The sequence below is a fragment of the Streptomyces sp. NPDC005492 genome, assembly GCF_040605995.1.
In the GTDB taxonomy this organism is placed as follows: domain Bacteria; phylum Actinomycetota; class Actinomycetes; order Streptomycetales; family Streptomycetaceae; genus Streptomyces.
In genome coordinates, this window is record NZ_JBEXDX010000015.1 from 112427 (window position 1) to 167716 (window position 55290).

Below are 55290 nucleotides of genomic sequence, written 5' to 3' on the forward strand. Positions count from 1 at the left end.
AGTCGATGCGGCCGAACTCGGCGACCGTGGCGGCGGCCAGCGCGTCGGCCGAGGCGGGGTCTCCGACGTCGACCTTCACGAAGAGCGCGGAGTCCCCCAGCTCCTTGGCGACCCGCTGCCCCTGCTCCTCGTTGATGTCCGCGACCACGACCCGTGCCCCTTCGGCGGCCAGCGCCCGGGCGTAGTCCTCGCCGATTCCCTGTCCCGCTCCGGTGACGATCGCCACCTTGTCCTGGAACCGCATCCTGTTCTCCTCGCATGGATGGGCGGCTTGCTCCAATGAAGCGGAAACTACATTCTCCTTATACGCGAATCAACCATCCGGAAGCGAGAATGTCATCCCGACCGGTTGGGTGGCGGGCGCACGGAGGGCGGCGAACAGCCCCCGCCTGCGGGGGACTTCCGGAAGCACGGGAGACGAGAATACGCTTCTCAGATTCGGAAGGGAGATTTTCATGATCGAGACGAAGGGGGTTCCGGTATGAGGACAGCCCTCGTCACAGGCGGCGGCTCCGGCATCGGACGGGCCATCGCAGAGCGCCTGGAGGCCGACGGTCTCCAGGTCGCCACCCTCGACCTCAATCCGTCCGACAGGGGCTTCTCCCGGAAGGCCGATGTCTCCGACCGGGCTCAGGTGGACGAGGCGCTGGCCGAGGTCCGGGAGCGGCTCGGTCCGGTCACGGTTCTGGTCAACGCGGCGGGAATGGAGGGCTACAAGCGCTTCGCCAACCTCACCTTCGAGGCCTGGCAGCGGGTCGTCGACGTCAACCTCAACGGCGTCTTCCACTGCGTCCAGGCCGTCCTGCCGGACATGGTGGAGGCCCGCTGGGGGCGGATCGTCAACATCTCCTCGTCCAGCGCGCACTCCGGCCAGCCGTTCATGACGCACTACGTGGCGGCCAAGTCGGCGGTCAACGGGCTCACCAAGGCACTGGCCCTGGAGCTGGGGCCGCAGGGCATCACCGTGAACGCGGTGCCGCCCGGCTTCATCGACACCCCCATGCTGCGCCGCTCGGAGGAGCGACAACTGCTCGGCGGGACGGTCGAGGAGCACATCCAGCGCACTCCGGTACGCCGCGTCGGGCGCCCCGAGGACATCGCCGCCGCCTGCTCCTTCCTCGCCTCCGAGGAGGCCGGCTACATCACCGGTCAGATCCTGGGCGTGAACGGCGGGCGGAACACATGAGCCAACACGACGAGAGCCCGACCGCTCACGGCGAGAACGGCGGGACCACCGCCGAGAACGCCGTGCGCATCTCCCCGGTGCCGTACGACGAGTGGGACCACGACCTGTTCTCGGTCATCAACCACCCCAAGAAGCTGCCGGAGGCCAACGTCCTCGGGATCTTCCAGCGGCATCCGGCCCTGGCGCGAGCGTTCCTGACGTTCAACATGCACCTCAACACCTCGACCCTGCCGGTGCGCGTCCGCGAGCTGGCCGTCATGCGCGTCGCGTGGCGGCGGGGCAGCAAGTACGAGTGGGCCAGCCATGTCCTGATCGGCCGGAAGTTCGGGGTGACCGAGGCCGAGATCGAGGAAGTCCGCACCGGCGCCGACACCTTGCTCAACCGGGCGGTGGACGAACTGGACACCGACTCTGGCCTGTCGGACTCGACCTACGCGGCGCTCGCCGTCGACCTGGACGAACGCCAGCTCATGGACCTGGTCTTCACCATCGGCGCCTACACGATGCTCACGATGGCCCTCAACACCTTCGGCGTGGAACTCGACCCCGTGATCTCGGAAGAGAACTTCAGTTTCCCAAAACGAGAATGGTATTCTCACAAGCGAGAGGGGTGATCCCATGCCACACTTCGCCAAGCCGGCGGCCGGAAGCTGGACCGAGAACTACCCCGAGCTGGGCACCAGCCCGGTCAACTATGAGGACTCCATCGACCCCGCGTACTACGAGGCGGAGAAGGAGGCGATCTTCAAGAAGACCTGGCTGAACGTCGGACGGGTCGAGCAGGTCCCCAAGGTCGGCAGCTACTTCACGAAGGAGCTGGCCGTCGCCGACACCTCACTGGTGATCGTGCGGGGCAAGGACAAGGAGATCCGCGCCTTCCACAACGTCTGCCGCCACCGCGGCAACAAGCTCGTGTGGAACGACTACCCGGGCGAGGAGGTCAAGGGCACCTGCCGCCAGTTCACCTGCAAGTACCACGCCTGGCGCTACAGCCTGGACGGCGATCTGACCTTCGTGCAGCAGGAGAAGGAGTTCTTCGACCTGGACAAGGCGGACTACGGCCTCAAGCTGGTCCGCTGCGAGGTCTGGGAGGGGTTCATCTTCGTCAACCTCGACCCCGGGGCCCAGCCGCTGAAGGAGTACCTCGGCGAGTTCGCCAAGGGCCTGGAGGGCTACCCCTTCCACGAGATGACCGAGGTCTTCACCTACAAGGCGGAGATCGGCAGCAACTGGAAGCTGTTCATCGACGCGTTCGCGGAGTTCTACCACGCGCCCGTCCTGCACATGAAGCAGGCCGTCAAGGACGAGGCCGACAAGCTCTTCAACGTCGGGTACGAGGCGCTGCACTACGAGATCCACCCCCCGCACTCGATGATCTCCTCCTGGGGAGGCATGTCCCCGCCCAAGGACCTGAGCATCGTCAAGCCCATCGAACGCACCCTGCGCAGCGGCCTGTTCGGGCCGTGGGAGGCGCCCGACATCGAGGGCCTGGACAATCTGCCGACGGGACTCAACCCGGGCCGGCACCGCGCGTGGGGCAACGATTCCTTCGAGTTCTTCCCCAACATGACCCTGCTGATCTGGAAGCCCGGCTGGTATCTGACGTACCACTACTGGCCGACGGCGGTCGACAAGCACATCTTCGAGGCCAACCTGTACTTCGTGCCCGCCAAGACGGCACGCGAGCGGCTGAAGCAGGAGCTGGCGGCGGTGACGTTCAAGGAGTACGCCCTCCAGGACGGCAACACGCTGGAGGCCACCCAGACGATGCTCAAGAGCCGGGTCGTCACCGATTTCCCGCTCTGCGACCAGGAGTTGCTGCTCCGCCATCTGCACAAGACGGTCGCCGACTACGTCAAGGAGCACACCGATGCTGCCCAGTGAGTTCGCGGCGCTCGAACCGTTCAGCGAGTGGGTCCTGGAGTCCGAGCGCGACCGCTACAGCAAGCGCCTGGCCAGCTCCATGGAGGAGATGCAGGCCTTCTACGACGCCGCGTTCCCGCTGCTGGAGCAGGCCTCCGACCACCTCGACAAGTTCCCGCTGGCCGAACTGCCGGAGCAGGAGCGCAACTTGCTGCTCCTGATGTTCTCCCTGGTGAACGTGTCGTTCCCGGTCGAGGTCTGGAAGCAGGCCCGGGTGCCGGACAGCGGCGCCGCCTACATGGACCTCGTCGTCGAACCGAAGGTGTGATCCCTCGTGCTCACGCTCAAAGCGGCGCGTGTACTGCACGTGGAGACGGGCGAGTTGGAGGAGCCGGGCGTGATCACGGTCGACGGCGACCGTATCGCGCCCGGCCCGGGCACGGGCGAGGACGAGGTTCTCGATCTCGGTGACGTCACTCTCCTGCCCGGTCTCATGGACATGGAGGTCAACCTCCTGATGGGCGGCCGGGGAGAGACGCTCGCGCTCTCCCCCGTCCAGGACGATCCCCCGCTGCGGATGCTCCGCGCGGTGGGCAACGCCCGGCGGACCCTGCGCGCGGGTTTCACCACGGTCAGGAACCTCGGCCTGTTCGTGAAGACGGGCGGCTATCTGCTGGACGTCGCGCTGGCGAAGGCCATCGACGCCGGCTGGATCGACGGCCCGCGCATCGTCCCGGCGGGACACGCCATCACACCGACCGGCGGCCATCTGGATCCCACGATGTTCGCCGCGTACGCGCCCGGAATCATGCCTCTCTCCCTGGAAGAGGGCATTGCCAACGGTGTCGACGAGGTCCGCAAGGCGGTCCGGTACCAGATCAAGCACGGGGCACGGCTCATCAAGGTCTGCGCCTCCGGGGGCGTGATGTCCCATACGGGCACCCCCGGCGCGCAGCACTACTCCGACGAGGAGTTGCGCGCCATCGTCGACGAGGCCCACCGGCGCGGGCTGAAGGTGGCCGCCCACACCCATGGGGCCGACGCCGTCCGCTCGGCGGTGGAGGCCGGCATCGACTGCATCGAGCACGGCTTCCTGCTGGACGACGACACCATCGCGCTGATGGCGGAGCGGGGCACGTTCCTGGTGCCGACGACCGCTCTCATCGAGGGGATGGACATGTCCCGTTCCGCGCCCGAACTGCGGGAGAAGGCGGCCGAGATCTTCCCCCGGGCGAAGACCGTGGTGTCCAGGGCCGGCAAGGCGGGTGTCCGGATGGCGCTGGGCACGGACGCGCCGGCGATCCCGCACGGACGCGGCGCCCAGGAGCTGATCGCCCTGGTCGACCGCGGGATGACCCCTCTGGAGGCGCTCCAGGCCGCGACCGTCAACGCGGCGGAGCTGATCGACGCCGACGACCGGGGCCGTATCGCCGAAGGGCTGCTCGCCGACCTGATCGCGGTGCCCGGCAATCCGCTGGAGGACGTCTCAGTGATAGCGGACGTCCGGTTCGTGATGAAGGGCGGGAAGGTGTTCCGCGACGAGCGCGGCTGAGGGCACGTCGTCGACGCCGTCAGGGTGTGGGTGTGCCGCGTCCCCTCGGCCCACCGAATCGGTCGGCCGAGGGGACGCGGCGTCCTGCGGATGTGGTCACCACTGACCCTGCCTACTGGCCCTTGAGGCGTTCCTTCATGGCGTCGAGCTTGGTGAGAATGGGATATCCGCTCACGCTCAGCGCGTTTCCGTGTCCCGTCTCGTGGATGTCGAAGACGGACTGGACGGCCGCGTAGAAGCCCTGGACGTCGAGGCTCTGGTTGACGGCGCGCTTGGCCTGGCGGAGGCCGAAGGACGGCATCCGGGCGATCTCACGGGCCAACTCCAGGGCCTCGGTGTGCAGTTGGTCGAGGGGGACGACCTTGTTCACCATGCCGACCTTCTCCGCCTCCTCGGCGGTGACGGCCCGTCCGGTGAAGAGGATCTCCTTCGCCTTGCGCGGGCCCAACTCCCAGGTGTGACCGTGGTATTCGACTCCCCCGATGCCCATGTGGACGACGGGGTCGGAGAATTCGGCGTTCTCGGCGGCCACGATCAGGTCGCAGGGCCAGCAGAGCATCAGTCCGCCCGCGATGCACTTGCCCTGCACGGCGGCGATCGTCGGCTTGGGTATGTTGCGCCAGCGCAGGGTGTACTCCAGGTACCGGCGGGTCTCGGCGCTGTAAATCCACTCCAGGGTGATCTCCTTCGGCGCCGGCCAGCGGTCCTTGAGGTCGTGTCCCGACGAGAAGTGCTTGCCGTTGGCCTTCAGGAGAACGACCTTCACGTCCTCGTCGGCCGCGGCCCGGCTCCAGGCCGCGTCGAGCGCGTCGAGCAGCTCCGCGTTCTGCGCGTTGGCGACCTGGGGCCGGTTGAGGGTGATGATCCCCACCCGGTCGTCGACCTCGTACAGGATGTCGTCCATGCGTCTCGTCCTCTGTCGGCTCTGAGTCGGTTCCGATTCGGTCCTGAGTCGGTTCTATCGGGGCAGGCCGAGGATCCGCTCGGCGATGATGTTGCGCTGGATCTCGGAGGTGCCGCCGGCGATGGTCCCGCCGAAGCTGCGCGCGTACCGCTCGAACCAACTGGCGGTGAACGTCTCCAGGTTCATATGGGTGTACGCCCCCGTCTGCACCGGATGCAGCAGTGCCTCGCCGCCGTGGTGTTCGAGGGCGTGCAGTTCGGCGTTCTGCGCGGCCTCGGAGCCGAGCAGTTTGAGCACCGAGATCTCCACCGGGTTCCGGTCGGGCGCGAGCAGCCGGTAGCCGAGCAACCGCAGTGCCTGGACGTCCATTTGGAGGGTGGCGTACCACTCCTCGTCGCAGGCCGCGTCCTGGATCAGACCGTCCATCCGCTCGGCGTAGTGCACCCACAGCAGAGTCCGTTCGTGCCCGAGCGAGCCGTTGGCCACGCGCCAGCCCTCGTTGAGGGGGCCGACGAAGTTCTCCTTCGGGACACGGACGTCGGTGAAGAACACCTCGTTGAAGTCGAGGTCGTCGGGGGCGGCGATCGACCCGAACGGCCGCCGGACCAGGCCTGGGGAGTCGGTGGGGATGAGCAGGACACTGATCCCCCTGTGCTTGGGCGCGTCGGGGTCGGTGCGGACGAAGGTGAGCAGGACGTCGGCGTCGTGCGCGCCCGAGGTCCACACCTTCTGCCCGTTGACGACGAAGTGGTCGCCTTCGAGGACCGCCCGGGTGCGCAGCCCGGCCAGGTCGGAACCCGCTCCGGGCTCGCTCATGCCGAGCGACGCCGTGATCTCGGCGCGCAGCAGGGGAATCGCCCAGTCGCGTTTCTGTTCCTCGGTGCCGAAGGTGAGCAGTGAGGCCGCGATGATGTTGAGGCCCTGGGGGTTGAAGCTGTGGTAGATCCGCCGCCGGGACAACTCTTCCAGGTGGGCGACGACTTGGGGCAGGGTGGCGTTGCGGCCGCCGTACTCGGGCGGCTGGGCGGGCAGTAGCCAGCCGGCGTCGAAGAGCTTGCGCTGCCAGCGTCGGGCCCAATCGGGGATGTGCGCACTGGACTTGGAGCGGTCCTTGGCCTCCTCGGGGGTGGGCAGATGGGCGTCGAGGAAGTCGCTGAAATCGGCGCGGAACTTCTCGACCTCGGGGTCGGGGGCCAGCCTCATACCAGCAGCGCCTTCCTGTGCTCGGACGCCGTGCCGAGGAGCAGGTCCCCGGCCTTGGCCCGCTTGAGGTGGATCTGCAGCTCGTTCTCCCACGTGTAGCCCATGGCCCCGAAGAGCTGGAACCCGTTGCGGAAGCAGACTCGTTGGCAGTCACCGGCGGCGGCCTTGGCCATCGCGGCGGCCCGGCCGCGGCGCGGGTCGTCCTCGGCGATGGTGAGCGCGGAGAAGTAGGCGAGCACCTTGGCTCGTTCGATGGCGACATACATGTCTGCGGCCTTGTGCTTGACGGCCTGGAACGAGCCGATGGGCACGCCGAACTGGTGGCGTTCCTTCACATGGGCGACGACCAGATCGAGGATGCGCCGGCAACTGCCGACGGTGCTCACGGCAAGGCCCATCAGGGCCAGGTCCGGTACTCCGGCCACCAGGTCCGGCGCGTCCACCCGGGCGACATGGAGGGTCGGGTCGAACACGGACAGCCGCTCGGCCGCCAGTTCCGTTCCATCCCGTACGACAACGCCGTGGGAGGTGAGAAGGGCGATCTCGTCGGCACGGTCGGCGTCGAGGACGAACCGTCCCGCCCCGTCGAAGACTCCGGTGCCGGAGCCGCGCGGCAGCCGTCCGGCCAGCGGAGCGAACCAGGTCGCCGTGGCGAGGAAGGGGGTCGTGTCGGCGGCGTAACCCAACTCCTCCACAATGATGGCGAGTTCCACCGGAGGGGCGTCCAGCCAGCCCAACTCCAGGTAGGTGCCCCAGAGTTGCTCTTCGGGCAGCGCTCGTGACTTGGTGACCGTCTCGCGGACCACGCGCTGGAGCAGCCGCTGGTCGTCGTCGAACTCAAACTCCATGCGCGACCTCCAGAAGGACCTTGCCGATGGCGCGGCGCCCCAGGCTGAGGGCGGCGGCGACTTCGGCGAGTGGATACACGGCGTGGACGCGGGGCCGGATCTTCCCGGCGGCGAACAGTTCGTGGAGTTCGGTGCGGGCGGCGATCAGGTCCTCCCGCCGGTGACGTGCCCAGCCGCCGAGGTCGAAGCCGTGCAGGATGATGCCCTTGAGCATCGGGAGATTGAGTGGGATACGCGGGATCTCCCCGCTCGCGAACCCCACGCTCACGAACCGTCCGCCCCAGCGCATGGCACGCAACGCCTCCTCCGCGTACGGGCCGCCGACCGGGTCGATCACGACATCGGCGCCGCCCGCGTCCCGCAGGCCCCGCTTCAGGTCGTCGTACGGCAACGTCACTGTCGCCCCCTGCTCGACGCACACCGCCCGTTTCTCCTCCGTCGAGGCGACGGCGACGACCTCCGCGCCGAGCAGGGCCGCGAGTTCGACGGTCGCGAGGCCGACGCCGCCGGCCGCGCCGAGGACGGCCACCCGTTCGCCCGGGAGTACGTCGGCGACGAGGCGGAGCGCGTCGTAGGCGGTGGCGTGGCTGACCCCAAAGGCGGCCGCGCGCTCGGTGGGGATTCCGTCGGGGATACGGCTCAGGCCGGCCGGGCGGGCGGTGACGCGTTCGGCGAAGGCGCCGACGAACATGGAGCCGAAGACCCGCTCGCCCTTCTCGAATCCGTGCGCGGACGCGGCGACCTCGCCCGCGAACTCGCTGCCGGGGGTGAAGGGCGGTTCCGCCTTGACCTGATAGGCGCCGTCGATCACGAGGACGTCGGCGAAGTTCACGGCCGCGTAGTGCACGTCGACGGGGATGCCGCCTTCGTCCCCGGTGGACTCCGGTCCGGGGAAGGGTGGTTCGGGGAGGTCCTCGACGACGACCGGCCCGCCGACGGCGTTGCAGCGGGCGGCTCTCATAGCCGGGTGGTCGCGGCGAGTTCGGCCGCCTGTGTGGCCATCTGCAGGACGACGTCGCCGTAGTGGGCCATCTTCGGGTTGCCGCCGTCGCCCCTCACATGCCGGGCGTAGCCGCCTTCGAGGACGACGGCCATCTTGAAGCGGGCGAGGATCACGTAGTAGTCGATCTCGCTGACGTCACGGCCGCTGACCTTGGCGTAGTGCTCCAGCAGGTCGGCCCGGTCGGGCATGCCGGTGTAGTCGACGTAGCCCTTCTGGGTGCGGTCCTCGTCGGCGTCGGGCCAGCCCATGACGACCCAGCCGAGGTCGAGCAACGGGTCGCCCACGGTGGCCATTTCGAAGTCGACGAGGGCGGCGAGCTCGGCGGGTGCGCCGTGGCGGAACATGACGTTGGCGAACTGGTAGTCGCCGTGGATGATGCCGGGTGTCCAGTGAGCGGGACGGTGTTCCCGCAGCCAGGCGGCGGCCTTCTCCAGGCCGGGTATCTCGCGGAACTTGAATTTGGCGAGGTGGGCGAGCCAGCGGTCGACCTGTCGGTCGTGGAAGCCGTCGGGTCGGCCGAAGCCCTCAAGGCCCTGGGCCCGCCAGTCCACGTTGCCCAACTTGGCGATTCCCTCGACGAGTTGGTAGGCGAGACCGGGGCGCACGGACAGGTCGCTGAGGAAGGGCTCGGGCCAGCCGCCGGAGTTCATCGGCGACCAGCCGTCGACATGGGCCATCAGATAGAAGCAGGACCCGAGCACGCTCGTGTCGTCGCATACGGCGATGGCCTCGGGGTGCGGGACGTCCGTGCCGTTGAGCGCCTTGAGAACGCGGTATTCACGCAGCATGGTCTCGTTGCGCCCCGGCGGAACCTTCTCCGGCGGTTTGCGCAGCACCATGCTCACCTCGCCGCGCCGGATGCCGTAGATGTCGTTGGAGGTGCCTCCGGAGATGTACGACGTCTCGACGGGTTCACCGGGGGCGATGCCCTGGCCGTCCAGCCAGCGGGCGAGGGATTCCGTGTTGGCGAGCGTCACAGCAGGTCCTCCAACTGCTTCCGGGCCCATTCGCGGCGGGTGGGCAGATGCTGGGTGGGCCAGAGGCCGGGGGCGGCTTCGTATCCGCGCAGGACGTCACGGGCGACCGTGATCTTGTGGACTTCGGTGGGGCCGTCGACCACGGCCATGACGGCGGCGCCGTTCCACATGTCGGAGAACGGCATTTCGTTCGACACACCGAGGGCGCCGTGCAGATGCATCGAGCGGTACACGATGTCGTGCAGCACCTTCGGGGTGAGGAACTTGATGGCCGCGATGTCCTTACGGACCCGCTTGTAGTCCTGGTACCGGTCGATCTGCCAGGCGGTGTACAGGACGAAGAGCCGGAACTGGGCCAGTTGGGCATAGGAGTCGGCGAGGTCGGCGCGGACGAGTTGCTTGTCGGCGAGCCTGCTGCCCTGGGTCTCGCGGGACAGGGCCCGCTCGGCCATCATGTCGAGCGCCTTCTGGCTCTGGCCCACGACCCGCATCGCGTGGTGGACGCGGCCGCCGCCGAGCCGGGTCTGGGCGATCGCGAAGGCCTGGCCCTCGCCGCCGAGCAGCGCGTCGGCGGGGACGCGGACGCCGTCGTAGGCGATGAGCGCGTGCATGCCCTCGTCGGTGGCCTCGCCCATGATGCCGAGGTGGCGCTCGATGCGGACGCCGGGGGTGTCGCTGGGCACCAGGAACATCGACATGCCCTTGTACGGGCTGACGTCGGGGTTCGTCACGGCCATCACGATGACGAACTTCGAGGTGCGCGCGTTGGAGGAGAAGAACTTGCGGCCGGTGATGACCCAGTCGTCGCCGTCGCGTTCGGCGCGGGTGGTGAACATCGTGGGGTCGGCGCCGGCCTGCGGTTCGGTCATGGAGAAGCAGGAGAAGCACTCGCCTTCGAGCAGCGGTCGGAGATAGCGCTCCTTCTGCTCCTCGGTGCCGTAGCGGGCGATGATCTCGGCGTTTCCGGTGTCGGGAGCGGCCGTGCCGAAGATGACGGGGGCCCAGCTCGACTGGCCCAGGATCTCGTTGATGAGCGCCAGCTTGACCTGGCCGAAGCCGCGCCCGCCCAGCTCGGGGCCGAGGTGCGGTGCCCACAGGCCCTCGTCGCGGACTTGTTGCTTCAACGTCCGCACCACGGGGCCGAGTTCGTCGTCGAGCGGGTGGTACGCCCGGTCCGGATACAGCAGGTCCAGTGGCTCCACGCGCTCGGCGCGGAACCGTCTGACCCACTCCAGCTTCTCCTCGAACTCCGGCTCGGTGGAAAAGTCCCATGCCATGTCAGACGAACCTCCTGCCAACCCGCACGAATGCAGGTGAGAATATCATTCTCATCTCACGCAAGTAAGGGTCTCGAAACTTGCGGTGTGGGCTTCGGTAGGGGAAGCCGGAGTGTTACCGCTGAAGTGGAGTATCGTTCTTCATGTGACAGCTGTCCCCGAAGAACAACCAGCCTGGCGCCAGCGCGCCGTTGAGCGTTCCACCCGTGCCGCCAAGCTCCGCGCCGAGCAACGGGTGCAGCGCTTCCTGGACGCGGCGCAGGAACTCATCGCGGAGAAGCGTACGACGGACTTCACCGTCCAGGAGATCGTGGACCGCTCCAAACAGTCACTGCGCAGCTTCTACCAGCACTTCGACGGCAAACACGAGCTGCTGCTCGCTCTGTTCGAGGACGCGCTGTCCAAGTCGGCCGCCGAGATCCGCGAGACGGCCGGCTCCCAGTCGGATCCCCTCGAGGCGCTGCGGACCGCGGTGAAGATGCTGTTCGAGCAGTCGCTGTCCAACCCCGGTGTGGAGCGCCCCCTGTTCAGCGACTTCGCGCTGCAACTCCTCGTGAAGCATCCCGCTCAGGTGGCGACCGCTCATCTCCCCCTGCTCACGGTGTTCACGGAGTTGGTCGAGCAGGCCGAGGACGCCGGCGTCATCCCCGCCGGGAAGCCCCGCCGACAGGCGTCGATCCTGATGCAGACCGTCATGTTCGTCGCACAGGGCAACGGAGTTCCGGCCGGCAGCCACACGGCGGCGGTCACCGCCGAGGAGGTCTGGCAGTTCTGCCTCGGCGGCCTCTCCGGCGTCCCGGTGCGCAACTGACAGCGATGTGATTGACGCTCTCCGAAACGGAGAGTACGGTTCTCGCCCACCGGAACGGGAGGTGGGCGATGACCGAGCCGCTACGGCACGGAGTACAGCGCTACCGGGTCGTGCAGTGGGCCACGGGAAACATCGGCGCCCGCACCCTGCGTGCCGTACTGGAGCATCCGCGTCTCACCCTGGCCGGCGTCTATGTCCACGCGCCGGCCAAGTCCGGCCTGGACGCGGGTGAGTTGAGCGGGGGCGGCCTCGGCCCGACCGGCATCGTCGCCACGCACGACCTCGACGAGATCCTGGCGCTCGGCGCCGACTGTGTCCTCTACACCCCGCGGAGCTGTGACTTCGACGAGGTGTGCGCGCTGCTCTCGTCAGGTGTCAATGTCGTGTCGACGCGCGGCGAGTTCCATCACGCGCCGAGCCTCGACCCGGTGGTGCGGAAGCGGATAGAGGACGCGTGCGAGCGGGGCGGGACCTCCGTCCACAGCACGGGCAGCAGCCCCGGGTTCATCACCGAGGCCCTGCCGCTCACCCTCACCTCGATCCAGCGGCGGCTCGACGCGCTGACGATCGACGAGTTCGCCGACCTGTCCCAACGGGACTCCCCCGGGCTGCTGTTCGAGGTGATGGGCTTCGGGCAGCCCCCTGCCGAGTTCGGCGCGCAGCGGCTGACCGGGCTGCGCGACAGCTTCGGCCCGTCGTTGCGGCTGCTGGCCGAGGCGCTCGGGATGCCGCTCGACTCGGTGGAGGCGACCGGCGAGGTCGCGACCGCCCGGCGCACGACGCGGATCGCGGCGGGCACCCTGCCGGCCGGCACCGTGGCCGCGCAGCGGATCACTGTCTCCGGCCTGCGGAACGGGCATCCTCTGCTGCGGTTCCGCGCCAACTGGTATTGCACCACCGACCTCGATCCCGCCTGGGACCTGCGCGCCACCGGCTGGCACGTCGCGGTCGAGGGGGACGCACCGCTCGACATCGACCTGCGCTTCCCCGTGGCCCTCGACCGGATGGCCGCGATGTCCCCCTCCTACACCGCGAACCGCGCGGTGAACGCGGTGCCGTTCGTCTGCGCGGCGGCCCCCGGAATCCGCACCACGGCCGACCTCCCCCAGATCGTCGCCGAGCTCGGCTGAGGCCGGCGCGATCCGTACCCGGCACACCGCACCCGGCACCCCGCGCTCAGGCGGTGCCGACCGGGGCCGCGACCTCCTGTTCGCCGTCCTCGTCGATCGCGTACGTCAGGAAGTCGTCGACCATGCGATGGAACAGCGTGGCCAGTTGCCGCAGTTCGTCCGTCGACCATTCCGAGAGGGCCATCTGCATTCCGCGCGCACCGGCGTCCCGGACGCTGGCGACGGCTTTCTGTCCGGCCTCGGTCAGCTCGATCCGCTGGGCTCGCCGGTCGTCGGGGTCGGGCACGCGGGTGACGTAGCCGGACTTCTGCAACTGCTGCACGGTCCGCGTCACATGCGAGGCCTCGACTCCGAGGCGGTGCGCCAGCTCCCCCGGGCGCAGCGGCTCGGAGTCGGCGACCTGCCGCAGCAACGCCACCGCCGCACGGTCCAGGGGCACCCCGGCGAGAGCCATGAGCCGGTCGTGCTGGCGGGCGCGGGTGCTCAGGTAGGTGATCCGAGTGAGGGCTCGCTCGATCTCGGTCACCTCCGGGGAGGCGGGGGCAGTGGGGACCGGTGGTGTGGACATGGGAACCACTTTACCATATTGTTGCGTAACTCAAGTAAGTTACTGCGCGCGTTTACCCTGGATACGGCGATGAGAGTACTTCACCGGCCGGACGTCACCAACGCTTCTGGCCCGCGAAGAACCGCTCGAAGAAGTCCACCTTGGCCGCGTCCGCCAGGGCGAGGGTGCCGAACCGGTCCCCCAGTTCCATCGTGGTCGCGAAGCGGTGGTTCGCCGCGGGCCAGCGGGTGAGGCCGTGGCCGTTGGGGTCCCCGTGGGTCGCGAAGTTCACCACGTAGTCGGACAGGGTGTCGGCGACCACGCGGTCCGCGTCGGTCCAGGGCAGGTCGGTGGCGTAGAGGTTGTCGAAGACGTAGTTGATCTCCGAACCGTGGTAGGCACCACGGGAGTTGGGGCCGGTCGCCGTGGGCGGGACGTGCTCCCAGTAGTACGTGTACACCGGGCTCTTGGCCGTCTTCGCCCACTCGGCCGCCCACAGGTCGGCGGAGACGCGCGAGCCCTCGCGGGCGGAGGCGTTGCGGGCCTGGCCCGCCTCCGTGTCGGTGGTGGCGGGGTAGAGCTTGAGGAACTCGTCGGCGAGCGGGCCGTATTCCTTCTGCGCGGTGCTGAGATAGTCCGCGAGCTTCACCGTCGGGGTCGGGGAGGCGCCGTTCTCGTCCTTGTTGCCGCCGGCCAGGACGGGGACGTCGTTCAAGTGCCCGCCCGCCAGGGCCTGTTCGTAGGTCCACGGCTTGACCCAGCCGTCGAGGACGGGGCGGAACTCCGGCGGGTTGCCGTTCACCGGTCCGCTCACTGAGGTGTCGCTCGCGTTCTGACCCGCCATCAACTTGTCGCTCGCCACGGCACGGAGCGCGTCGAGCGAGGTGGCGCCGAGTGCTGCGGCATAGGCGGTGCCCTGGCTCTCGGCGGTCTCCAAAGTGCGGTACGACGCCGCCAGCGCGGCGATCTCGGGGTCGCCGGTGGCGCGGGCGCCGCCGCTCTCGGAGATCGCGCCCTGGAACAGGCCCTTGGCGAGCGGGGAGTAGATGAGGTGCATGACCGAGGCGCCGCCCGCCGACTGGCCGGCGATGGTCACCCGCTGCGGGTCGCCGCCGAACGCAGTGATGTTGCGGCGCACCCAGCGCAGGGCCGCGATCTGGTCGAGCAGGCCGTAGTTGCCGGACGCCTGATGGCCGGACTCCGCGCTGAGTTCCGGGGTGGAGAGGAAACCGAACGCGCCGGTGCGGTAGTTGAGGGTCACCACGACCAGGCCCTTGGCGGCGAGGCCGGCGCCGTCGAAGCCGGGGTCGGAGGCGTACCCGCCGGTGAACCGGCCGCCGTAGATCCAGACCAGGACGGGGCGCTTCTCCCGTGAACTCGCGGCTCCGGTCCAGACGTTGAGGTTGAGGCAGTCCTCGCTCATCGTGACCGCGGCCGAACCCATCGTCTGCTGTGGGCAGATGTCCCCGAAGGTGTCCGCGACGCGCACGCCCGTCCAGGACTTGGCCGGCTGCGGCGGGCGCCAGCGGTTGTCGCCCGCCGTGGTGTCCGCGTACGGCAGTCCCTTGAACACGGTGACGCCGGAGACCAGGGACGCGACTCCGGACACCCGGCCGTTGTCGATCCGGAGCGGGCCGGTCAGCGGGGTCGCGGAGGTGTCGCGGTCCGCCGCGTCGGCGCCGGTCCCGGCGCCGACGAGTGCGGCCGTCGCGGCGACGGTCAGCGATCCGTTGAGGAAGGTCCGACGGTTCATGGCGTTCGAAAGCATGGGGGGCTCCCTGGTCTAGGTACTCGCGAACGTAAATTCCGCCGACCAGGAGCGCCAACAATATTGTCAACTTCAGAGGTGATCCACAGCATGCTCCCGCAGCGGCCCCACCGACAGACCCCGCGCGGCGCAGGTGTCGAGGATGCGGGGTACGGCGCCGAGGGTGGCGCGCCAGGAGCCGGCGGCCGAGGTGCAGTCGGAGTCGTGGAGCAGGACGGTGCCGCCGCCGCGCAGGTCCCCGGTGACCGTCCGGTGGACCGATTCCGGTGTGGCACGCGCCCTCCAGTCCTCGCCCCAGGCCGTCCACAGCACCGGCGTGAGGTCCAGGCGGCGGGCCGCGAGGTGGGCGGCGGTCGACATCACGCCGTAGGGCGGCCGGAAGAGCCTTGGCGTGCGTCCGGTGAGGTCGCCGACCGTGTCGCGGGCGCGGGCGAGGTCGTCGTGGGTGGCGCGGGGGCCGCGCAGGAGCAGCGGGCGGTGGAGCCAGCCGTGCACCGCTATCTCGTGTCCGGCGGCGGCGATCTCGCGCACCAGGCCGGGGGTGCGCGCGGCTTCGCGGCCGAGCAGGAAGAAGGTGGCGTGGATCCGGCGCTCGTCCAGCAGGCGCAGGAACAGTGGAGTGGACAGCGGGTCCGGTCCGTCGTCGAAGGTGAGCGCCACGTGGTCGGGCCGACCGCGTCCGGAGAGGCGGGGCATCACGCGGTTGCGGAGCGGGCCGTAGGTGGAGAGGACGGGGGCGGCGTACGCGGCGGCGAGGAGGGGCAGCGCGGTGAGGGCGGTGTTTCGGAGCAGTCGTGCGGCGGTCACGAGTGGCGGCCCTCCGCATGGGCGGTGTGGGGCGTGTGGGGGGCACGGCCGAAGTCGTCGAGGTCCAGACCGTGGCCGATGGCGTGCATCAGGCCGGGGCCGCCGTCGGTGGTGGCGACCGCGGTACCGACCGCACCCGCCCAGACCCCGCAGGCCAGAGCCACGGTGACGGCGAGCCGCAACGCGGTCGGCCGGGCCCCGCGCGCGGACCGGACGGAGAGCCCGGCACCCGCCCGAGGCACCGCTCGGCCGAGAGAAGCCCCACCGGTAGGCGGAACGGCGGGCGGGACGCCCACCGGACCAACCGCCCGGCCGGCGCGCAGCGCACCCGTGAACGCGGCGAAAGGCCCGAGACCCGCCTGCCGCGACCCTCGGCCGGCGGGCGCCCCACCTGCGGGAGCGACGGAAGGCCCGGCACCCGCCAAGGAGGCGGAACTCCCGACCCGGGTCCGACGCCAGCCCCGGCCCCGGCCCCCACCGGCAGGCGGTCCGCCCTCGGAGTGGGCGGTGGGTCCGACGCCCGTCCGGCAGACCCGGATCGTCTCGGCGGCCGGGCCGCGGTCCGAGCCGGGGATCTCGCCGGCAAACAGGGCGAGGCCCGCTTCACGTTGCAGCAGGCCGCGTGGGCCGTCGATCAACTCGCCCAGTACGACTTTGAGTTGGTCGGGTTTGCGGATCCACGCGGCGACGCCCGCCTCGTCCAGGGCCGCCGCGTTGGTCAGGCCGTGGCCCGGTATGCAGCCGTAGCTGGCGACGGGCAGGCCGGTGGCGAAGGCCTCCAGGGAGGTCAGGCCGCCGGCGTTCTGGACCAGGACGTCGGCGGCGTGCATGAGGCCGGGCATGTCGTCGACCCAGCCGTGGACGTGTTCGATGCCGTCCGCGCGGAGTTCGTCGGCGAGGGCCTCGTTGCGGCCGCAGACCACGACCGGTACGGCCGCGCCGCAGTCGCGCAGCTCCCGGGCCACCTGTCGGACCGGGCCCACACCCCAGGAGCCGGCCACCAGCAGGGCCAGCGGGGCGTTCGCGGGCAGGCCGAAGCGGGCGCGGGCCGCGGTGCGCGCCGCGGTGCTCACGGGGTGGAAGCGCGGGTCGGCGACCGGGCCGCACACCCGCACGTCGCGGGCGCCGGCGGTCCGGGCCTGGGCGGCGGGCACGGCGTGCAGCGCGAGGTGGACGTCGACGCCGTCGGCCACCCAGAGGGGGTGCACCGAGAAGTCGGTCAGGTAGGTGAGGACGGGTACGGTCAGCCGGCCGTCGAGCCGGAGGGAGCCCAGGACCCGGCTCGCGCCCGGGTAGGTCGAGACGACGGCGCCGGTGTCGGCGGGCAGGGCGCGCAGCAGCCGTTCCTCGGCGGAGCGCAGCAGGGCTCGTGCGAGGGGGCCGCCGCCGCCGGCGCGCTCGGTGCTGCTGTAGATCCGCTGATAGATCCACGGTGCCCGGACGAGCATGCGGTGGTAGCCGTCCCGTACCAGCCGGCCGAGCCGGGCGGGAAGCACGTCCAGCAGGTCGAAGCGGTCGACCGGGAGACCGGCCGCCACCAGGCGCCGCTCCAGTTCGGTGGCGGCGCCGTCGTGACCGGCACCGACGCTCGCGGAGACGATCACGACACGCTCGGCCGACGACGGGCGGCGAGGCGCGGGTGCCTGCCGGGAACGCAGGGCGGCGGCCGCGAAGGCACGCAGATGCGCCGTACTTCCGAGGTGGGGCATGGGCTATTTCCTCCGCAGGTGGAGTGGAGCGGCGAAACTCTACAACATGTAGTAGGTGAATTCGTACAACATGTAGTAGGCAGAGTTCGCGAAGCCTTGCCCGACCCCTCCGGTGCACTTCTTACAGGCCGTAGTAGGTCGGCGGGTAGGCTGGGACGCCGAGCGGTGAGAGGCGGTGGGGTGAACAGTGCATGACCCGAAGAACGACGAGTCCGGTACCACGTCCGGCCGACGGGCGCGCGGTGAGTTGGAGAGCGGTGTTCTCGCCGCTCTCTATGGGGCCGACCAGCCGCTGACCGCGCGCGAGGTCAGGGACCGGCTGCCGGGAGACCTCGCGTACACCACCGTGCTGACGATCCTGTCGCGGCTGTACGACAAGGGCATGCTCGTCCGGCAGCGCGCGGGCCGCGGCTACGCGTACGCGCCCGCGCGGGACGAGGCGACGCACACCGCCGAGCGGATGCGTTCCCTGCTGGAGCACGGCACCGACCGCGAGGCGGTACTCACCCGCTTCGTCTCCGAACTGTCCGAGAAGGACGAGCAGTTGCTCCAGCGGCTGCTCGCCGGGCACGACGGGCCGCACCACACCGGCCGCGCCGACGAGGGATCGTGAGCCGGTGCTGATCAGTGTGTACGTCCCCCTCCTGATCACCATGGTGATCGCGGTGTTCGCGCCCCGCGCCGCCGCTCTGCTGGCCCCGCGCCCGGCCGCCTGGTCGCTGGCGTCCGCCGCTCTGGTGGCGTCCCTGGGCTGGCTGGGCTCCCTGGCGCTGCTGGCGTTCGCCGGTCTGGTGCAGATCCCCGAGGTCGCCGAGGAGGGCCGGTGGTCGGTCGCGGCCGTGCGCGCCTCCGACCCGGTGTATCTCACGGTCGCCGGACTCGCCGCGCTCACCCTCCTCGCCTCCCTCGCGGGCCTCGTCGTCGCCACCACGCGTCAGCTACGGCATCTGCGCTGGGCCCGTCGCGAGTGCCGACTGCTGCCCGGCGACACGGAGTTGGCGGTCCTCGACATGGAACTGCCGGAGGCCTTCGCGCTACCCGGGGCACCGGGGCGGATCGTGGTGTCACGCGGGATGCTCCGCTGCCTCGCCGAGCGTGAACGCGAAGCACTTCTGGCCCACGAGCGGGCCCATCTGCGCGACCGTCACCATCTCTTCCAGACCCTCTGGCGGCTCACCGCCGCCGTGAATCCGCTGCTACGACCGCTGTCCGGCGCGGGCGGTTTCGTCCTGGAGCGCTGGGCCGACGAGGAGGCCGCGGTGCGCGTCGGCGATCGTACGGTCGTCGCCCACGCGGTGGGCCGGGCCGCGCTCGCCACCTCGGCGAACCGTTCCCGGCCGGTCCTGGCCGCGACCGGCGGAGCGGTACCGCAGCGGGTGCGGGCACTGCTCGCGCCTCCTCCCCCGCGCCGGGCCCTGCCGTTCGTCGCGGGCGCCGCTCTGCTCGTCGTGTGCTGCGCGAGCCTGGCGGACGCCGCGACCGACAGCGAGCAGATGATCGAGACGGCCCAGCACGCGGAGTGTGTGGCGTCGGTGACGGCGGCCGCGCCGTCGTCGGTTCCGCCGCACGGGCCGTGCTGCGAGCACCGGCACGACCACGAACGACTGGCCGGGCCCGTCGGACACCGCTGATCGGTAGGCCGACAGCACGGCCGGCATCGCGGGCGCGACACCGGGTCGCCCCGACCCACCCCCTGCACCCGCGCGGACCGCCCCCGCACCACCCACCCGCCCCCCGTGCCACAGCCCACAGGCCGCCGCCCTGAACAGGTCCGTTCCCGGCATCTGCGCGCCGCGCACCCGTGTTATCGTCGCCCTACCCATCGCCAGGAATCCTGTCGATCCAGCCCCGGCGACCGGGCTCCCCTTCGCGCGTACTCCATGAATGGAGCGGCATGTCTGTTCTGGCCCGGCCGGTGGTGGCCGCCATCGCCGCCAAGTCCCTGCAACGTCTTACCCGGATGGCCGACCGGCGCCCGAGCGGGCGGGGATCCGCCGCCGCCTCGCATCAGCGATTCCCGGACTTCCCGCGCCGAATACGGGAGTTGACGATCCCGGCCACGGTCGCCCCGGCCCGCGCCACGGTGTACCTGCCCGCGTCGGAGGATCCGTCCCCGCCGGTGCACGTGAACTTCCACGGCGGCGGCTACGTCATCCCGCTGACCGAGATGGACGACCCCCTGTGCCGGTACCTCGCGGCGGAGGCGGGCGTCGTGGTCGTCAACGTGGACTACGTCGTCGCACCGCAGCACCCCTTCCCCGCGCCGCCCCGGCAGGCGTACGAGGTCGTGCGGTGGATCGCGGAGCACGGCGCCGAACAGGGCTGGGACGGCGACCGGCTCACCGTCGGCGGGCAGAGCGCCGGAGGCGGACTCGCGGCGGCGGTGGCCCGGCAGGCGCTGGAGGAGGGCGGCCCCTCGATCGCGCTCCAGGTGCTGCACTATCCGCCGCTGGACCTCGCGACCGGCGCCAAGGACAAGCACGCGGCCATCGCCAAGCCGGTACTGCGGCCCTGGATGGCCGACCTCTTCGACGCGGCGTACGTCCCTGATCCGAAGCTGCGCACCGACCGCCTGGTGTCACCCGCGCACCCCTCGGACACCGCGGACCTCAAGGGCATGGCCCCGGCCCTGGTCGTCACGGCCGAGTACGACCTGCTGAAGGCGGAGGGCGTCGCCTACGCCGCCCGGCTGCGGGCCGCGGGCGCCCTGGTGGAGCACGTCGACGTCGCCGGAGCCGACCACGGCTACGACGGCACGGACGACGAACGGGCCCTGCACACCTATGCCCTGATTGCCCGTCAGATGCGGGATGCCGTGGGCTCGGCCTGAACTCAGCGTACGGAAAGCGCACTTCGCCGACCGTCCCCCCTCGGACGGTCGGCGAAGTGCAGTCGTTCACGCCGAGGGCACCGGCTCCGGCAGGGTGAGGCCGAACTTGCCCGCCGCCTCGGTCAGTTCACGCCACACCTTGGGCGCGACGGGGATGCCCTTCGCGCCGCGTGCCTCGGCGACCGCGGCACTGCGCTCGCCGGGGTAGAAGACGCCCTCGGCGCCATCGGCGGGGGGCAGTTGCTTCAGCGTGCCCAGCGTGTCGTCGACCGCCGCAGTGAAGGCGGCCGGGTCGCCGAAGGCCGCCGGGTCCAGGGCGATGAGCAGCGCGTTCTGGCGGTGCTTGCGGCCCTGGGGGTCGTCCGAGTGGAACGCGGCGAAGATCGGCGCGCCGATCAGCACGCTGGTGAGCAGTTCGAAGGCGAGGGACATCCCGGATCCCTTGGCACCGCCCAACGGCAGTGGCATGACGGCCAGTTCGGGGTCGGTGGTCGGGGTGCCGTCCGCGGTGGCCGCCGCGCCCTCGGGCAGCGGGGTGCCGCTCGCCTTCGCCTGGCGGATCTTGCCCAGGGCGATGGTGGCGGTGGCCATGTCCAGCAGCAGCGGGGCGTGGGCCTGCGCCGGTACGGCGATGGCGAGCGGGCTGGTGGCCACGGCGGCGCCCTTGACGCCGGTGTAGCCCATGTTGGGCATCCCGGAGACATAGCCGATGCCGACGAGGCCCTGCTCGGCGATCTTCGACACGTAGTAGCCGATGGCGCCGGTGTGGACGGTACGGCGGACCCCGACGGCGGCGACGCCGCTGGTCCTGGCCCGGGTGACCGCCTCGTCGGCGGCGGCGCTGAGGGCGACCGGGCCGGGGGCCCGGTCGGCGTCCAGGACGGCGGCGGCCGGGGCGGTGGACTCGATCCTGATGTCGGCGTCGGCGTTGGCCACCCCCTTGGCGAGCAGCTCCAGGTAGGCGGGGACGCGGGCGATGCCGTGCGAGTCGACGCCGCGCAGCGCGGCCCACACGAACACGTCGGCGGTGGTGCGCGCCTGCTCGGCGTTCAGGCCGCCCTTTTCCAGAAGGGCGGCGGAGAAGGTGCGCAGGTCGTCTGCGGCGACAAGGACCTTGCCCGGCTTGGGCGTTGCGGTGTCGGACATGGTGGCGGGTGCCTTCCTGGTTCAGCGGGTGACGAGTACGTCGACGACGGCGGTGGTGCCCTCCGCCACGGCCTTGAGCGCGCGCTCCAGCGCGGGTGCGAGGGCGTCGGGCGCGTCGACGGTCTCGGTGTGCATCCCGAACGGCTCGGCGAACGCGGCGAGTCGGGGCAGCCGGTGCAGATCGGTGCCGAGCCACTCGCCGGTGTCGGCGGCGGCGCCCTCGGGATAGAACCTGCGGTGGTTGAGGTTCATCGACTTGTAGACGCGGTTGTTGAACACCACGATCAGCAGCGGGAGTTCGTACGCCTTGGAGGCGTCGTAGGACTGGATGACCGGGTTGTACGCGAACGCGCCGTCGCCGATGGTGAGCACCACCGGGCGTTCCTGGGCGGCGAGTTTGACGCCGAGCGCGACCGCGATGCCCTGGCCGAGGCCGCCCTGCACGTAGAAGTACGAGTCGGGGTCGGCCGTCTGGACGTGGCGCTTGACGACGCGGCTGTGGGTGATGGTCTCGTCGACGACGATCCCGTCCTTGCCCTCCAGCAGTTGGCGCAGCGTGGCGGCGACGAGCACCGGGTCGATGCCCTCGGCCTGCCGCGCCTTCGCCTCGGCGCCGGCGATGGCGGCCTGCTCGGCGGCGTGCCGCTCCTCCTGCGCGGTGCGCCGTACGGCGACTGCCGCCGTGTCGAGATCCTTCGCCCGCTTGGTCAGTTGGCGCAGGGTGTTGGCGACGTTGCCTTCCAAGTACGTGTCGGCGAACAGGACTTGGTAGACGACGTGCGGGCGCTGCGGTACCTCGTCGATGACGACGATCGTCGCCTTGGAGGGGCGGCGGGACGGCGGGTAGAAGGGTGCCCGGCAGTTGACGAGGAGGATCAGGTCCGCCTCGTCCATCCACGGTCCGATGTCGCTGCCGGCGTGCAGCGGGTGGGTGCGCGGGAAGTTGCCGCACACCGCCGAGTCGGGCTCGACGACCGGGATGTCCCAGGCCTCGGCGAAGGCGACGAGGGCCTCGAAGCCGCCCGCCTCGCGCCCGGCCGTCTCCGTGACGACGACCGGGTTCTTCGCCTCGCGGATCAACTGGGCGACCGGATCGACCTCTTCGGGCGAGCTGTGCGTGGAGCCGGGCTTCACGATGGGCTTGGCCTCGCGGCCGTCCCACTCCTCCAGGAGGATCTCCAGCGGCACGTTGAGGTACGCCGGTCCGGCCGGGGCCCGCCAGGCCAGCTCCGCCGCCCGCGCCACCATCGTGGGCAGGGTGTGGACGCTGGCGGCCTCGTTGGACCACTTCGTGAAGGGCTGCGCGATCTGGTGCGGGCCGCCCACGATGGACAGGTTGCGGTACCACTGGCCGCCCGGGTCCTGGCCGGGGCCGTCGCCGTAGGTGGTCGACTCCGAGGAGCTGACGACCATCGGGACGCCCGCGAGCAGCGCCCCGTGCACGGCCATCGAACCCTGGAGCAGACCGGGGGCCGCGTGCAGCAGCACGCCCTGCGGCCGGCGCTCGAGAAGTCCGTAGCCGGTGGCCATGCCGACGGCGACGGTCTCGTGGGTCAGGTCCAGGTACTGCGGGCAGGGCAGTCCGTCGCGGTGGCGGCGGGCCAGGGACTCCCAGACGGGGGCCCACTCGGAGCCCGACGAGCAGAAGATGTAGTCGGCGCCGACGGCGTTGAAGGCGGTAACGAGAGCGTCGCCGCCGTCGGCGCCAGGGGTGTGGGTGGTGTCGGTCATCTCTCGTGTTTCCTCAGCCCTCGATCGGCCAGTTCAGGACCTCGGAGATACCGCGGCCCATGATCCATTCAAGCTCCTCGGGCGTGAAGTCCCAGTGCTTGGTGAACTGCTCGATCGTGTCGGTGTACGTGATGCCGTGCCCGAGCAGGCGGGTGATGTCGGTGCCGTAGAAGCAGCGCTGCGGGCCCATCTTGTCGACCATCTCGCGCACGTACTTCTGGATGTTGTTGTTCGGGAACGGCTGCGTGGAGTAGCCCGGGAGCGCCGAGACCTTCACGTAGATGTTCGGGTGGGCGGCCAGGTCGGCGGTCTCCGAGACCCAGTAGCCGATCGCGTCGTCGACGCAGCGGGCCATGATGCCCATGTGGTCGATGATGATCTTCAGCTCGGGGTGCTTGGCGGCGATCTCGCCCAACTCCCGCTTCCAGATGGGCGCGTGGACCATCGTCGGGATGCGCAGCTCCTCGGCGATCGGCCAGTACCAGTCGTTGGTGCCGTCGATCATCCAGTTGCGGTCCTGCGGCCGGTGGAAGGTGAGGCGCGTGCCCTTGACATGCGGGTTCTGCGCGAAGTCCTTCAGCATCGCCTTGCCCTCTTCGGGCTTGTTCTGCGGGATGCGCGCCATGATGCCGAAGCGGTCCGGGTGCGCCTCGCAGGCCTCCAGGGCGTAGTCGATACGGTCGCCCTCCCAGGACGGCGGCAGGATGAGGGCCCGGTTGACGCCGGCCTCGTCCATCAGCTCCAGCGCCTCCTCGTAGGAGAAGGGGTCCTCGCGGTGTCCGTTGAGGCGGATGCGCTCCCGCGCGCCCGGGACCCAGGGGCGGTCCGGGGTCTCTTCCTTCCAGATGTGGATCTGCGTGTCGACAACGAACATGTCCTGAACTCTTTCTCTCGAAGGTCTCTCGAAGGGCTTGCGGAGGAGGTGATGAGGTGGTGTGGAAGGAACGCTAGGCGGGCCGCGAGGCCTTGCCGAGCCCCGGGAGCGCAAGCAGTAGTTGCGCGAAACACCGCTGCACGCAGGGCATTCTCAACTTGCGGACGGTGCGTCGAACACGGCGCCCACGATGTGCTCGGCGATCGCCATGGACGCTGTCGCGGCCGGCGAGGGCGCGTTGCGCACGGCGGTGATCCGGCCCACCTGATGGATGCGGAAGTCGTCCACCAGCGTGCCGTGGGGGTCCAGCGCCTGGGCACGGACGCCCGCCCCGCCGCGTACGACGTCGGCGACGCCGACACCGGGGACGTACAGCTTGGCGTCCTTCATGAAGGCCTTCGCGGACAGTGAGCCGCGGTACTCCTTGATGCCGGTGCGCCAGTGCTGGGCGGCCATCTTCCAGGAGCCGGGATAGGCGGCGAGCTGGGCGAGGTCCTTCACGGAGAGGCGGCTGAGCTTGTAGCCCTCCTTGGCCAGGGCCAGGACGGCGTTCGGGCCGACCTCGACGCTGCCGTCGACGCGCGGGGTGAAGTGCACGCCGAGGAAGGGGTAACGGGGGTCCGGCACCGGGTAGATGAGCCCGCGCACCAGGTGGGTGCGGTCCGGCTTGAGGAGCATGTACTCGCCCCGGAACGGGATGATCTTCGGTTCCCTCTTGTCCTGCGCGAGCTTCGCCACGGCGTCGGAGTGCAGGCCCGCGCAGAGGATCAGCCGGTCGACCCGGACGCGTTCCTGTCCCGAGGCGACCTCGATGGCACCCGGCACGTTGGTGATCGACGTGACGGGGAAACCGAGCTTCACCTCGCCGCCGGAGGCCTCGATGTCCTTGGCGAACTCGCGGGCGATCGCCGGGTAGTCGGTGATCGCGGTGCGCGGGGAGTGCAGGGCCGCGATACCGCCGACGTGCGGCTCCAGCTCCTTGATCTCCTCCCGGGAGATCTTGCGGAGTTCGGGCACGTGATTGTTCCTGGCCCGCTCGTACAGGTTCTCCATCCGGCCCAGTTCGTCCGGGCGTACGGCCACGACGAGCTTGCCGATCTCGTCGTACGGCAGCCCTCTGTCCTGGCAGTACTCGCGCAGGATCGATACGCCCCGGACGCACAGGTCGGCCTTGAGGCTGCCCGGCGCGTAGTAGATGCCGGCGTGCACGACACCGGAGTTGTGTCCGGTCTGGTGGACGGCGACCGCGCGTTCCTTCTCCATCACCACGACCCGGGTGCCGGGGCGGCGCAGGGCGATCTCTCGGGCGGTGGCCAGGCCCACGATGCCGGCGCCGACGATGCCGATCGTCTCGTCAGCCATCGGCATCCTCCTCTCTGTCTTGCACGTCTGTTCAGGCGCCGATGTGGATGGCGACGGTCTTGACCCGGGTGGAGAAGCGCAGGACCTCGTCGCCCTGCTCCTTGTAGCCCGTGCCGGAGTCGTGGAATCCGCCGAAGGGCAGGTGCACGTCCCAGCCGGGAGTGGTCGCGTTGACCGCGATCTGCCCGCACTCGGCGTCGTCGGCGAAGCGGTACGCGGAGGCGAGGTCGCGGGTGAACACGGCGGCGGCGAGCCCGAAGTCGGAGTCGTTCACCGCGTCCACGGCCTGCGTGAAGTCTTCTACGGCGCGGACGGCGAGGACCGGTCCGAAGACCTCCTCGCGCCAGATCGCGGTCTCGGCCGTGACGTCGGCGAGAACGGTCGGCTGGACGAAGCAGCCGTGCGCGTGGTCGCCCTCGGTGTCGGCCGCGCCGCCGGTGAGGACGGTGGCGCCCTGGTCGACGGCGCCCTTGAGGTGGGCGAGGACGCTGTCGCGCTGCTTGGGGCTGGACAGAGGGCACAGGGTGGTCGCGGGGTCGCTGCCGGGGCCGACCTTCAGCGCCTCGACCTCGGCGACCAGCAGCCTGGTGAACTCCTCGTACACCGGCCGCTCGACGATCACGCGGCTGGTGGCGGTGCAGCGCTGGCCGGCCTGTCCGAAGGAGGCGGCCACGACGGTCTTCGCGGCGAACGGCAGGTCCGCGTCCTTGAGGACGACGGAGGCGTTCTTGCCGCCGAGTTCGCCCTGGAAGCGGACGTTGCGGTCGGCGAGCCGGCGGCGGATCCGGTTGCCGACCTCGTTCGAGCCGGTGAAGGTGATGCCGACGATCCGCGGGTCGTCGAGCAGCGCCTCCTCGATCTCGGCCGTGCGGCCCGTGACCACGTTCAGGACGCCTGCGGGCAGGCCCGCGTCGTGCAGGGCGCGGGCGAAGTGCAGGCCCGACAACGGTGTCTCGGTCGCCGGCTTGAACACGGCCGCGTTGCCGGTGGCGAGCAGCGGGGCGAGCTTGCGGGCCGGGGTGATCAGCGGGTCGTTCCAGGGGCTGATCACGAGGATCACGCCGATCGGCTCGCGCTGGGTGTGCACGCGGGTGTTGGGGCGGGCGTCGTGCAGGAGGGTGCCGTAGCCCTGGCGGGCCAGACCCGCGTAGTAGTCGAGGAAGTCGGCGGCCTTGAGGGTCTCGCCGCGGGCCTCGGCGCCGGTCTTGCCGTTCTCGGCGGTGACGTCGGCGGCGATCTCCTCGACCCGCTCGCGGATCAGCTTCGCCGCCTCGGTGAAGATCCGGGCCCGCTCGAAGGGGCTGGTGCGCTTCCATACGGCGAAGCCGCGCTCGGCGTGGTCGTAGGCGCGGGTGACGTCCTTGGCGGCGAGGGCGGGGATGCGCGCGAGGGGGGTGCGGACGTCCGCGGGATCGTGCACCTCGATCCACTCGCCGGTCGCCACCCACTCTCCACCGGAGAGGGTTTCCAGGCTTCGCATGAAGATCACTTCCTTCGTCCGCCGCGGCGCGGGTCCGCGGTCTGCACAGTCAGCGGCCACAGTGGGCCGAATGCGACAACACACCATGTGGGGGCGGTGCCACCAGCCCCGCGCGGGCAGGCATTGCTTGCGCCGCGCGCAGGTCGGCGGAGGGTTGTCCCGTGTTGGAATCGGCAGGCCGGACGGCGTGTACCGGGCCGCCGGGAGCCGAGGATTCGATGAGGAGAGACACGACATGGCCTACGCAGTCATCGCCCACTACTTCTGCGAGCCCGCCGACGAGGCCACGGTGCGCGCCGCGTTGCTGAAGGTGCGCGAGCAGACCCGTGCCGAGCCGGCGAACCTGGCGTACGAGGTGCACGCCGAGGCGGACAAGCCCGGCAGTTTCGTGCTGTACGAGCGGTACGCCGACCGGGCAGGTTTCGACGCGCACAAGGCGGCCGAGCACTTCGACGAGCTGATCGTGAAGACGGTCTGGCCGCTGCTGACCGAGCGCAGGGTGACATTCGCCGAGGTCCTGTGACGGACACAGCCGGGAAGCGCGTCCCCGCGCTTCCCGGCTCGTACGTCAGAACTCGTTGCCCCACACGTACCGGGCGACCGTCTCCACCAACTCGATCTTCCGGCGCTGTTCCTCGGCGCTCAGCAGCGGCCGGCTCGCCACGTCGGCGAAGCCCCGGGACGGCGCCACGGCCCCGTCCTCCAGGTCCTTGAACTCGCCCACGGCGTCGATCCTGGACATCACCGTGTCGACGTCCTCCAGCGCGGGCACGGTCGCGTCGACGACACCCAGGCAGAAGTCACGGTCCTCCGGAAGGGCCTTGACCAGGGCGAGTTCGGCCGGGGTGCCCTGGTCGAAGGGCAGGACCCAGCGGTCGGCGCCGATCTCGCCGTAGAGCTTCTCGGCACGGGCCCAGTCCACCGCGGTGGGGGCGACCGGACCGGGAGCCATCGCGATCCTCACGCCCTCGGGGCGCTCGTCCAGGCGTACCGCCAGGGCGTCGACGGCGAGGGCGTCCGCGAAGGAGAGCGCGCCCGGGTCGGCCGGGTCGGTGGCCAACTGCCCCAGCAGGAGAGGGTTGTTGAGCTGGATCAGGCGTACCCCGCCGGCGACCAGCGCCGCTATCTCCGCGCGGACGATCTCCGCGAGCGCCTCCCCCAACTCCCGTGCGGAGGACGGGCCGAGACCTGCCTGGTAGGTGGTGGCGGCGAGGTAGGCGGGTGAGGGCAGCGAGGCCTTCGGGGCGATCAGGGTCAGCTCCGAGAGGCGTGCCGTCCAGTCCGCGAGCAGCGGTCCGTTGGCCTTCGGAAGGGACTCCGCGACCCAGCGCACCAGGCCGTCGACGTCGGTCTCGTCCGTGCGCCGGAACCCTGATACTCCGTCAAGAACCGCGCTGCGGAAGTCCTCCCGGGGGAAGTCACCGTCGGTGACGACGGTGGAGCGCAGCTTGCGCTGGAGGACAACGGCGTCCTTGACCGCCTGGAGCTCCGCCTCCTTCAGCGCCTCGGGGTCGCCGGCCGCGCGCGCGGCGATCAGCTCCGACGGGCGGACCAGGCTGCCGTGGTGGTCGATGCGGTAGTTGAACGTGTCCGCCATGGGTCATGCGTCCTTTCCGGACGAGGCAGGCTTGCCCGCGACACCCCAGGCGGCGAACTCCAGTTCGTAGCCGAGCGAGGCGAGCACCTCCTCGGCGATCTGCTGGTCCTCGTCCGCGGTGCCGCCCGCGATGCCGAGGCCGCCGATGATCTCGCCGTCCTTCTTGATGGTGAGACTGCCCTCGGTGGCCATGATCGGCATGGCGGCGCCGGGGAGTTGGGAGAGCTGGGAGAAGAAGACCGGCTGGCTCTCCTGCCACTTCTTGAGCATCTTGCCGGGGCGCTGCATGATGGCCGCGGTGTACGCCTTGGCGCGGGCGATGTCCGGGGTGAGCGGGCGGGCGCCGTCCGGGCGGCGGATGGCGATCGGGAAACCGCCCGCGTCCACGACGGCCACGCTCACCGCCTTCCCGACGGACTGGGCGCGTTTGTGGGCGGCGTCGATGATCTCCTCGGCGGCGGCCAGGGTGAGGCTGCTCATGCTGCTTCCTTCGGTGCGGTGAGGGTGCGGCGCAGGTGGGCGACGGCGGCGTTGTACTTCTCGGGCGTCTCCCAGTACATGGAGTGCGGGCCGTCCGGGACGATCTCCAGGTGCGAGCCGGCCAGCAGTTCGTGGGCGCGGGTCACGGTCTTCACGCTGAGCACCGCGTCCTTCTCGCCCGCGAGGAAGGCGACCTTGACGCCCGAGGCGCGGATGTCGTCCAGCGACGGGCCGTTGGTGTCGAGGTTGCGCAGGTCCTGCATCTTGGCGACGTTGAACGTGCCCATCTGCTGGAAGAGGAAGGTGAGGTCGGCCCGCTCCTGCTGGAACCTCTTGGTCAACAGGCGGTCGATGACCGGCAGTTTGACGGCCTCGGCGCGGTCGGCGGCGGCGAGTTCCTTCAGCTCGGGGTGGCTGATGCCGCCCAGCGAGTGGCCGAGCACGACGGAGCCGACCCGCTCGGGCCGCAGCAGTCCGGCGCGCAGGGCGGCGACGGACCCGATGGACTGCCCGACGAGCATGGCGTCGGTCAGGTCCTCCTGGTCGAGGACGGCGACGACGTCACCGGGGAAGTCCTGGCCGTCGAACTCGGGCATGGAGGAGTCGGACTTGCCGAAGCCGCGCAGGTCCACGGTGACGACCGTGAACTCCTCGCGCAGCGCGGCCACTTGCTGCCACCAGGCGGCGTGGTGGCCGCCGCTGCCGTGCACGAACAGGATCGCCGGACCGTTGCCGTGGCGCTCGTAGTAGATGGAGGTGCCGTCGGAGTCGGCGATGGGCATGGGGGTTAACTCCTGTACGCGCGGGGCTAGTTGGGGCGGCGGCCGTGGAAGACCAGCTCGATCATGGTGTGGTCGGGGTCGTGGATGTAGCAGAACTTCGACTGGTTCTCCGGCCGTTCGATGGGCCGGGTGTGCCGGATGCCGAGGTCGTTGAGGTGGGCGAGGAACTCGTCCCAGTCGTCGACCTCGACGGCGAAGTGATAGGGCGCCATGCGCTCCATCTCCTCGACCGGGGTGAAGTGCAGGTCGAAGTTGCCGCGGGTCATCAGCACCACGCGGGTGTTGGACTTGGGCTGGATCCGCTTCATCCCGAAGACCTTCGTGTACCACTCGGCGGTCCGGTCGGGGTCGGTGGTGGGGAAGTTGACGTGGTGGATGTAGCGGGGTGCGCTGCTCATGACGGATTCCCTTCGCGGTGTACGGGGTTGGACAGGACGCCGATGCCGCTGATCTCGATGTCCACGGTGTCCCCGGGTTCGAGTTGGCAGGTGGACTCGGCGCCCATCCACAGCACGTCCCCCGGGTGCATGGTGATGTGCTTGGTGAGCTCGACGATGTGGTCGTAGGGGTCGAAGACCATGTCGCCGGTGGCGAACGAGGCGCGGACCTCTCCGTTCACACGGAGTGTCGTGGTCTGCGCCAGGGCGTCGACGTCGGTCTCTATCCACGGACCCATCGGCTTGAACGTGTCGCTGTTCTTGCTGCGCCAGAACGAGCGGTCCTGGTGCTGCCAGGTGCGGGCGCTGACGTCGTTGCCGATCGTCCAGCCGAAGACCGACTTGCGGGCCTCGTCGTGGGTGGCGTGCCGCAGGGTGCGGCCGATCACGGCGACGAGTTCCGGCTCGGCCTCGAAGCGGCCCTCGACCTCGGCCGGCTTGACGATGGGCGAACGGTGGCCGGTGAGCGCGTTGTTGGCGCGGTAGCCGACCTCGGGGCGGGTGGGCGTCTCGGCGTGGGCGTGCGCGATGTGGCGGGGGTAGTTCATGCCGACCGCGTAGAACACGGGCGGGACGACGACGGGCAGCCACTGGGCTTCGGCGATGGGCACAGTGCCGATGACGGTCGGGTCGCCGTCGATCGGGGACTCGGACAGCAGCTCGATGTCCTCCTCCCCCACGCGGCCCCAGACCGCCCGTCCGCCGACCGAGACGCGGGTGTACCTCATCGCGTCAGCCCGCCAACTGGTGGGACACGCGCTTGGTGATCAGATAGGCGTCGAGGGCCTCGGGGCCACCCTCCCTGCCGTAGCCGCTCTCCTTGACGCCGCCGGAGGGGGCCTCCGCGACGGAGCCGCCGCAGTGGTTGATGGAGAGGATGCCGGCCTCCAGCGCGTCCGAGAGCTTCTCGGCGGTCGCGGCGGACTCGGTGAACCCGTAGGCGGCGAGGCCGTAGGGCAGGGCGTTGGCGAGGGCCAGGGTCTCGTCCAGGTCGGTGAAGGGGACGATGGGCGCGAGCGGGCCGAAGGGCTCCTCGTGCATCAGCCTCGCGTCCGCCGGTACGTCGGTGAGGACGGTCGGGGCGTAGAAGTAGCCGTCGCGCTCCAGGCGTTGGCCGCCGGTGAGCACCTTGGCGCCGCGTTCGACGGCGTCGGCGACCAGGCTTTCCATGGCTTGCAGCCGGCGCTCGTTGGCGAGCGGGCCCATGCCGGTCTCCGAGTCCAGACCGTCTCCTACGGTGATTGCCTGGGCGGCCTTCACGAACTCGGCGGTGAACTCCTCGACGATGCTCTCGTGGACGTAGAAGCGGCTCGGCGAGGTGCACACCTGGCCGGCGTTGAAGAACTTCGCCTGAGCGGCCTTGCGGGCGGCCTTCACCGGGTCGGCGTCGGCGCACACGACGACCGGGGCGTGGCCGCCGAGTTCCATCAGGGTGGGCTTCATGACCTCGCCGGCCTGGGCCGCGAGGAGCTTGCCGACCGGGACCGAGCCGGTGAAGGCGACCAGGCGGATCTTCGGTGAGGGGATCAGATGGGCGGAGACCTCGGCCGGTTCGCCGAAGACGAGGTTGATGACACCGGCCGGGAGTCCGGCGTCGGCATAGCAGGCCACGAGGGCGGCGGCGGTGCCGGGGGTCTCCTCGGACGCCTTGATGACCATCGAGCAGCCCGCGGACAGCGCGGAGGACAGCTTGCGGTTGGGGCCGCCGACGGGGAAGTTCCAGGGCACGAACGCGGCCACGGGGCCGACGGGTTCGCGGCGGACGGTGAGGACGGTGCCGGGTGCGGAGGGGATGATCCGGCCGTAGGCGCGGCGGGCGTCCTCGATGTGCCAGCGCAGGGTGTCGGCGGTGCGCAGCGCCTCGGTGGTGCCCTCGCGCAGCGGCTTGCCCTGTTCCTGGGCCATGATCCGGCCGATCTCCGGGGCGCGCTCGGTGATGAGGTCGGCGGCGGCGTGCAGGATCGCGGAGCGCTTGGCGATCGGGGTGGCGCGCCAGGTGCGGAAGCCCTCGGTGGCCGCGTCGAGGGCGCGGTCGAGGTCGGCGGTGGTGGCGAGGGGTACTTCGCCGATCACCTTCTCGGTGGCCGGGTTCACGATCGGGGCGGTCCGTCCGGTGCCGCCCTGGCACCACTCGCCCGCGATGTACATGCGGACGGCGGGGTAGCCGTGGTCGGAGGTCATGAGTGGGTGCCCTCTCAGGCTGGGAAAGTCTGGATGGTGGTTCAGGAGGCGGGGGCGTCCTGGTCGCGGTTGGAGCGCAGCGCCCAGATGTGGTGGGGCGGAGTCGTCTCGTGGACGCGGGTCTCGTAGGTGTCGTCGACGCGGTCCATGTCCGCCGCATACTCGACGCGGCCGCCGCACGGCGCGTGCAGGAACCGGAACACGTTCGAGCCGACGGTGTGGCGGCCCAGCTTGCGGGCCTCCCGCCAGCCGCGCTCGATCATGAAGTTGCCGCCCTCGATGACGTCGTCGAAGCCGGGGACCTCGTAGGCGATGTGGTTGATTCCGGCGCGGTCGGGGCGGTGGCACAGCAGGATGGTGTGCTGGTCGTCGTCGCCCGGTGCCTGCATGAAGACGCCCATCGGTTCGACGACGTCGGTGGGCCGGAAGCCGAGCCGCTCGGTGTAGAACGCGACGGCCTCCTCGCGGCCGTCCTTGACGATGTTCAGCGCGACATGGCACATGCGCAGCGGGAAGGCCCGGGTGAGCGGTTCCAGCGCGCTGTTCCAGCGGTCGACGCTGCCCATCGCGTTGGCGGGCCGCGGGGTGACGTCCACGTCCTTGGGGCGGGCCAGGGTGAGTCCGACGCCGTAGCCGCTCTCGTCGACGGTGTGGAAGACACCGTCGGCGCTCTCGTGGACCTTGCGGTCACGGCCGACCGCGGTGACGAGCCGGGCCAGTTCCTCGGGGGTGTCGACGCCCCAGACCATCTCGCGGATGGTGGGGCCGGCCTCCAGGGGCGGCGGCAGCAGCGGGCCGGGGACGGTGTCCAGGTGGAGCGTCTGTCCGGTCAGGGTCTCGAAGACCGCGTGCTCGTCGGTCCGCTCCAGCAGGAACAGCCCGAAGTCGTCGAAGAACCGTACGCACTCGTCGAGATCGTCGATGCCGTAGGTGACCGATTCGATTCTCTGGATGCCCATCGATTCCTCGCTTCGTCGCGGATCTCGCCTGCGGTGCTACTACGGTCACCGGTTCTCCGCGATCGTAGATTTGCGGCTTTGACCACCTCAACAGCCAGGTCGCGCAGGCATTGCAATCGTTTCTTGCGTTATCGGTCGCCGCTCCTGACGGCGGCCGTACAGGCGCGGGTCAGCGGCCGATCGCGGGAATCGGATTGTTCGAGAACCACTCGGTGAGGAAGTCGAGAAACACGGTGACTTTCCGCGGGGTGGCCTGGCCGGGGCCGTAGATCGCGTACAGCGGACGGTCCGGTACGGCGAGTTCGGGCAGCAGGACCTTGAGGGCGCCGGAGAGGAGGTCGTCGTAGGCGGGGCGCTGCGGGAGCAGGGCGATGCCGCGGCCGTGGACGGCGGCCTTCTGGAGCGCGAGGTAGGAGTTCGAGGAGAAGGCTACGTTGCGGATCTTGTGCAGGGTGGAGGAGTGTCCGTGGCCGATGCGCCAGACCGGGTCGTTGACGTGGACGAGGCAGTCGTGGTGGGCGAGGGCGTTGGGCTCGGTCAGCGGGCCGCCGCGCTCCAGATAGGTCTCGGACGCGCACAGGACGAAGGGCAGCGAGGCGATCTTCTTCAGGCGGACGCTGGAGTCGCGCAGGTCGCGGGTGTGGAAGGCGACGTCGAATCCGCTGTCCAGGAAGTCGTACGTGCGGTCGGACATGCCGCCGAGTTCGAAGCGGACGTGGATCTTGGGGTGGGCGGCGGAGAAGGCGGCGATCGCGTCTCCGAGGTCCAGGCTGCCGATCCACTTGGGGCAGATGATGCTCAAGGTGCCCTCGGCGCGGTCGTGCAGGTGCGAGATGACGGCGTCCTCGGCCTCTATCTCGTCGAGGATGCGGGCCGCGAACTCGGCGTACCGGAGTCCTGGTTCGGTGAGGCTCACCGAGCGGGCGGTGCGGTTGACCAGACGGACGCCGACCTGTCGCTCCAGTTCGGCGACGTGGCGCGAGACGAGCGAACCCGACGAGCCGAGTTTCTTGGCGGCGCCGCTGAAGCTCCCGGTCTGCGCGACGGTGACGAAGCTGTGCATGAGGAGCAGTCGATCCATGATTCCTCCGGAGGCCCACGTGTGCCAGGGGTGGGCCCCGGCGGCGGTGCCGGTCGTACATAGGGGTCCGGTCGGATCCGGAATGTCCTCATAGCGGCTCTATCAGGACACTCCAGCGGCATGCCGGACGGGCGGCTCGGGACGGTGCGGGGGCAGACACGCTGCCCACGCGGCGGTGTTACTCGGGGCAGTACTGGGGTGCCTTGCTCAGGTTGTCCTTGGTGACCAACAAAAGAGGAATGTTGGCAATCTTGTCAACCTTCTTCTTGGCCAGGAGACCGACCGCGTTCTTGACCGCGGTCTGCCCGATCGACATGGCCGAGTTCGCCACGGTGGCGGACAGCCGGCCGTCCTTGACGGCGGCCAGGCCCTCGGCGGTGCCGTTGGCGGTCACGATCTTCACGTCCTTCTTGCCGGCCGCGTCGAACGCCTTGCGGGCGGCCAGCGCCATGTCCTCCGAGGCGACGAACGCGTACTGCAGGTCCGGGTGGGCCTGGATCATGTTCTCGGCGACGTCCTGCGCCTTCACCGGGTTGAACATGCCCGGCTGGTTCGCGACCACCTTCGCGGTGCTCGGCAGCGCCTTGGTGAAGCCGCCCACCATGAGGTCGGAGGCGGCGCCGGGCGCGCCCGCAATGACGCCGACCTGCACGCTCTTGCCGGCCGCGTCCTGCTCGATCCAGCCCGCGTCCAGCGCGCCGAGCTTGCCGAGGTCGACCACGGCGGCGCCGAGGATGTCGTTGACGTCGCTGGTGGCCACGGAGGTCAGGTAGATCGGTATGTTCGCGGCCTTCGCCTTGGCGATGTCGCCCTTCAGCGCGTCCACGTTGACCGTCTGCACGATCAGCGCGCTGACATTGCGCGAGGTCATGTCCTCGATGTTGGACAGCTCGGTGGTGGAATTCTGGTGCGAGTTGGCGGTGAAGACCTTGGCGTTCTGTGTCTTCGCCGTCTGCTCGACCGCTTTCTGCAGACAACTGTGGAACTCGGTGTCGCCGCCGTTGACGAACCCGAGGGTGACGTCACCGGAACTGCCGCTGTCGTCGCTCGCACCGCAACCGCTCAGCACCAGGGTGGTGCCGGCGAACGTGGCGAGCATGGCTCTGCGGGATGGGACCGAAATTCTCATGGTGAACCGCCTTTCATGGATGCGGGGTGCGGAGGGATGATCAATGACGTGCTGAACGTGCCTTGTGCATCTCGTTGGCGATGGCCGCGATCAGCAGCACTCCGCCGACGGAGACCGACTGGTAGTTGCTGGAGACCTGGAGCAGGTTGAGGGCGTTGGCGACCACCCCGAGGAGGACCACTCCGAGCGCGGTGCCGAGGACCGTGCCGTAGCCGCCGGCCAGGGCGGTGCCGCCGATGACGACCGCGGCCACCGCCTGGAGCTGGAGCGAGAGTCCGCCGGTGCCGGGGCTGCTGCCGCTGAGCCGGGACAGCAGCATCAGGCCGGCCAGCCCGGACAAGGCGCCGGTGAGGGCGTACAGGGAGAGCTTGCGGGCGGTGACGTTGATGCCGCTGAGGCGGGCGACGTGTTCGTTGCCGCCGATGGCGAAGGCGTCGCGGCCGAACACGGTGAACCGCATGACCAGGGCCGTCGCCACCAGCACGAGGATCGCCACGACCAGGAGGTAGGGCACCCCGAGGATCTTGTTGTTCCCGAGGGCGAACATCTTGGTGCCGATGGACACGCTGACGCTGTCCAGGACGAGCAGGGCGACGCCGTCCAGGAGGGTGGCCGTCGCCAGGGTGGCGACGAACGGGGCGACGTTCGTGAACGTCACCACCACACCGTTGACCAGACCGATCAGGGTGGCCAGCACCAGTGCGGCGACGACGGTGAACGCGGTCGAGTGGCCGTGCGCCAGCAACTGCGCCCCGACCGCGGTCGTCACGGCGACGTTGCTGCCCATCGAGAAGTCCATGCCGCCCGCGGTCATCAGCAGCGTCAGGCCCGCCGCGATCACGGCGACGACGCTCACCTGGCGCAGGATGTTGATGACGTTCGTGTCGGTGGCGAACGAGTCGGTCCGCAGCGAGGTGGCGACGATCACCACGATCAGCACGGCGATCAGCCCGGTGTGCGGGGCACCGCGCAGCCCTGACCAGGAGAGGCGGCGGGTCTTCCCGGGCGGCTCCGAGACCCCGGGGGCGTCGGTGACTGTCTTGACGCTCACTGCGGTTGACCTCCGAGGGCGGTGGCGACGAGTTCGTCGTGGGTGATGGCGTCGACGTCGTGCTCGGCGACCGTCCGGCCGGCGCTGACGACGACGACCCGGTCGGCGAGGCGCATGACCTCCTCGGCGGACGAGGAGGCGAGCAGTACGGCGGCGCCGCGCGAGGCGAGGTCGTCGACGAGGGCGTGGATGTCGGCCATGGCCGCGATGTCGACCCCGTTGGTGGGGTCCTCCAGGAAGCAGGCGACCGGCTCGGTCTGCAGCCACTTGGCGAGCAGCACCTTCTGCTGGTTGCCGCCGGAGAGCGCGCCCACGGGCGGGTTGCCGGCGAGGGCGACCACACCGTAGCTGCGGCGCAACGGGGCGGCGCGGCGGGCGAGTTCGGCACGGCGGTGCATACGCCTGCGGGCGAAACGGTCGCCGGCCAGCATCAGGTTCTCGTCCAGGGACAGTTCGGGGACCAGGCCCAGGGCCCGGCGGTCGCCGGTGACGCAGCGCAGACCGCTGGCAAGGGAGGCGTGGACCCGGCCGAAAGGCACCGGGGCGCCGTCCACGGCGAGTTGGCCGGTGTCGGGACGGCGGCGGCCGGAGAGCAGGTCGAAGAGGCGCGACTGCGCGTCCCCGGCCGGCCCGAGCACGGCGACGATCTCGCCCTTGTGCACGTCGACGGTGAAGTCCCGTACGGCCCGGCCGTCGGTGAGGCCGCGCACGGTCAGGCCGATCTCGTCCTTCGGCGCGGGTCGCTGCGTCCGCCGGGAGACGACGTCGCGGCCGACCATGCTGCGGACGAGTCCCGCCGCGTCGAACTCGTCGACCGGAGCGCTGCGTACGACCGCTCCGTCACGCAGGACGGTGACTCGGTCGGCGACGGCGAGGACCTCGTCGATGTAGTGCGAGATGTAGACGACGGCCACGCCCTCGTCGCGCAGGGCGCGAACCAACTCCCTTATCTGGTGGGCCGCTTCGGCACTGAGACAGGCGGTCGGCTCGTCGAGAATCAGGATGCGGCCGCCGCGCCGGACCTCGCGGGCCACTTCGACCATGGTCTGCTCGGCGACGGTGAGCGAACCCGCGGTCCGTGTCACGTCGATGTCGATGCCGAGGGCCTCAAGTGCCGTGCGGGCCTCGGAGTTGACGGCCTTCCAGCGCACGGCGCCGGCCCGGGTCGGCAGATCGCCCAGCATCACGTTCTCGGCGACGGTGAGCCCCATCGCCAGTTCGCGGCGCTGGGGCACCGAGGCGACACCGAGCCGGCGCGCCTTGCGCACCGTAAGTCCGTGCTGCGCCTGCCCGTTGACCTCGACGGTGCCCTCGTCGCACTGGTGCACCCCCGAAAGGACCTGTACCAACGTCGACTTACCGGCTCCGTTCATGCCCATCAGCGCGTGGACCTCGCCCGGATACAGGTCGAGGTCCACGCCCTTCAGCGCGGCCGCGCCGCCGAAGCTCTTGGTGACGCCCCGGACGCGAAGTACCGCGTCTCCCCCCGGAGTTGTCATGGGCGTGGCTCGGTGCCCGCGGAGTCGTCCGGGGCGACACGGCCGTAGCCGCGGATGTCCGGGAACGGCGGCTCCTTGTCGGCCTGGAGGTCCACCTGGAAGGTGTTCAGGCACATGCCGAGCATGGTGAAGTTGCCGAGCGCGCCGATGGTGTCGACCAGGCCCTTGGAGCCGAAGTGCTCCAGCGCGGCGGCGAAGGTCGCGTCGGTGACGAAGTGCTCGTCGAGGATCTCGCGGCAGAACTGGTAGAAGGCCTGGTCCGCCTCGTTGTCGAAGACGGCCTCGCGCTTCTCGGCGATCGCCTTGACGGCGGCCTCCGGGATGCCGGCCTCGATCGCCTGGTGCACATGGGCGTTCCAGGAGTACTGGGCGTCCCAGTTGCGGGCGGCCATGAGCAGCGTGAGTTCGCTCAGGTGCTTGGGGAGGCTGGAGTCGAAGCGGGCGAACGCGCCGAGGGATTCGGCCCGTTCGCACATCTCGGGGCTGTGCAGCCAGACCCGGAAGGGTCCGCGGACGGCACCGCGCCGGCCGGCGATGCGGGCGGCCAGTTCCTGCTGGCGCGGGTCCATTTCCTCTTCGGTGAGAACGGGGAGCCTCATGGGCCGATACCTGCCTTTTCTTTCCGGCGCGTTACGTGCACGGATCGTGAAGCCGTGCGGTGCGTGCCGACGCTACAGCCGGGTCAGGAAAGCTCACCCCTCTGGAAATGCAAGGTAAAGCTGCACGCCAGAGGGCACCCATTCGTCCGTGCGCGGCCTAACGTCGTTCGACGCAGAAGTGTGTAAGTGGAAAGGAAATCCGGATGACCACGATCATCAAGGTCGCGTCCGTACCCGCTCTCGACCGGGGCGGTGCCGTCGTGTCGACGCCCCTCGTGACGACGCCTTCGGCGGGCGGGGAGAACCTGATCACCAGTGGGATGAGCGTGTATCCGGTCGGCTGCGGGGCGCCGTTGCACTCGCACAACTGCGACGAGCACGTGACCATCCTGGAGGGCCGGGCGGAGGTCTGGGTCGACGGCGAGGTGACGAAGCTGGAGCAGTACGACACCACGTACGTCCCCTCACCGATCCCCCACCTGTTCCGGAACATCGGCGACACCCCGCTGCGCATCCTGTGGGTGTACTCCTCCGGCTATGTGACCCGGACGTTCACCGAGACGGGCAAGACGGTGGAGCACCTGTCGGCGGAGGACCAGATGGGCTCGGACGACTAGAGGAGCCGCACGGCGACGAGGAGGCCTGCGCCCAACCGGGCGGCAGGCCCTTCGGCATGTCCTCGTGTCCACGCGCGCCGGAAGGTCGCCTCGTCGCCGCGTGAGAAGGTCGGTGACGGCAGGGATCAGCGGCTCGGCGAAGAGCCCGACGGTGGCCATCTCGATCGCCCAGTCGGCCCCAGCGTCGCCGCCGTCAACTCCAGTCCGGGCAGGGCCGGTTCGGCCATCACCTCCGCGCTGAAGCCGGTCCCCCCGCACAGGCCACCGCAGGGGCCACGCTCGCAGGCCGACGCCGGCCCCCGCATCCCCTGCGGTGGCCGGCGTCCGGGCCTGCTCGGTGTGTCCCCTGGCCGTCAGTGGCTGCCGACCAGCTCCTGCGGGGTGTCGGCCTGGGCCGCCTGCTTCGAGGTGCGCAGGGCCGCGATGCCGATGAAGACCATCGACGACAGACCGGCGATGGCGAAGGACGTGAAGCCCCAGTCGCCGTTGCCGGAGGCGAGCAGTTGGCCGCCGAGCCAGGGGCCGAAGACCGCGCCGAAGCGGCCCATGCCGGAGGTCCAACCGACCGAGGTGGCACGGTTGTCCGGGGTGGAGCGGATCGAGACGGTCGCGTAGATCATCGTCTGGGCGCTGTTGAGGAAGACGCCCGTGAGGAAGACGACCAGCATCGTCACGGTCTGGTCCATGTGGACGCCGAGCAGGAAGACACCGACGGCGGTCAGCGCGAACCAGATCGCCGAGATGCGCGGGGCCCCGAAGCGGTCGGCCGCGCGGCCGGCCGCGAGCATGCCCACGATGCCGCCGAGGTTGAAGACGACCACGAAGGTCAGCGCGTCGGCCAGCGCGTAGCCCTCGGCGCGCATCAGGGTGGGCAGCCAGGTGGCGACGCCGTAGACGAGGAGCAGTCCGCCGAAGGAGGCCAGCCAGTACAGCAGGGTCTGGAGCCACTCGCCGCCGCGGAAGAGGTTGAGCAGGGCGTCCCAGCGGTCGGCGGCCGTCTTCTTGCCGGTGGCGGCGGGGAGTTCGACCTCGAAGCGCTCGGCGAGGGCGTGGGCCTCGTCGGTGCGGCCCTTGGCGACCAGGAAGCTCAGCGACTCGGGCAGGAACTTCAGGAGCACCGGGACGAAGAGCAGCGGAACGACGCAGACCCAGAACGCGGCGCGCCAGCCGACCGGGTCCACCAGCCACTTGGCGACGTAGGCGGAGAGGATGCCGCCGGCGTGGTGGGCGGTCATCAGCATGCCGATGGTGATGGCGGTACGGCCGCGCGGGGCGTAGTCGGAGACCATGCTGATCGCGGTGGGCAGCAGACCACCGAGGCCGACGCCGGCGAGGGTGCGGCCGAGGCCGAAGACCTCGACGCTGCCGGAGACCGCGCAGATGCCGGAGGCGAGCGAGAAGAGCGTCACGCAGGCGATCATCAGGTGCTTGCGGCCGATCCGGTCCGCGACCGTGCCCGCGGTGAGGGCGCCCACCAGCATGCCGAAGGTGGCGTAGCTGCCGAGGTCTCCGGCCTGGTCCGCGGTGAGACCGAAGGTCTTCGTCTCCAGCAGGTGCGGCAGCACCGAGCCGTAGATGAACATGTCGAGGCCGTCGAAGAGCACGGCCAGCCAGCACAGACCGATGACCAGCAGGGCCAGTCTGCTGCCACGGGCGGACAGGGTCGGGGAGGAGGACATCTTTGTTTCCTCTCGTCCAGGAGGGGATTCCTGGAGGGGATCAGTGATCGGGTCGACGCGGCTCTGGCGGCTGACCCGGTGTGGTGCGCTAGACGCTAGGAGTCCGTTTCCGGAGTGTCAACGGTTTTGTTAACAATCTCAGCAACAATCCAGATACACAGGGGGTGTACGGCACATGTATCTGTGCCGTACACCCCCTGAGCAGCGTGTTTCAGGCGACGGGCGGAGTGCCGTGGGTGTGGAAGGACGCGATGGTCTGCAGCCCCCAGGCCTGCCCCTTCTTCCGCTCCTCCTCGGTCCAGGTGATCAGCGGCCAGTCGGGCGCCAGGACGAGCCGGGTGAGCGGGTTGCACAGTTCGATGCGGTTGCCGCCGGGCTCGTAGACGTAGAGGAAGAACGTCTGCTGGATGGCGTGCTTGTGCGGGCCCGTCTCGATGAACACACCGGTGTCGATGGCGAGATCGGCCGCGCGCAGGATGTCCTCGCGGGTGTCGGTCGCGAAGGCGATGTGGTGCAGCCGCCCGGTCGAGCCGGTCCAGTCCTCGGTGTAGACGACGTCGTACGACTTGTTCGTGTACGTCAGCCAACGCGCCGCGATCCGGCCCGAGTCGAGCTGGATCTGCTCGGTGGGACGAGCGCCCAGCACCTGTTCCTGGAACTCCGCGCTGGAGAGCACGTCCGCGGCAAGGAAGTTGATGTGATCCAGGCGCCGTACGCCGACGCCCCGGTTGGGCTTGGCCTGCGGCTGGTTCTTGAGCGCCGGTTTCAGCTCGTCGGGGGCCCGGTAGTGCTCGCTCTCCCAGTAGAGGGCGTGCTCGTGGCCGTCCGGGTCGGTGGTGACGTAGAGCTTGCCGATGCCGGGTTCGTCCTCGACCCACCTGCCGGTGCCGCCCGCCTCCTCGACCGCCTTGATACGGCGCTGGAGGGCCTCCTCGCTGGAGGTGCGCAGGGCGAGCCGGCCGAGGCCGGGCTGTTCGCGGGCGGTGAGGACCAGGCTGTGGTGCTCGTAGTCGTCGTAGGTGCGCAGGTAGACGGTGTCGCCGTCCTGCCCGTTGACGGTCAGCCCCAGATAGTCGGTGAAGAAGGCGACACTGGCGTCCAGGTCCGGGGTGAAGAGCTGGGCGTGGCCGATATGGGCGATGTCACCGAGCGGCGGAGCCATCGTCGCCTCCTAGGGGTCGTACGAATGCGGGTGTGGGGGCTGTCTCGGCGGACCGGGGGAACACGGTGCCGTCGAAGATCTTGCGGGCGGTGCGCACCACGGCGGTTCTGCGGACCACCGGAGCGGCGTCGCCGGATGCGGGGGCCACGCTAGTTTCGATGTCTAGGAATCCGCTGGGATGCTCGATGCGAATTCGGTCACTTCCGGACGGAAGCTCCGCGATGTCCTCCCCCACCCCGCCGGGCAGGAGCAGTCCCGCCGCCACGCTCGCGGCGCCCAGGACGCCGATCGAGGTGTGGCAGCGCACGGGGATGAAGGTGCGGGTCACGACGGCGCCGCCGTCCCGGGGCGGTGCCAGCAGGGTGAGCTTGGGCACGGTGGTGGACTCGACGTCACCGAGGCCCATCAGCTTGCCGGCCTCCAGGCGGATCTCCCGCAGCCGGTCGGCGAGAGTGAGGTTCTCTTCCAGGTCCTTGGGGCTCTCGTAGCCGGTGGCGCCCAGCGCGGCGGCCGGGATCAGGACCACCGGCATGCCGTTGTCGACGCAGGTCACCTCGGTGCCGGCGATCACGTCCCGGATGCGGCCGGTCGGCAGCAACGGGCTGCTGCCCTGCGGGAAGTCGATCACCACCGGTGCGGCGGTGCCGGGTACGCCGGATATCTCCGCGGTGCCGGTGTAGTCGACCCGCCCGCCCGGGGTGGGGAAGCGCGCGATGGCGAGTTCCCCGGTGTTGAGCATGCGGATGCGGACGGAGGTCTCGCCGTCACCGGGGGCCACGAGCCCCCGCTCGACGGCGAACGGGCCTATTCCGGCGAGGATGTTGCCGCAGTTCTGCCGGTCGGTGACCTCGGGGCGGTCGACGGCGACCTGGAGGAAGAGGTAGTCGACGTCGGCCTCGGGGTCAGCCGATACGGAGACCACGCCGACCTTGCTGGTGAGCGGGTGGGCGCCGCCCAGACCGTCGATCTGGCGCGGGTCGGGGCTGCCCATCACGCGCAGCAGCAGGTCGTCGCGCTCGGCGGGGTCGGCGGGGAGGTCCTCGGCCAGGAAGTAGGCGCCCTTGGAGGTGCCGCCGCGCATGAGCATGCAGCGCACCTCCGCGGGCCCGGTCACGACCCGTCCCCGGTGTACTCCTCGTACGTCCGGTACTCGACGCCGAGCTGCTTGAGGGTGTCGCGCAACCCGTAGCGGTCCAGGCCGAGTTGGCCCTCGATGAAGGCGGCACGGGTAGCCGCTTCCTTGGCCTCGCGGGCCTCCGACCTCTCGGCGGTCTCGCGGGCCTTCTCGCGCGGTACGACCACCACGCCGTCGTCGTCGGCGACGATCACGTCACCGGGGCGGACGACCTGGCCGTCGATGGCGACAGGCACGTTGACCGAGCCGCCGGTGGCCTTGACGGTGCCCTGGGAGGAGACGGCGCGGGACCAGGCGGCGAAGCCCATGTCGCGCAGTTCCTGGGTGTCGCGGATGCCGGTGTTGAGGACGACTCCGCGCACCCCGCGCTGCTGGAGCGCGGTGGCGAAGAGTTCGCCGAACAGGCCGTCCGTGCACGGGGAGGTGGTGGTGACGACGAGGATGTCGCCCTCGCCGCACTGCTCAACGGCCGCGTGGATCATGAGGTTGTCGCCGGGCCAGCTGAGCACGGTGACAGCCGTGCCGGCGACCCGAACTCCCTGTTGGACAGGGCGGATTGCCGGTCCGAGCAGACCGGTGCGGCCCATGGCCTCGCTGACGGTGGCCACGCCGAAGGCGGACAGCGCCTCGACGTCCGCGGCGTCGGCCTTCGGGGGGTTGGTGACGATCACGCCGCCCATGGTTATGCCAGCTCCTTCGCGATCTGCGGGTACGGGCGCATGTACGCCTCGGCCATGGTCTGGTGGGCCAGGCCCAGGTTCGGGCCGGCGTTGCGCTTGAGCTGGACGCCTCGGCGGACGGCCAGGTCGGTGTAGTAGTCCCACAGGTGCTGCTGGGCGCCGAGGCACTCCATCGCCTTGCGCTTGGTCTCCCACACCTCGGTGATGTCGAGCAGGACCTCGGGCTTGAAACCGCTCATCTCGGGCTGGTGCGGCTCGAAGTAGAAGACCGGCGGGGCCCCGATGATCTCGCCCTCGCCGGGGTAGCCGATGGCCTGGGCGAGGACGCGGGCCTCCAGCGCCATCCGGTTGGCGGCCGGGTGGTCGCCGTTGTACGGGTCCTCGGTGGGGTGGGTGAGCACGACGTCCGGCTGGGTGGCGCGGTAGACCTCGACGAGTCGGTCGGTCAGCTCGGCGGTGGCGACCAGGGGGTAGTCGCCGGCGTCGAAGAAGCGGACCTCGGCGCCGAGGGTGGCCGCGGCCCGCTCGGCCTCGTCCCGCCGGATCGCCTTGATCTCGTCCAGTTGCTTGCCCTCGCGCCAGGCCTTGGCGGACTCGCCGCGCTCGCCGAAGGTCAGACAGGCGATGGTGACCTTCTCGCCGCGGGCGGCGGCCAGCGCGATGGCGCCGCCCGCCCGCCAGACGAAGTCCCCGGCGTGCGCCGTGACGACGAGTGTCGATCGTGGGGTGGCGGGCGCGGTGCCGTGCGTCATTGCTCGAATCTCCTTGGTGGACAGGTGTGCGCCCGCCCCGGGTGCGCCGATGCGCCGCGCCTCAGTCGCGCAACGCCTCGATCACACTGGCGAGATGGGCGCGGACGGCCGTCTCGGCCGCCTGCGGGTCCCTGGCCGTGATCGTCTCGATCATCGCCAGATGCTCGTTCAGGGACTGCTGTGGGCGCCCCGGCCGCAGCGCCAACTGGAAGCGGTGCCGAACCAGTTGGGCGTTGAGCCGCTCCAGCAGGGCCACGGCGGTCTGCTGGCCGGAGAACTCCCGGACCTTGTCGTGCAGTGCGTGGTTCAGCTCGGAGTACGTCACCGGCTCGCCGTCGGCCACGGCCTTGGTCATGGCCCGGCCGAGGTCCGCCAGTTCGGCCAGTTGGTCGTCGCTGGCCGCGACGGCCGCCTTGGCCGCGCACAGTCCCTCCAGGACCATGCGGCACTCCGTGATGGCGACCGCTTCCTCCACGGTCACCACCCGCACCCGCGAGCCGCGGTTGCGGATCCGTTCGACCAGCCCTTCGGCCGCCAGATCGATCAGTGCCGCGCGGATGCTGGCCCGCGTCACATCGAGCTGCTCGGCGAGTTCGTTCTCCACCAACCGCTGTGCCGGTGCCATCTCGCCGTGCAGGATCGCCTGCCGCAACTGCGTGAGCGCATGTTGCTTGGCCTGCTCCCCGGTGCTCGGACGGGCTTCTTTCGGCATCGTTGCCCTCCCTGAGTGAGTGCCTGTCGAACCTAAATCTAGCCAAACAAGATTGTCAACAATTTTGTCCGCCGTATTGCAGGCAGGCTTCCTCCCATACTTACCTCAGACATGCCGCCGCCCGCCCATGGACCGGCCATGGACGGGCGATGAACCAAGTTCTCCTACGGCTTCCTCTCCTGCTTCCGCTACGGCCTGTGTCGGCTGCAGTTCATCGACCTGCCGTCCTTCGTCTCGCACCATTCCTGGTAGCCGGAGGTGAAGGTTCCGGCCCACTTGTAGTGGTCGTCGGGCAGTCGGTCGGGCGTGTAGGCGCGGTAGTTGGCCGCGTCGTTCTTGTCGCCCGAGCCGTCGTAGGCGACCAGTCGCGGGTACGGATACACAGGCCGCGTGTACTCGACGGTGGGCGCGCTGCCGCTCGCGCTCGCGGAGGCTTTGGCACCACCGCCGAGCTGACCGCCCGCCGGTCCTCCGGGCCCGCTGCCGCCGCTGGTCTTGGACGCGATCACGGCACCCGGCGTCTTCCCGGTCTCCCGCCAGTCGATCAGTTCGCTGAGCAGATCGAAGCTGTCGGGTCCGTCACCGCCCCCGCAGTGGTTCACGCCGGGGAACAGGTACAGGCGGTAGAAGTCGTCGACCTCGTCCTGCCCCATCGTGTCGATCACGGCCTGGCGGTAGGCCCGGGTGCCGGTCGGCGGGATGTTGGGATCGGTCAGTCCGTGCCACTGGATGAGCCTGCCGCCGGCCTCGTGGAACTTGGTGAGATCGGGGTCGGTTGCGTCGTAGATCCCAGAGACCTCCCGCTGGTAGGCCTTGAAGGTGTCCACGGTGAACAGTGAAGGGTCGAGCTTCAGCGTCGGGTCGGCCTCCCACGTGCCGACCCAGCGCAGGAACCCGAGGCCGATCCCGTAGAGCTGGACCGAACTCTGCCCCTGACCGGCCTTGGGGACGAACAGTCCCTCCCAGGCGGTCTCGGAGCCGTAGGGCTGGCCGCCGGTGTAGAGATGGGTGCCGTCCCGGGCGGTCACGCCCGCGTACGCCTTCCGTACGACGTCGACCTGCTCGGCGGTGAGACAGCTCGAACTGTCCCTGTTGTCGGCGCACTTGAGGCCGGCCGGGTCGAAGGCGCAGGTCGCCGGGTCCTGGATGAGGTCGTTGTTCAGCCTGGGATCGGCGCACTTGGCGAGGACGGCCTTGTGCAGCATGGAGAGCTTCGAGGCGGGCAGGATCGTCGAGCCGTCCGCGCGGAAGTCGATGGTGGAGAGGTACGCCTCCTGCATCGCGTTGAGCGCGGTCTGGTTGAAGGCCGGGGCGCCGACCAGGGCGGCACTGAAGTCGCGGGGGTAGCGCTGCACCTCCATCAGCGTCTCGCGCCCGCCGGCCGAGCAGCCGTCGTAGTAGGAGTACGTCGGCTCCGCGCCGTAGAACGCCTTGGTGATCGCCTTGGCTGCGGTGGCGAAGGCGTGCTCGGAGCGGTAGCCGAAGTCCACCTTGAGCTGGGGGTTCGTCGCCCAGACCTCCGCTCCCCCGCCGCTCATGCCGGAGGTGGAGACATGGCCCTGGTTGTCCTGGCCGAGAGCGAAGGAGCCGTCGGTGACGGGGGCGCAGCCGGTCGACGCGGCGGGTTGGCCGACGCCGACCATGCCGCAGTAGCCGCCGCAGCCCTCCTGGAGGTAGCGCTGCCGGTACGTCTGTGTCGGCAGCCGCAGTTCGAACTGGATCTGCGGAGCGATGGCACCTTTCACGTCGCAGTACTCGTACGCGTTCGCGTCGCCCTTGGCCACCACGCTCGCCGAGGTGACCGACGTGGCCGCGTCGTCGAGGGTGCCGAAGTCCTTCTGGAGCAGGTCGGCGCAGGAGATCTTCGGTTGGGTGACCGGCAGGTTCTTCCCGATGGCACCGCCGACCGACACCTTCGTGACACTCGCGTCGGCGTCGGCGTCCGCCGAGAATGTGGCGGGCAGCAGCGCGAGACCGCCGACGAGGGCCGCCACGACGACGGCCACCAGGAGGACGATCCTCGTCCGTTTCGACGAGCGGGCAGCATGACCAGGGCTCATGGCCTCAGCGTCGAGCGGGCCCCTGGCGGAGGCCACCGCCGTGGGCCATCAGGGTGAGCGGCCCGGGCCTGGGTGCGGCCCCGGGCCCCACCCGTCAATGCCGCATGTGCCGGCGCACCCACGCCGCCTGTCCACCGTCGACGAGCAGATCCGTGCCGGTGATGAACTGCGCCTCGGGGCCGGTGAGGAAGGCCACCGCGTCGGCGATCTCGCCGGGTGTTCCGGTGCGGCCCGCTCCGCAGTCGTCCAGCATCTTGAGCATGTGCCCGCCGTGCGGGGACTCTGCCTCCGCCTTGGACATCGCGGTGGAGATGACGCCGGGGCTGACGGTGTTGATACGGGCGCCGCGCAGGTTCCAGGCGAGTGCGGCGGCCTCCACGCGCACGTGGTTGGCGCGCTTGGCGACCATGTACGCGCGCAGGGGGTCGTCGCCCACGGCGGTGACGGCGGCCAGTTCGAGCAGTTCCTCGGCCGGGGCCGTCGCCAGGGCGGCCTCGTCCTCGGGGCTCAGGGAGGCGTAGTGGCCGGCCATGCTGGACACCGCGACCAGGGAGGTGCCGCGCCCGGCCACCGCCTCGAAGGCGTCGATCACATGGACGGTGCCGAGCAGGTCGACCTCCAGGATCGTCCGCGCCGACGCGATCGAGGCGGAGACCCCGGCCGTGTGCACCACGGCGACGACCCTCCCCTCACCGGCCGCCGTCCGGGCGAGCTTCTCCACAGCCGCCCGATCGGAGATGTCGGTGAGGACACCGTGCGCCGCATGCCCCTCGGCGCGCAACGCGGCCACGGTGCGGTCGAGTTGGCCACGCGAGGCGTCGGCGAGGAAGAGCGTGCGCCCACCGCCGAGGCGGCGGGCGATCGCGGTTCCCATGCCACCCGCGCCGGTGACCACGACGACGTCACGGGGTGCGTCAGGCAGGGGTTGCGCCATGGATGGCCTCCTTCGGGCACGCGGAGACGGCCTCCCGACAGGCCGCTCCGGCGACGAAGCGCCGCCGCTGGACATCGAGTTGACCGCAGGTCGCCTCTGCGCGGAGCAACGTGCGCGCTCCGCCCAGGCGACGGGCGACCGCCACTGCTATGCCGCCCGCGTCGGCGACGGTCCGCCGGCGACGGACATCGAGTCGGCCGCGCAAAGCCTCAGCAAGGGGCAGCCTGCGCCCGCCACTCAAGCGACGGGCGACCGCCCTTCTCACGCCGACCGCGCTGCCCTGCCGGCAAGCGTCGAGTCGGCGGCGCGAGGCATCGCCGGAGAACAGGGGGCGACGAGCGACCGCCGCCCCCGCGCCACCCGCGCCCGCGACCACGACGACGTCACGGGGCGCCTCAGACGATGGCTGCGCCATGAACGGCCCCTTCGGGTACGCGGCACAGGTCTCCCGACAGGCCGCTCCGGCGACGACGACCCGCCGCCGGACATCGAGACGGCAGCGGGAAGCGTCGGCGAGGCACAGCGTGCGCCCGCCACCTACGCGACGGGCGACCACCAGTCCCACGCCACCCGCGCCCTTGACCACGACGACCTCCCGGTCCGTCTCAGCCGCCCGCCGCGCCATGAACGGCCTCCTTCGGGGACGTGGACACGGTGTCCCGCCATGTTGCTCCGGCGGCAATGGCCTGGCGCCACGCGCGGATCGCCTTGGGGGGCATGCCGACCGCGAGGGTGCCGGTGAGGCGGTCGCCGGTGCGGTAGGCGGCTACGAATCGGCGATCGGCCAAGTCGCCTTCCACGACGGCGACTTCGTCGTGGCCGCGCAGATAGCCGCGTGCCTGGATCTTCATGTCGTACTGGTCGGACCAGAAGTACGGCACGGGCGCGAACGCCTTGCGGGCCCCGGTGGCGGCGAGGAGGTTGCGGGCGGCGGCCATGCCCTGCTCGGCCGCGTTGGTGCGATGCTCGATGCACATCGAGGTGCCGAACAGCGGGTTGTACCAGCGGGCGACGTCACCGGCCGCGTACACGTTCCGCGCGGCCTCGCAGTACTCGTCGCACACCACACCGTCGCCCACCGGCAGTCCGCTGTCCGCGAGCCACTCGGTGTTCGGCAGCGAGCCGATCGCGACGAGCACCTCGTCGGCCTCGATCTCCTCGCCGTCCCCGAGCCGTACGCCCTCGTCGGTCACCTCGGTGACGGAGACGCCGGTGCGGAGGTCGACGCCGTGGTCCACGTGGGCCTGTGCCAGCACCTGTCCGACCTGCTCGCCGACCGCGTGCGCCAGGGGCACACGGGCCGGTTCCAGCAGGGTCACCCGCGCGCCCAGGCGCCAGGCCACGGCGGCGGCCTCGGCGCCGAGGAACCCGGCGCCGACCACGACCAACCGCCGCCCCGGCGCGAGCCGTTCGCGCAGCGTGAGGGCGTCGTCGAGGGTGCGCAGGACGTGCGCGCCCTCGCCGGGCAGCCGCCGGGGACGCACCCCGGTGGCGATGACGAGCCCGTCGTAGGGCACCTGCGCGCCGTCCGAGAGCGACACCTCCTGCGCGGCGAGGTCGAGTGCCGTCGCGGCGACGCCGAGGCGCAGGTCGAGGTCCTGCCCGGCCAGGTCGGCCGGGCCGCGCAGGGCGACCCGGTCCGGTTCCCACTCGGCGGCGAGGACCTGCTTGGACAGCGGCGGCCGGTCGTAGGGCGGATGCGGTTCGTCGCCCACGAGGGTGAGCGTGCCGGTGTAGCCCTCGCGGCGGAGCGTCTCGGCCGCCGCGAGTCCGGCCGCCGAGGCACCGACGACGACGATCCGGTTCACCGCTCCACCAGTCGGATGGCCGCGGCCGGGCAGACCGCCACGGCTTCCCGCACGTCGTCTACGAGTTCGGCGCCAGGGTGCTCCTCCAGGAGGATCGCCACACCGTCCTCGTCACGCTGGTCGAAGACGTCGGGGGCGGCGACCACGCACTGCCCGGAGGCGACGCATTTCGGTTCGTCGAGTTCGACCTTCATGGCTGTGTCCTTTGCTCGCTGTTCGTTGAGGTTCGTTGACGTTCGTCGATCAGGTGTCGGTGGTCACCACGTGACGGGCAGGCAGGCCACGCCGTAGGTCGTCCCGGTGCGGTCGAAGGCCAGTTGCTCGATCGGGGCGGCCAGGCGCAGGGTCGGGATGCGGCGGTAGAGGGTGCCGTAGACGACCTGGAGTTCGAGGCGGGCGAGGTTCTGGCCGAGGCACTGGTGGGGGCCGTAGCCGAAGGCCTGGTGCTGGCGGGCGGAGCGGGTGATGTCGAGGCGGTCGGCCGCGGGGAACACCTCGGGGTCCCAGTTCGCGGCGGGCAGGTCGAAGATCATGCCCTCGCCGGCCCGGATGGTGACACCGCCGATCTCGATGTCCGCCTTGGCGACCCGGCGGAGCCCGATCTGCACGATGGTCAGGAAGCGCAGCAGTTCGTCCACCGCGCCGGCGATCACCTTCGGGTCGTCCGTCTCGCGCACCAGGGCGAGTTGGTCGGGCGCCTGGAGCAGCGCGAGGGTGCCGAGGCTGATCATCGTCGCGGTGGTCTCGTGCCCGGCGATGAGCATGGCGACGCCCATGTGCACGGCCTCCAGGCGGGTCATCTCACCGGTCTTCACCCGCCCCGCCATCTCGGACACCACGCCCTCGCCCGGGTTCTCCAGCTTCTCCCCGATGAGCCGGTCCAGGTAGCCGCTGAGCGCGGTGCTCGCTTCCCGGGCCTCCTCGGGTGACGCGGCGGTGTCGAGGGCGAGGCTGCTGTTGCGCTGGAAGAAGTCGTGGTCCGCGTACGGCACTCCGAGCAGTTCGGCGATGACCAGCGAGGGCACCGGCAGGGCGAGCGCGGTGAGGAGGTCGGCGGGGTTGGGGCCGGCCAGCATGTCGTCGATCAGCTCGTCGACGATCTTCTGGACCGGGGCCCGCATGGTCTCGATCCGCTTGACGAGGAACGGCGCGTTGACCGTCCGGCGCAGCCGGGTGTGCTCGGGGGCGTCTGTGTTGGTGATCAGCCGCGGGATGTGCGGGGAGATCTCGGCGCGGTGCGCGTTGACGTGGGGGAAGCCGGGTTCCAGGTCGTCATCGCTGACGCGGGGGTCGGTGAGCAGGGCGCGCTGGTCGGCGTGGCGGGTGATCAGCCAGGGCGTACTGCCGTCCCAGATGCGGACCTTGCTGATCGGTTTCCCGTCGCGCACCCCGTGCACGGCCGGCGGCGGGGCGAGGGGGCAGCGCGCGTCCCGCCGCATCGGATACTCGGGGACCGCCGCGGCCGTGTCGGGCGCGATGCCGGTCAGGGTGTCGGCCATGTCTCTCCTCGGTGTGGGGGGGGCTCCGCGTGGGGCGGGGCGCCGGGGTGTGGGGAACGAGGCCTCGATGAGCACATGCAAACAGAGCGGGCTGACACCTTCCGGTCAGTTCCCTGACAACAACCTGACGTGATCCAGATCACGCGCAGGCTCTGTTGCCATGGGCCGGACAGAGATGCCAGGGAGGGCTAACTCGGGTGAATTACCTGCGCGTTGAGGGACATGGACGTTATGGCGGCAACTCGCGACCGCAACGCAAAAGGGGCGGAGCCGCGTCACCGCGACCCCGCCCCACGCTCGCTTCACGAGGCGTCCATATTTGCTCCGCGAATCCCTTGCAACTTCACCGGCGGGACACTCACCCACCACCGCCGGCGGCCCGTCCGAGCCAGTAGCCGAAGCCCCGCCGCGTGTGGATCAGCGCCGCGCCCTCCTGGTCCACCTTGCGCCGGAGGCGGGAGACGAGTTGTTCCATGGCGTTGTCACCGCGGAAGTCGCCCCAGACGTAGCGGCTGATCTGCTCCTTGGACAGCACCTTGTGCGCGTTGACGAGGAGATGGCGCAGCAGCCGGTACTCCGCGGGCGTGAGATCGAGGGTGCGCCGCCCGCGCCGCGCCTGGCAAGTGGTGTCGTCCAGGACCAGGTCGGCGTAGTGCAGCGCGCCGTCCCGTCCGCCTCCCCTGGCGCGCAGTAACACCTGGATCCGGGCGAGGACTTCGGCGATCCGGAAGGGCTTGGTGACATAGTCCCGCTCCCCCGCGCCCAGCTCGGGCAGCAGCTTGTCGAGGGCGTCCCAGGCGGTCAGCAGCAGCACGGGCGGGCGGTGCGTGACGAGTCGGCGGCCCTGCGCGAGGGCATCCATCTGGGGCAACTCCGCGTCGATGACGACCAGTTCGAACCGCTGCTCCGCGAGTCGCGCCACCACTTCGGCGCCGGTGGCGGCCGTGCGGATGCGGTAGCCCGCCAACTCCAGTGTCGTGGAGAGGACTTCGGCGTTGTCCGGCTCGCCCACGGCGACAAGCAGGTGCTGCCCGCCACCGCGAGCGAGTGATCGTGTCTCACTGATGCTGCCGTACGTGGACATGCGCTCAGCCTACCGTTCTGCTTGCCTGACTCAAGCAATATTCATTCGCTTGCTTGACTCAAGTAAGTCACATATGCTTGCCTAACTCAAGCAAGCCCGCCGTAAGGGCGGACTGCCGGACAGCAGGAGCGCAACTGAGCCCTCGCTCACCAGAGCCGGGGCCGCCTTGAGCGGAAGGCGGCCCCCGCGCCGAACCCGTGGGGACGGGGGTCGGCGCTGTCCCGGACCCGGTCGCCGGACACTCCCCCAGATCGGCGCCGGGTCCGTGGACATCCCTTGCCACGATCGCGGCCGACCGCGACGACGGGGTTCCGCACCGCACTCCGCGTCTCGGGACGAGACCCGCGAGAGCGCGAAGACGAAGGAGTACGCCATGCGCAGCACCGGACTTGAGGGACGCAGTGTCGTCGTCACCGGGGCGGCGTCCGGGATCGGGCGGGCCGCGGCCCTGCAGTTCGCCCTCGCGGGTGCCGACGTCGTCGTCGCGGACCTCGACCGGGCGGGCGCCGGGCAGACCGTCAAGCAGATCGAGAACGACGGCGGCTCCGCCATCGGTGTCATCGGCGAGCTGAGCGAACAGGCGGTGGTGGACGAGGTCGTCGCCACCGCTCTCGACGCGTTCGGCGCGCTCGATGTGCTGGTGAACAACGCCGGGATCATGGACCGCATGTCGGCCCTCGCCGACACCGAGGACGCCGAGTGGGAGCGGGTCATCCGCGTCAATCTGACGGCGCCGTTCCTGCTGACCCGGGCCGCGCTGCCGCACATGCTCGCCGCCGGGCGCGGCGCGATCGTCTTCACCGCCGCCGAGGCGGGCCTGCGCGGCAGTGCGGCGGGCGCCGCCTGCACCGCCGCCAAGCACGGCATCGTGGGCCTGGTGAAGTCCCTCGCCGTGATGTACCGGAGTCGGGGAATCCGCGCCAACGCGATCGCGCCCGGGTCCACCGCCACCGGCATCACCTTCGACGTCGACGCGCGGGCCCACGGCCCGGGGGTGATCGGCCCCGGACTCGGCCTCTCCGACCGGATCGCCTTCCCCGAGGAGCAGGCCGCCGCGCTCGTCTTCCTGGCCTCCGACGCCGCCCGGAACATCAACGGCGCGGTGCTGCCCGTCGACAACGGCTGGTGCGCCGTCTGACCGGCACCGCGAGCCGCGGTGCATCCGTCGAGGCGTGCCCTGGTGTGCCCGTGCCCTCGCGCCACCGCGCCCGGTCAGGCCGCCTTCCGGCCGGTCCGGAACAGGCTGACGCCCGCCCCGAGCGAGACCACCCCCCTGCCGACGCCGGTCAGGACCGCCTGCGACCCGCGGGCCACGAAGGGCGTGGTGACGGCGACGACCAGGTTGAACAGGAACAGGAACCGCAGCACGGGTCTCGACGCGAGCAGCGGCTTCATGAATGGTTTCCTCCGGAACGAGCAGACTTGGATCTCGGCTGACGTGTTGCCTCAACGATTGCGTCGTCCGCCCGACGGCACGAGGGAGCGATCTCCCGAACCCCCGGTGGAGCGGGCTGCACCCGCACCGGGCGGTCCGCTCCCCCGCGCCCGGGCCGATGCGCCTAACCTGATCTCCATGCGCGCCACCCTGCGGCAGGCGGCCCGGGCCACGCTCCACCTGGTCGTCGCCGCTGCGATGGCCTTCGGGTCGTACATCTTCATCACCGTGCTCCTGATCACCGCGATCCTCACGGTCACGGTGGTCGGCGCGTTCATGCTGCCCGAGACGGTGCTGCTGATACGGCGGATCGCCGGGGCCAAGCGGCAGATGGCAGGCGCGTGGACGGGCCGGAAGATCCCCGAGGCGTACCAGCCGCTCACCGGCACCGTCCGGGAGCGGGTGCGCACGGCGGTCCTCGACCCGAGCACACTGACCGACGTCCGCTGGATGATCGCCTACTACGCCTACGGCGCCCTGCCCGTCCTGATGCTGCCGCTGTGGCCGCTGGGTCTGGTCGTCGACGGGGTGTGGTGCGGGCTGCTGCGCCGCCAGGCCCTCGTCCTGCCCTTGATCAGCCGGCTCGCCGACCTGGACGCCCACTGGTCCACGGTTCTGCTGAAACCCTCACCGAAGGCCCAACTCGCCGTGCGCGTCGAGGAGTTGGTGCAGACGCGGGCGGGCGCGATCGCCGCGCACGGGGCTGAACTGCGCCGGATCGAACGGGACCTGCACGACGGCACGCAGGCCCGGCTGGTCTCGCTGTCGATGCGCATCGGTCTCGCCAAGCGGGCCTACGACCGGGACCCTGCGGCGGCCCGCCGGATGCTCGACGAGGCGCAGACGCTGGCCGAGGAGGCGCTGACGGATCTGCGGCACGTCGTACGCGCCATCCATCCGCCGATCCTCACCGACCGCGGTCTGGTCGGC

General features: G+C 70.3%; 55 protein-coding genes (2 of these 55 only partly in view). 14 read left to right on the forward strand and 41 right to left on the reverse strand.

Annotation, left to right across the window (positions count from 1 at the left end; all coding sequences use genetic code 11):
* Positions 1-244, reverse strand: partial view of an SDR family oxidoreductase gene (locus ABZT04_RS21765; RefSeq protein WP_356058464.1) — the start only. Its footprint begins 491 nt before the window's first position; 244 of the gene's 735 nt are visible here — the first part of the coding sequence; its start codon is at positions 242-244; its stop codon lies beyond the left edge, outside the window.
* Positions 245-481: 237 nt separating this feature from the next.
* Between ABZT04_RS21765 and ABZT04_RS21770 the strand changes: the two genes are divergently transcribed.
* Genes ABZT04_RS21770 through ABZT04_RS21790 form a run of 5 tightly spaced genes read left to right on the forward strand, consistent with a single transcriptional unit; the run spans position 482 to position 4601 of the window.
* A complete protein-coding gene (locus tag ABZT04_RS21770; RefSeq protein ID WP_356058466.1) occupies positions 482-1186 on the forward strand; it encodes an SDR family NAD(P)-dependent oxidoreductase in 705 nt (234 codons plus the stop codon).
* Entirely contained in the window at positions 1183-1800 is a 618-nt protein-coding gene (locus tag ABZT04_RS21775; protein WP_356058467.1) for a carboxymuconolactone decarboxylase family protein, read from the forward strand. The genes ABZT04_RS21770 and ABZT04_RS21775 overlap by 4 nt, the downstream gene beginning before the upstream one ends.
* A 4-nt stretch (positions 1801-1804) precedes the next feature.
* Positions 1805-3070 (forward strand): aromatic ring-hydroxylating dioxygenase subunit alpha, encoded by a 1266-nt coding sequence (locus ABZT04_RS21780; RefSeq protein ID WP_356058469.1) that lies wholly within the window; start codon positions 1805-1807, stop codon positions 3068-3070.
* Positions 3057-3377: a hypothetical protein gene (locus tag ABZT04_RS21785; protein ID WP_355916144.1), complete on the forward strand. Its 321-nt coding sequence runs from the start codon at positions 3057-3059 to the stop codon at positions 3375-3377. The genes ABZT04_RS21780 and ABZT04_RS21785 overlap by 14 nt, the downstream gene beginning before the upstream one ends.
* A gap of 6 nt (positions 3378-3383) precedes the next feature.
* Positions 3384-4601 carry an amidohydrolase family protein gene (locus ABZT04_RS21790; RefSeq protein WP_356058471.1) on the forward strand — a complete coding sequence of 406 codons (1218 nt, stop codon included), beginning with the start codon at positions 3384-3386 and terminating at the stop codon, positions 4599-4601.
* A gap of 112 nt (positions 4602-4713) precedes the next feature.
* Here ABZT04_RS21790 and ABZT04_RS21795 read toward each other — a convergent pair whose 3' ends face one another.
* From ABZT04_RS21795 to ABZT04_RS21820, 6 genes are read right to left on the reverse strand one after another with little or no spacing between them, the layout of a single operon-like run.
* Positions 4714-5505 (reverse strand): enoyl-CoA hydratase, encoded by a 792-nt coding sequence (locus ABZT04_RS21795; RefSeq protein WP_356058472.1) that lies wholly within the window; start codon positions 5503-5505, stop codon positions 4714-4716.
* Positions 5506-5559: 54 nt separating this feature from the next.
* Positions 5560-6708 (reverse strand): acyl-CoA dehydrogenase family protein, encoded by a 1149-nt coding sequence (locus ABZT04_RS21800; protein ID WP_356058474.1) that lies wholly within the window; start codon positions 6706-6708, stop codon positions 5560-5562.
* Positions 6705-7556 carry an acyl-CoA dehydrogenase family protein gene (locus tag ABZT04_RS21805; RefSeq protein ID WP_356058476.1) on the reverse strand — a complete coding sequence of 284 codons (852 nt, stop codon included), beginning with the start codon at positions 7554-7556 and terminating at the stop codon, positions 6705-6707. Before ABZT04_RS21805 ends, ABZT04_RS21800 begins: the two co-directional genes overlap by 4 nt.
* Positions 7546-8517, reverse strand: coding sequence for an NADPH:quinone oxidoreductase family protein (locus ABZT04_RS21810; RefSeq protein WP_356058477.1), 972 nt, complete (start codon positions 8515-8517; stop codon positions 7546-7548). Before ABZT04_RS21810 ends, ABZT04_RS21805 begins: the two co-directional genes overlap by 11 nt.
* Positions 8514-9536 carry a phosphotransferase family protein gene (locus tag ABZT04_RS21815; RefSeq protein ID WP_356058479.1) on the reverse strand — a complete coding sequence of 341 codons (1023 nt, stop codon included), beginning with the start codon at positions 9534-9536 and terminating at the stop codon, positions 8514-8516. Before ABZT04_RS21815 ends, ABZT04_RS21810 begins: the two co-directional genes overlap by 4 nt.
* Positions 9533-10813 (reverse strand): acyl-CoA dehydrogenase family protein, encoded by a 1281-nt coding sequence (locus tag ABZT04_RS21820; protein WP_356058481.1) that lies wholly within the window; start codon positions 10811-10813, stop codon positions 9533-9535. Before ABZT04_RS21820 ends, ABZT04_RS21815 begins: the two co-directional genes overlap by 4 nt.
* 145 nt (positions 10814-10958) lie before the next feature.
* Between ABZT04_RS21820 and ABZT04_RS21825 the strand changes: the two genes are divergently transcribed.
* Both ABZT04_RS21825 and ABZT04_RS21830 read left to right on the forward strand, forming a co-directional pair.
* Positions 10959-11624, forward strand: coding sequence for a TetR/AcrR family transcriptional regulator (locus ABZT04_RS21825; protein WP_355916168.1), 666 nt, complete (start codon positions 10959-10961; stop codon positions 11622-11624).
* A 68-nt stretch (positions 11625-11692) separates the two neighbouring features.
* Entirely contained in the window at positions 11693-12754 is a 1062-nt protein-coding gene (locus ABZT04_RS21830) for a dihydrodipicolinate reductase (protein ID WP_356058482.1), read from the forward strand.
* A gap of 46 nt (positions 12755-12800) precedes the next feature.
* Here the strand turns inward: ABZT04_RS21830 and ABZT04_RS21835 are convergent, their stop codons facing one another.
* From ABZT04_RS21835 to ABZT04_RS21850, 4 genes are all read right to left on the reverse strand, one after another.
* Positions 12801-13322, reverse strand: a complete 522-nt coding sequence (locus ABZT04_RS21835) for a MarR family transcriptional regulator (protein ID WP_356058483.1) — start codon at positions 13320-13322, stop codon at positions 12801-12803.
* 94 nt (positions 13323-13416) lie between these two features.
* A complete protein-coding gene (locus tag ABZT04_RS21840) occupies positions 13417-15069 on the reverse strand; it encodes a carboxylesterase family protein (protein WP_356058484.1) in 1653 nt (550 codons plus the stop codon).
* A gap of 72 nt (positions 15070-15141) precedes the next feature.
* Positions 15142-15876, reverse strand: a complete 735-nt coding sequence (locus ABZT04_RS21845) for a polysaccharide deacetylase family protein (protein ID WP_356058486.1) — start codon at positions 15874-15876, stop codon at positions 15142-15144.
* Positions 15873-17585: a UDP-N-acetylglucosamine--N-acetylglucosamine transferase gene (locus ABZT04_RS21850; RefSeq protein ID WP_356058487.1), complete on the reverse strand. Its 1713-nt coding sequence runs from the start codon at positions 17583-17585 to the stop codon at positions 15873-15875. Before ABZT04_RS21850 ends, ABZT04_RS21845 begins: the two co-directional genes overlap by 4 nt.
* Before the next feature lie 187 nt (positions 17586-17772).
* On the opposite strand from ABZT04_RS21850, the gene ABZT04_RS21855 reads away from it, so the two are divergent.
* The 3 genes from ABZT04_RS21855 to ABZT04_RS21865 all read left to right on the forward strand — a co-directional run bounded on the left by ABZT04_RS21855 (position 17773) and on the right by ABZT04_RS21865 (position 20415).
* A complete protein-coding gene (locus tag ABZT04_RS21855) occupies positions 17773-18198 on the forward strand; it encodes a BlaI/MecI/CopY family transcriptional regulator (protein WP_356058488.1) in 426 nt (141 codons plus the stop codon).
* A gap of 4 nt (positions 18199-18202) precedes the next feature.
* Positions 18203-19216 (forward strand): M56 family metallopeptidase, encoded by a 1014-nt coding sequence (locus ABZT04_RS21860; RefSeq protein ID WP_356058489.1) that lies wholly within the window; start codon positions 18203-18205, stop codon positions 19214-19216.
* Between the two features lie 263 nt (positions 19217-19479).
* Positions 19480-20415: an alpha/beta hydrolase fold domain-containing protein gene (locus ABZT04_RS21865; protein WP_356058490.1), complete on the forward strand. Its 936-nt coding sequence runs from the start codon at positions 19480-19482 to the stop codon at positions 20413-20415.
* Between the two features lie 66 nt (positions 20416-20481).
* Here ABZT04_RS21865 and ABZT04_RS21870 read toward each other — a convergent pair whose 3' ends face one another.
* The 5 genes from ABZT04_RS21870 to ABZT04_RS21890 all read right to left on the reverse strand — a co-directional run bounded on the left by ABZT04_RS21870 (position 20482) and on the right by ABZT04_RS21890 (position 27008).
* Positions 20482-21561: an Ldh family oxidoreductase gene (locus tag ABZT04_RS21870; RefSeq protein ID WP_356058492.1), complete on the reverse strand. Its 1080-nt coding sequence runs from the start codon at positions 21559-21561 to the stop codon at positions 20482-20484.
* Between the two features lie 21 nt (positions 21562-21582).
* The gene (locus tag ABZT04_RS21875) at positions 21583-23292 is read right to left on the reverse strand and encodes a thiamine pyrophosphate-dependent enzyme (RefSeq protein WP_356058493.1); all 1710 of its coding nucleotides are present in this window, start codon (positions 23290-23292) and stop codon (positions 21583-21585) included.
* 13 nt (positions 23293-23305) lie between these two features.
* Positions 23306-24166, reverse strand: coding sequence for an amidohydrolase family protein (locus tag ABZT04_RS21880; RefSeq protein WP_355916198.1), 861 nt, complete (start codon positions 24164-24166; stop codon positions 23306-23308).
* 153 nt (positions 24167-24319) lie between these two features.
* Positions 24320-25528 (reverse strand): L-2-hydroxyglutarate oxidase, encoded by a 1209-nt coding sequence (gene lhgO, locus ABZT04_RS21885; RefSeq protein ID WP_356058495.1) that lies wholly within the window; start codon positions 25526-25528, stop codon positions 24320-24322.
* Positions 25529-25559: 31 nt separating this feature from the next.
* Complete coding sequence (locus ABZT04_RS21890) at positions 25560-27008, reverse strand: aldehyde dehydrogenase family protein (RefSeq protein ID WP_356058496.1); 1449 nt, start codon at positions 27006-27008, stop codon at positions 25560-25562.
* A 235-nt stretch (positions 27009-27243) separates the two neighbouring features.
* Here ABZT04_RS21890 and ABZT04_RS21895 point away from each other — a divergent pair, with 235 nt between their 5' ends.
* A complete protein-coding gene (locus tag ABZT04_RS21895) occupies positions 27244-27531 on the forward strand; it encodes a putative quinol monooxygenase (protein WP_356058498.1) in 288 nt (95 codons plus the stop codon).
* A 45-nt stretch (positions 27532-27576) separates the two neighbouring features.
* Here ABZT04_RS21895 and ABZT04_RS21900 read toward each other — a convergent pair whose 3' ends face one another.
* The 12 genes from ABZT04_RS21900 to ABZT04_RS21955 form a co-directional block, all read right to left on the reverse strand.
* Positions 27577-28605 carry a methionine synthase II (cobalamin-independent)-like protein gene (locus ABZT04_RS21900; RefSeq protein ID WP_356058499.1) on the reverse strand — a complete coding sequence of 343 codons (1029 nt, stop codon included), beginning with the start codon at positions 28603-28605 and terminating at the stop codon, positions 27577-27579.
* 3 nt (positions 28606-28608) lie between these two features.
* Positions 28609-29085, reverse strand: a complete 477-nt coding sequence (locus ABZT04_RS21905) for a heme-binding protein (protein WP_355916213.1) — start codon at positions 29083-29085, stop codon at positions 28609-28611.
* A complete protein-coding gene (locus ABZT04_RS21910) occupies positions 29082-29867 on the reverse strand; it encodes an alpha/beta hydrolase (protein WP_356058501.1) in 786 nt (261 codons plus the stop codon). The genes ABZT04_RS21905 and ABZT04_RS21910 overlap by 4 nt, the downstream gene beginning before the upstream one ends.
* A gap of 26 nt (positions 29868-29893) precedes the next feature.
* On the reverse strand, positions 29894-30265 hold the full coding sequence (locus ABZT04_RS21915; RefSeq protein ID WP_355916220.1) for a VOC family protein: 372 nt from the start codon (positions 30263-30265) through the stop codon (positions 29894-29896).
* Positions 30262-31032 (reverse strand): fumarylacetoacetate hydrolase family protein, encoded by a 771-nt coding sequence (locus ABZT04_RS21920; protein ID WP_356058502.1) that lies wholly within the window; start codon positions 31030-31032, stop codon positions 30262-30264. The genes ABZT04_RS21915 and ABZT04_RS21920 overlap by 4 nt, the downstream gene beginning before the upstream one ends.
* Before the next feature lie 4 nt (positions 31033-31036).
* Positions 31037-32485, reverse strand: coding sequence for an NAD-dependent succinate-semialdehyde dehydrogenase (locus ABZT04_RS21925; RefSeq protein WP_356058504.1), 1449 nt, complete (start codon positions 32483-32485; stop codon positions 31037-31039).
* 41 nt (positions 32486-32526) lie between these two features.
* Complete coding sequence (locus ABZT04_RS21930) at positions 32527-33444, reverse strand: VOC family protein (protein WP_356058505.1); 918 nt, start codon at positions 33442-33444, stop codon at positions 32527-32529.
* A 169-nt stretch (positions 33445-33613) separates the two neighbouring features.
* Positions 33614-34525, reverse strand: a complete 912-nt coding sequence (locus ABZT04_RS21935; RefSeq protein WP_356058506.1) for a LysR family transcriptional regulator — start codon at positions 34523-34525, stop codon at positions 33614-33616.
* A gap of 178 nt (positions 34526-34703) precedes the next feature.
* Positions 34704-35654, reverse strand: coding sequence for a sugar ABC transporter substrate-binding protein (locus ABZT04_RS21940; RefSeq protein WP_356058507.1), 951 nt, complete (start codon positions 35652-35654; stop codon positions 34704-34706).
* A gap of 40 nt (positions 35655-35694) precedes the next feature.
* Positions 35695-36705 (reverse strand): ABC transporter permease, encoded by a 1011-nt coding sequence (locus ABZT04_RS21945; protein WP_356058509.1) that lies wholly within the window; start codon positions 36703-36705, stop codon positions 35695-35697.
* Positions 36702-38204 carry a sugar ABC transporter ATP-binding protein gene (locus ABZT04_RS21950; protein ID WP_356058510.1) on the reverse strand — a complete coding sequence of 501 codons (1503 nt, stop codon included), beginning with the start codon at positions 38202-38204 and terminating at the stop codon, positions 36702-36704. Before ABZT04_RS21950 ends, ABZT04_RS21945 begins: the two co-directional genes overlap by 4 nt.
* Complete coding sequence (locus ABZT04_RS21955) at positions 38201-38773, reverse strand: carboxymuconolactone decarboxylase family protein (protein WP_355916338.1); 573 nt, start codon at positions 38771-38773, stop codon at positions 38201-38203. The genes ABZT04_RS21950 and ABZT04_RS21955 overlap by 4 nt, the downstream gene beginning before the upstream one ends.
* Before the next feature lie 233 nt (positions 38774-39006).
* Here ABZT04_RS21955 and ABZT04_RS21960 point away from each other — a divergent pair, with 233 nt between their 5' ends.
* A complete protein-coding gene (locus ABZT04_RS21960) occupies positions 39007-39420 on the forward strand; it encodes a cupin domain-containing protein (RefSeq protein ID WP_356058511.1) in 414 nt (137 codons plus the stop codon).
* Between the two features lie 353 nt (positions 39421-39773).
* Here the strand turns inward: ABZT04_RS21960 and ABZT04_RS21965 are convergent, their stop codons facing one another.
* From ABZT04_RS21965 to ABZT04_RS22020, 12 genes are all read right to left on the reverse strand, one after another.
* Positions 39774-41099, reverse strand: coding sequence for an aromatic acid/H+ symport family MFS transporter (locus ABZT04_RS21965; RefSeq protein WP_356058513.1), 1326 nt, complete (start codon positions 41097-41099; stop codon positions 39774-39776).
* A 211-nt stretch (positions 41100-41310) separates the two neighbouring features.
* Complete coding sequence (locus ABZT04_RS21970; RefSeq protein WP_356058515.1) at positions 41311-42261, reverse strand: catechol 2,3-dioxygenase; 951 nt, start codon at positions 42259-42261, stop codon at positions 41311-41313.
* Entirely contained in the window at positions 42242-43375 is a 1134-nt protein-coding gene (locus ABZT04_RS21975; RefSeq protein WP_356058516.1) for a 4-oxalomesaconate tautomerase, read from the reverse strand. Before ABZT04_RS21975 ends, ABZT04_RS21970 begins: the two co-directional genes overlap by 20 nt.
* Positions 43372-44076: a 4-carboxy-4-hydroxy-2-oxoadipate aldolase/oxaloacetate decarboxylase gene (locus ABZT04_RS21980; RefSeq protein ID WP_356058518.1), complete on the reverse strand. Its 705-nt coding sequence runs from the start codon at positions 44074-44076 to the stop codon at positions 43372-43374. Before ABZT04_RS21980 ends, ABZT04_RS21975 begins: the two co-directional genes overlap by 4 nt.
* Positions 44077-44078: 2 nt before the next feature.
* A complete protein-coding gene (locus tag ABZT04_RS21985) occupies positions 44079-44828 on the reverse strand; it encodes a PIG-L deacetylase family protein (protein ID WP_356058520.1) in 750 nt (249 codons plus the stop codon).
* Positions 44829-44889: 61 nt separating this feature from the next.
* Positions 44890-45540 (reverse strand): GntR family transcriptional regulator, encoded by a 651-nt coding sequence (locus ABZT04_RS21990; protein ID WP_356058521.1) that lies wholly within the window; start codon positions 45538-45540, stop codon positions 44890-44892.
* A 188-nt stretch (positions 45541-45728) separates the two neighbouring features.
* Positions 45729-47600: a tannase/feruloyl esterase family alpha/beta hydrolase gene (locus ABZT04_RS21995; protein WP_356058522.1), complete on the reverse strand. Its 1872-nt coding sequence runs from the start codon at positions 47598-47600 to the stop codon at positions 45729-45731.
* A 94-nt stretch (positions 47601-47694) separates the two neighbouring features.
* Positions 47695-48534, reverse strand: a complete 840-nt coding sequence (locus tag ABZT04_RS22000; protein ID WP_356058524.1) for an SDR family oxidoreductase — start codon at positions 48532-48534, stop codon at positions 47695-47697.
* Between the two features lie 605 nt (positions 48535-49139).
* The gene (locus tag ABZT04_RS22005; RefSeq protein WP_356058525.1) at positions 49140-50342 is read right to left on the reverse strand and encodes an FAD-dependent oxidoreductase; all 1203 of its coding nucleotides are present in this window, start codon (positions 50340-50342) and stop codon (positions 49140-49142) included.
* The gene (locus tag ABZT04_RS22010; protein WP_019069916.1) at positions 50339-50536 is read right to left on the reverse strand and encodes a ferredoxin; all 198 of its coding nucleotides are present in this window, start codon (positions 50534-50536) and stop codon (positions 50339-50341) included. The genes ABZT04_RS22005 and ABZT04_RS22010 overlap by 4 nt, the downstream gene beginning before the upstream one ends.
* A gap of 63 nt (positions 50537-50599) precedes the next feature.
* Positions 50600-51841 carry a cytochrome P450 gene (locus tag ABZT04_RS22015; RefSeq protein ID WP_356058526.1) on the reverse strand — a complete coding sequence of 414 codons (1242 nt, stop codon included), beginning with the start codon at positions 51839-51841 and terminating at the stop codon, positions 50600-50602.
* Between the two features lie 358 nt (positions 51842-52199).
* Positions 52200-52925 (reverse strand): response regulator transcription factor, encoded by a 726-nt coding sequence (locus ABZT04_RS22020; RefSeq protein ID WP_356058528.1) that lies wholly within the window; start codon positions 52923-52925, stop codon positions 52200-52202.
* A 373-nt stretch (positions 52926-53298) separates the two neighbouring features.
* Between ABZT04_RS22020 and ABZT04_RS22025 the strand changes: the two genes are divergently transcribed.
* The gene (locus tag ABZT04_RS22025; protein WP_356058530.1) at positions 53299-54063 is read left to right on the forward strand and encodes an SDR family NAD(P)-dependent oxidoreductase; all 765 of its coding nucleotides are present in this window, start codon (positions 53299-53301) and stop codon (positions 54061-54063) included.
* Positions 54064-54137: 74 nt separating this feature from the next.
* Here ABZT04_RS22025 and ABZT04_RS22030 read toward each other — a convergent pair whose 3' ends face one another.
* A complete protein-coding gene (locus ABZT04_RS22030) occupies positions 54138-54320 on the reverse strand; it encodes a hypothetical protein (RefSeq protein ID WP_356058532.1) in 183 nt (60 codons plus the stop codon).
* A 178-nt stretch (positions 54321-54498) separates the two neighbouring features.
* Between ABZT04_RS22030 and ABZT04_RS22035 the strand changes: the two genes are divergently transcribed.
* Positions 54499-55290, forward strand: the 5' portion of a protein-coding gene (locus tag ABZT04_RS22035) for a histidine kinase (RefSeq protein ID WP_356058533.1). It continues 369 nt past the right edge of the window; 792 of the gene's 1161 nt are visible here — the first part of the coding sequence; its start codon is at positions 54499-54501; its stop codon lies beyond the right edge, outside the window.

What these genes read in the sequence shown, in the direction of transcription:
- ABZT04_RS21770 (WP_356058466.1), top strand. Translation starts at nt 482, where the DNA reads ATGAGGACAGCCCTCGTCACAGGCGGCGGCTCCGGCATCGGACGGGCC.
- ABZT04_RS21775 (WP_356058467.1), top strand. Translation starts at nt 1,183, where the DNA reads ATGAGCCAACACGACGAGAGCCCGACCGCTCACGGCGAGAACGGCGGG.
- ABZT04_RS21780 (WP_356058469.1), top strand. Translation starts at nt 1,805, where the DNA reads ATGCCACACTTCGCCAAGCCGGCGGCCGGAAGCTGGACCGAGAACTAC.
- ABZT04_RS21785 (WP_355916144.1), top strand. Translation starts at nt 3,057, where the DNA reads ATGCTGCCCAGTGAGTTCGCGGCGCTCGAACCGTTCAGCGAGTGGGTC.
- ABZT04_RS21795 (WP_356058472.1), bottom strand. Translation starts at nt 5,505, where the DNA reads ATGGACGACATCCTGTACGAGGTCGACGACCGGGTGGGGATCATCACC.
- ABZT04_RS21800 (WP_356058474.1), bottom strand. Translation starts at nt 6,708, where the DNA reads ATGAGGCTGGCCCCCGACCCCGAGGTCGAGAAGTTCCGCGCCGATTTC.
- ABZT04_RS21805 (WP_356058476.1), bottom strand. Translation starts at nt 7,556, where the DNA reads ATGGAGTTTGAGTTCGACGACGACCAGCGGCTGCTCCAGCGCGTGGTC.
- ABZT04_RS21810 (WP_356058477.1), bottom strand. Translation starts at nt 8,517, where the DNA reads ATGAGAGCCGCCCGCTGCAACGCCGTCGGCGGGCCGGTCGTCGTCGAG.
- ABZT04_RS21820 (WP_356058481.1), bottom strand. Translation starts at nt 10,813, where the DNA reads ATGGCATGGGACTTTTCCACCGAGCCGGAGTTCGAGGAGAAGCTGGAG.
- ABZT04_RS21830 (WP_356058482.1), top strand. Translation starts at nt 11,693, where the DNA reads ATGACCGAGCCGCTACGGCACGGAGTACAGCGCTACCGGGTCGTGCAG.
- ABZT04_RS21835 (WP_356058483.1), bottom strand. Translation starts at nt 13,322, where the DNA reads ATGTCCACACCACCGGTCCCCACTGCCCCCGCCTCCCCGGAGGTGACC.
- ABZT04_RS21840 (WP_356058484.1), bottom strand. Translation starts at nt 15,069, where the DNA reads ATGCTTTCGAACGCCATGAACCGTCGGACCTTCCTCAACGGATCGCTG.
- ABZT04_RS21850 (WP_356058487.1), bottom strand. Translation starts at nt 17,585, where the DNA reads ATGCCCCACCTCGGAAGTACGGCGCATCTGCGTGCCTTCGCGGCCGCC.
- ABZT04_RS21865 (WP_356058490.1), top strand. Translation starts at nt 19,480, where the DNA reads ATGTCTGTTCTGGCCCGGCCGGTGGTGGCCGCCATCGCCGCCAAGTCC.
- ABZT04_RS21870 (WP_356058492.1), bottom strand. Translation starts at nt 21,561, where the DNA reads ATGTCCGACACCGCAACGCCCAAGCCGGGCAAGGTCCTTGTCGCCGCA.
- ABZT04_RS21875 (WP_356058493.1), bottom strand. Translation starts at nt 23,292, where the DNA reads ATGACCGACACCACCCACACCCCTGGCGCCGACGGCGGCGACGCTCTC.
- ABZT04_RS21880 (WP_355916198.1), bottom strand. Translation starts at nt 24,166, where the DNA reads ATGTTCGTTGTCGACACGCAGATCCACATCTGGAAGGAAGAGACCCCG.
- lhgO (WP_356058495.1), bottom strand. Translation starts at nt 25,528, where the DNA reads ATGGCTGACGAGACGATCGGCATCGTCGGCGCCGGCATCGTGGGCCTG.
- ABZT04_RS21890 (WP_356058496.1), bottom strand. Translation starts at nt 27,008, where the DNA reads ATGCGAAGCCTGGAAACCCTCTCCGGTGGAGAGTGGGTGGCGACCGGC.
- ABZT04_RS21895 (WP_356058498.1), top strand. Translation starts at nt 27,244, where the DNA reads ATGGCCTACGCAGTCATCGCCCACTACTTCTGCGAGCCCGCCGACGAG.
- ABZT04_RS21900 (WP_356058499.1), bottom strand. Translation starts at nt 28,605, where the DNA reads ATGGCGGACACGTTCAACTACCGCATCGACCACCACGGCAGCCTGGTC.
- ABZT04_RS21905 (WP_355916213.1), bottom strand. Translation starts at nt 29,085, where the DNA reads ATGAGCAGCCTCACCCTGGCCGCCGCCGAGGAGATCATCGACGCCGCC.
- ABZT04_RS21910 (WP_356058501.1), bottom strand. Translation starts at nt 29,867, where the DNA reads ATGCCCATCGCCGACTCCGACGGCACCTCCATCTACTACGAGCGCCAC.
- ABZT04_RS21915 (WP_355916220.1), bottom strand. Translation starts at nt 30,265, where the DNA reads ATGAGCAGCGCACCCCGCTACATCCACCACGTCAACTTCCCCACCACC.
- ABZT04_RS21920 (WP_356058502.1), bottom strand. Translation starts at nt 31,032, where the DNA reads ATGAGGTACACCCGCGTCTCGGTCGGCGGACGGGCGGTCTGGGGCCGC.
- ABZT04_RS21925 (WP_356058504.1), bottom strand. Translation starts at nt 32,485, where the DNA reads ATGACCTCCGACCACGGCTACCCCGCCGTCCGCATGTACATCGCGGGC.
- ABZT04_RS21930 (WP_356058505.1), bottom strand. Translation starts at nt 33,444, where the DNA reads ATGGGCATCCAGAGAATCGAATCGGTCACCTACGGCATCGACGATCTC.
- ABZT04_RS21935 (WP_356058506.1), bottom strand. Translation starts at nt 34,525, where the DNA reads ATGGATCGACTGCTCCTCATGCACAGCTTCGTCACCGTCGCGCAGACC.
- ABZT04_RS21940 (WP_356058507.1), bottom strand. Translation starts at nt 35,654, where the DNA reads ATGAGAATTTCGGTCCCATCCCGCAGAGCCATGCTCGCCACGTTCGCC.
- ABZT04_RS21950 (WP_356058510.1), bottom strand. Translation starts at nt 38,204, where the DNA reads ATGACAACTCCGGGGGGAGACGCGGTACTTCGCGTCCGGGGCGTCACC.
- ABZT04_RS21955 (WP_355916338.1), bottom strand. Translation starts at nt 38,773, where the DNA reads ATGGACCCGCGCCAGCAGGAACTGGCCGCCCGCATCGCCGGCCGGCGC.
- ABZT04_RS21960 (WP_356058511.1), top strand. Translation starts at nt 39,007, where the DNA reads ATGACCACGATCATCAAGGTCGCGTCCGTACCCGCTCTCGACCGGGGC.
- ABZT04_RS21965 (WP_356058513.1), bottom strand. Translation starts at nt 41,099, where the DNA reads ATGTCCTCCTCCCCGACCCTGTCCGCCCGTGGCAGCAGACTGGCCCTG.
- ABZT04_RS21970 (WP_356058515.1), bottom strand. Translation starts at nt 42,261, where the DNA reads ATGGCTCCGCCGCTCGGTGACATCGCCCATATCGGCCACGCCCAGCTC.
- ABZT04_RS21980 (WP_356058518.1), bottom strand. Translation starts at nt 44,076, where the DNA reads ATGGGCGGCGTGATCGTCACCAACCCCCCGAAGGCCGACGCCGCGGAC.
- ABZT04_RS21985 (WP_356058520.1), bottom strand. Translation starts at nt 44,828, where the DNA reads ATGACGCACGGCACCGCGCCCGCCACCCCACGATCGACACTCGTCGTC.
- ABZT04_RS21990 (WP_356058521.1), bottom strand. Translation starts at nt 45,540, where the DNA reads ATGCCGAAAGAAGCCCGTCCGAGCACCGGGGAGCAGGCCAAGCAACAT.
- ABZT04_RS21995 (WP_356058522.1), bottom strand. Translation starts at nt 47,600, where the DNA reads ATGAGCCCTGGTCATGCTGCCCGCTCGTCGAAACGGACGAGGATCGTC.
- ABZT04_RS22000 (WP_356058524.1), bottom strand. Translation starts at nt 48,534, where the DNA reads ATGGCGCAACCCCTGCCTGACGCACCCCGTGACGTCGTCGTGGTCACC.
- ABZT04_RS22010 (WP_019069916.1), bottom strand. Translation starts at nt 50,536, where the DNA reads ATGAAGGTCGAACTCGACGAACCGAAATGCGTCGCCTCCGGGCAGTGC.
- ABZT04_RS22015 (WP_356058526.1), bottom strand. Translation starts at nt 51,841, where the DNA reads ATGGCCGACACCCTGACCGGCATCGCGCCCGACACGGCCGCGGCGGTC.
- ABZT04_RS22020 (WP_356058528.1), bottom strand. Translation starts at nt 52,925, where the DNA reads ATGTCCACGTACGGCAGCATCAGTGAGACACGATCACTCGCTCGCGGT.
- ABZT04_RS22025 (WP_356058530.1), top strand. Translation starts at nt 53,299, where the DNA reads ATGCGCAGCACCGGACTTGAGGGACGCAGTGTCGTCGTCACCGGGGCG.
- ABZT04_RS22030 (WP_356058532.1), bottom strand. Translation starts at nt 54,320, where the DNA reads ATGAAGCCGCTGCTCGCGTCGAGACCCGTGCTGCGGTTCCTGTTCCTG.